The sequence below is a fragment of the Thermogemmatispora aurantia genome, from assembly GCF_008974285.1.
Taxonomy (GTDB): domain Bacteria; phylum Chloroflexota; class Ktedonobacteria; order Ktedonobacterales; family Ktedonobacteraceae; genus Thermogemmatispora; species Thermogemmatispora aurantia.
The window spans coordinates 459,632-517,302 of sequence record NZ_BKZV01000003.1; the positions used below are offsets into that span (position 1 = coordinate 459,632).

45 protein-coding genes (2 of these 45 running past the window's edge) are annotated in these 57,671 nt (G+C 61.1%); 19 read left to right on the forward strand and 26 right to left on the reverse strand.

Translation table 11 applies throughout. The features are described 5' to 3' along the window. From KTAU_RS11575 to KTAU_RS11610, 8 genes are all read left to right on the forward strand, one after another. A protein-coding gene (locus tag KTAU_RS11575) for an alpha-amylase family glycosyl hydrolase (protein ID WP_151728522.1) crosses the window boundary here: on the forward strand, positions 1-1,296 show its 3' portion. The gene continues 648 nt to the left of window position 1, outside the view; only the last 1,296 of its 1,944 coding nucleotides appear in the window; its start codon lies beyond the left edge, outside the window; its stop codon occupies positions 1,294-1,296. Between the two features lie 176 nt (positions 1,297-1,472). Next, positions 1,473-2,756, forward strand: a complete 1,284-nt coding sequence (locus KTAU_RS11580) for a sugar ABC transporter substrate-binding protein (RefSeq protein WP_151728523.1) — start codon at positions 1,473-1,475, stop codon at positions 2,754-2,756. A gap of 154 nt (positions 2,757-2,910) precedes the next feature. After that, entirely contained in the window at positions 2,911-3,858 is a 948-nt protein-coding gene (locus tag KTAU_RS11585) for a carbohydrate ABC transporter permease (protein ID WP_170293233.1), read from the forward strand. Continuing rightward, entirely contained in the window at positions 3,855-4,799 is a 945-nt protein-coding gene (locus KTAU_RS11590) for a sugar ABC transporter permease (protein WP_151728525.1), read from the forward strand. Before KTAU_RS11585 ends, KTAU_RS11590 begins: the two co-directional genes overlap by 4 nt. A 182-nt stretch (positions 4,800-4,981) precedes the next feature. After that, positions 4,982-7,174, forward strand: a complete 2,193-nt coding sequence (locus KTAU_RS11595) for an alpha-amylase family glycosyl hydrolase (RefSeq protein WP_151728526.1) — start codon at positions 4,982-4,984, stop codon at positions 7,172-7,174. Positions 7,175-7,867: 693 nt separating this feature from the next. Then, positions 7,868-8,635: a nucleotidyltransferase domain-containing protein gene (locus KTAU_RS11600; RefSeq protein ID WP_151728527.1), complete on the forward strand. Its 768-nt coding sequence runs from the start codon at positions 7,868-7,870 to the stop codon at positions 8,633-8,635. A gap of 147 nt (positions 8,636-8,782) precedes the next feature. Then, positions 8,783-10,393: a S53 family peptidase gene (locus tag KTAU_RS11605; RefSeq protein WP_151728528.1), complete on the forward strand. Its 1,611-nt coding sequence runs from the start codon at positions 8,783-8,785 to the stop codon at positions 10,391-10,393. A gap of 434 nt (positions 10,394-10,827) precedes the next feature. Next, the gene (locus KTAU_RS11610; RefSeq protein ID WP_052889323.1) at positions 10,828-11,022 is read left to right on the forward strand and encodes a hypothetical protein; all 195 of its coding nucleotides are present in this window, start codon (positions 10,828-10,830) and stop codon (positions 11,020-11,022) included. Between the two features lie 148 nt (positions 11,023-11,170). Here the strand turns inward: KTAU_RS11610 and KTAU_RS11615 are convergent, their stop codons facing one another. Continuing rightward, positions 11,171-12,304: a glutathione-independent formaldehyde dehydrogenase gene (locus KTAU_RS11615; protein ID WP_151728529.1), complete on the reverse strand. Its 1,134-nt coding sequence runs from the start codon at positions 12,302-12,304 to the stop codon at positions 11,171-11,173. Between the two features lie 820 nt (positions 12,305-13,124). Between KTAU_RS11615 and KTAU_RS11620 the strand changes: the two genes are divergently transcribed. Next, a complete protein-coding gene (locus KTAU_RS11620; protein WP_170293234.1) occupies positions 13,125-13,775 on the forward strand; it encodes an MFS transporter in 651 nt (216 codons plus the stop codon). A 70-nt stretch (positions 13,776-13,845) separates the two neighbouring features. Here the strand turns inward: KTAU_RS11620 and KTAU_RS11625 are convergent, their stop codons facing one another. From KTAU_RS11625 to KTAU_RS11650, 6 genes are all read right to left on the reverse strand, one after another. Beyond that, on the reverse strand, positions 13,846-14,661 hold the full coding sequence (locus tag KTAU_RS11625) for a FadR/GntR family transcriptional regulator (protein WP_151728531.1): 816 nt from the start codon (positions 14,659-14,661) through the stop codon (positions 13,846-13,848). A gap of 4 nt (positions 14,662-14,665) precedes the next feature. After that, on the reverse strand, positions 14,666-15,748 hold the full coding sequence (locus tag KTAU_RS11630; RefSeq protein WP_151728532.1) for an Ldh family oxidoreductase: 1,083 nt from the start codon (positions 15,746-15,748) through the stop codon (positions 14,666-14,668). Between the two features lie 86 nt (positions 15,749-15,834). Beyond that, a complete protein-coding gene (locus KTAU_RS11635; protein ID WP_228026419.1) occupies positions 15,835-16,773 on the reverse strand; it encodes a hydroxyacid dehydrogenase in 939 nt (312 codons plus the stop codon). A gap of 33 nt (positions 16,774-16,806) precedes the next feature. Continuing rightward, positions 16,807-18,255 (reverse strand): NAD-dependent succinate-semialdehyde dehydrogenase, encoded by a 1,449-nt coding sequence (locus KTAU_RS11640; RefSeq protein ID WP_151728533.1) that lies wholly within the window; start codon positions 18,253-18,255, stop codon positions 16,807-16,809. A gap of 69 nt (positions 18,256-18,324) precedes the next feature. Further along, the gene (locus KTAU_RS11645) at positions 18,325-19,482 is read right to left on the reverse strand and encodes a UxaA family hydrolase (RefSeq protein WP_151728534.1); all 1,158 of its coding nucleotides are present in this window, start codon (positions 19,480-19,482) and stop codon (positions 18,325-18,327) included. Beyond that, the gene (locus KTAU_RS11650) at positions 19,464-19,802 is read right to left on the reverse strand and encodes a UxaA family hydrolase (protein ID WP_151728535.1); all 339 of its coding nucleotides are present in this window, start codon (positions 19,800-19,802) and stop codon (positions 19,464-19,466) included. The genes KTAU_RS11645 and KTAU_RS11650 overlap by 19 nt, the downstream gene beginning before the upstream one ends. Before the next feature lie 357 nt (positions 19,803-20,159). Between KTAU_RS11650 and KTAU_RS11655 the strand changes: the two genes are divergently transcribed. From KTAU_RS11655 to KTAU_RS11685, 7 genes are all read left to right on the forward strand, one after another. Continuing rightward, complete coding sequence (locus KTAU_RS11655) at positions 20,160-21,362, forward strand: ROK family transcriptional regulator (protein WP_151728536.1); 1,203 nt, start codon at positions 20,160-20,162, stop codon at positions 21,360-21,362. Positions 21,363-21,482: 120 nt separating this feature from the next. Next, a complete protein-coding gene (locus KTAU_RS11660; RefSeq protein ID WP_151728537.1) occupies positions 21,483-22,850 on the forward strand; it encodes a hypothetical protein in 1,368 nt (455 codons plus the stop codon). Positions 22,851-23,010: 160 nt separating this feature from the next. Beyond that, on the forward strand, positions 23,011-24,414 hold the full coding sequence (locus KTAU_RS11665; RefSeq protein ID WP_151728538.1) for an ABC transporter substrate-binding protein: 1,404 nt from the start codon (positions 23,011-23,013) through the stop codon (positions 24,412-24,414). A 201-nt stretch (positions 24,415-24,615) separates the two neighbouring features. Then, positions 24,616-25,554 (forward strand): carbohydrate ABC transporter permease, encoded by a 939-nt coding sequence (locus tag KTAU_RS11670; RefSeq protein ID WP_151728539.1) that lies wholly within the window; start codon positions 24,616-24,618, stop codon positions 25,552-25,554. A gap of 28 nt (positions 25,555-25,582) precedes the next feature. Then, the gene (locus KTAU_RS11675) at positions 25,583-26,482 is read left to right on the forward strand and encodes a carbohydrate ABC transporter permease (protein WP_151728540.1); all 900 of its coding nucleotides are present in this window, start codon (positions 25,583-25,585) and stop codon (positions 26,480-26,482) included. Between the two features lie 19 nt (positions 26,483-26,501). Further along, a complete protein-coding gene (locus tag KTAU_RS11680; RefSeq protein ID WP_151728541.1) occupies positions 26,502-27,248 on the forward strand; it encodes a transaldolase family protein in 747 nt (248 codons plus the stop codon). Then, complete coding sequence (locus KTAU_RS11685; RefSeq protein ID WP_151728542.1) at positions 27,245-29,749, forward strand: glycoside hydrolase family 31 protein; 2,505 nt, start codon at positions 27,245-27,247, stop codon at positions 29,747-29,749. The genes KTAU_RS11680 and KTAU_RS11685 overlap by 4 nt, the downstream gene beginning before the upstream one ends. Before the next feature lie 403 nt (positions 29,750-30,152). Here KTAU_RS11685 and KTAU_RS11690 read toward each other — a convergent pair whose 3' ends face one another. From KTAU_RS11690 to KTAU_RS11705, 4 genes are all read right to left on the reverse strand, one after another. Then, positions 30,153-31,070 (reverse strand): class I SAM-dependent methyltransferase, encoded by a 918-nt coding sequence (locus KTAU_RS11690; protein ID WP_151728543.1) that lies wholly within the window; start codon positions 31,068-31,070, stop codon positions 30,153-30,155. Positions 31,071-31,799: 729 nt separating this feature from the next. After that, entirely contained in the window at positions 31,800-32,636 is an 837-nt protein-coding gene (locus tag KTAU_RS11695; RefSeq protein WP_151728544.1) for a class I SAM-dependent methyltransferase, read from the reverse strand. 724 nt (positions 32,637-33,360) lie between these two features. Beyond that, entirely contained in the window at positions 33,361-34,602 is a 1,242-nt protein-coding gene (locus tag KTAU_RS11700; RefSeq protein WP_151728545.1) for a DUF5667 domain-containing protein, read from the reverse strand. Beyond that, entirely contained in the window at positions 34,599-35,225 is a 627-nt protein-coding gene (locus KTAU_RS11705) for an RNA polymerase sigma factor (protein WP_151728546.1), read from the reverse strand. The genes KTAU_RS11700 and KTAU_RS11705 overlap by 4 nt, the downstream gene beginning before the upstream one ends. A gap of 274 nt (positions 35,226-35,499) precedes the next feature. Here KTAU_RS11705 and KTAU_RS11710 point away from each other — a divergent pair, with 274 nt between their 5' ends. Beyond that, entirely contained in the window at positions 35,500-36,156 is a 657-nt protein-coding gene (locus KTAU_RS11710; protein WP_151728547.1) for a hypothetical protein, read from the forward strand. Between the two features lie 551 nt (positions 36,157-36,707). Then, on the forward strand, positions 36,708-37,493 hold the full coding sequence (locus tag KTAU_RS11715; RefSeq protein WP_170293235.1) for an MgtC/SapB family protein: 786 nt from the start codon (positions 36,708-36,710) through the stop codon (positions 37,491-37,493). A 225-nt stretch (positions 37,494-37,718) separates the two neighbouring features. Here KTAU_RS11715 and merA read toward each other — a convergent pair whose 3' ends face one another. From merA to KTAU_RS21775, 4 genes are all read right to left on the reverse strand, one after another. Continuing rightward, the gene (gene merA / locus KTAU_RS11720; protein ID WP_151728549.1) at positions 37,719-39,179 is read right to left on the reverse strand and encodes a mercury(II) reductase; all 1,461 of its coding nucleotides are present in this window, start codon (positions 39,177-39,179) and stop codon (positions 37,719-37,721) included. Beyond that, entirely contained in the window at positions 39,157-39,567 is a 411-nt protein-coding gene (locus KTAU_RS11725; RefSeq protein WP_228026441.1) for a hypothetical protein, read from the reverse strand. The genes merA and KTAU_RS11725 overlap by 23 nt, the downstream gene beginning before the upstream one ends. 874 nt (positions 39,568-40,441) lie before the next feature. After that, a complete protein-coding gene (locus KTAU_RS21770) occupies positions 40,442-41,212 on the reverse strand; it encodes an ABC transporter permease (RefSeq protein WP_151728551.1) in 771 nt (256 codons plus the stop codon). Continuing rightward, the gene (locus KTAU_RS21775) at positions 41,213-41,974 is read right to left on the reverse strand and encodes an ABC transporter ATP-binding protein (RefSeq protein ID WP_151728552.1); all 762 of its coding nucleotides are present in this window, start codon (positions 41,972-41,974) and stop codon (positions 41,213-41,215) included. Between the two features lie 316 nt (positions 41,975-42,290). Here KTAU_RS21775 and KTAU_RS11740 point away from each other — a divergent pair, with 316 nt between their 5' ends. Next, complete coding sequence (locus KTAU_RS11740) at positions 42,291-43,376, forward strand: MarR family winged helix-turn-helix transcriptional regulator (protein ID WP_151728553.1); 1,086 nt, start codon at positions 42,291-42,293, stop codon at positions 43,374-43,376. A 667-nt stretch (positions 43,377-44,043) separates the two neighbouring features. Here KTAU_RS11740 and KTAU_RS11745 read toward each other — a convergent pair. From KTAU_RS11745 to KTAU_RS11795, 11 genes are all read right to left on the reverse strand, one after another. Then, positions 44,044-44,706, reverse strand: a complete 663-nt coding sequence (locus tag KTAU_RS11745; protein ID WP_151728554.1) for a hypothetical protein — start codon at positions 44,704-44,706, stop codon at positions 44,044-44,046. A gap of 580 nt (positions 44,707-45,286) precedes the next feature. Continuing rightward, positions 45,287-45,808, reverse strand: a complete 522-nt coding sequence (locus tag KTAU_RS11750; protein WP_151728555.1) for a hypothetical protein — start codon at positions 45,806-45,808, stop codon at positions 45,287-45,289. Beyond that, on the reverse strand, positions 45,805-47,049 hold the full coding sequence (locus KTAU_RS11755) for an amidohydrolase family protein (RefSeq protein ID WP_151728556.1): 1,245 nt from the start codon (positions 47,047-47,049) through the stop codon (positions 45,805-45,807). Before KTAU_RS11755 ends, KTAU_RS11750 begins: the two co-directional genes overlap by 4 nt. A 41-nt stretch (positions 47,050-47,090) precedes the next feature. Beyond that, positions 47,091-47,849 (reverse strand): ABC transporter permease, encoded by a 759-nt coding sequence (locus KTAU_RS11760; RefSeq protein ID WP_151728557.1) that lies wholly within the window; start codon positions 47,847-47,849, stop codon positions 47,091-47,093. 80 nt (positions 47,850-47,929) lie between these two features. Continuing rightward, positions 47,930-48,877: an ABC transporter ATP-binding protein gene (locus KTAU_RS11765; protein ID WP_170293236.1), complete on the reverse strand. Its 948-nt coding sequence runs from the start codon at positions 48,875-48,877 to the stop codon at positions 47,930-47,932. A gap of 47 nt (positions 48,878-48,924) precedes the next feature. Continuing rightward, positions 48,925-50,634: a SagB family peptide dehydrogenase gene (locus KTAU_RS11770; protein ID WP_151728559.1), complete on the reverse strand. Its 1,710-nt coding sequence runs from the start codon at positions 50,632-50,634 to the stop codon at positions 48,925-48,927. Next, positions 50,621-51,802, reverse strand: a complete 1,182-nt coding sequence (locus KTAU_RS11775) for a thiopeptide maturation pyridine synthase (protein WP_151728560.1) — start codon at positions 51,800-51,802, stop codon at positions 50,621-50,623. The genes KTAU_RS11770 and KTAU_RS11775 overlap by 14 nt, the downstream gene beginning before the upstream one ends. Before the next feature lie 15 nt (positions 51,803-51,817). Next, the gene (locus tag KTAU_RS11780; protein ID WP_170293237.1) at positions 51,818-52,846 is read right to left on the reverse strand and encodes a thiopeptide-type bacteriocin biosynthesis protein; all 1,029 of its coding nucleotides are present in this window, start codon (positions 52,844-52,846) and stop codon (positions 51,818-51,820) included. A 4-nt stretch (positions 52,847-52,850) separates the two neighbouring features. Continuing rightward, the gene (locus KTAU_RS11785) at positions 52,851-55,643 is read right to left on the reverse strand and encodes a lantibiotic dehydratase (RefSeq protein WP_151728562.1); all 2,793 of its coding nucleotides are present in this window, start codon (positions 55,641-55,643) and stop codon (positions 52,851-52,853) included. 14 nt (positions 55,644-55,657) lie between these two features. Next, positions 55,658-57,283, reverse strand: a complete 1,626-nt coding sequence (locus KTAU_RS11790; RefSeq protein ID WP_151728563.1) for a SagB family peptide dehydrogenase — start codon at positions 57,281-57,283, stop codon at positions 55,658-55,660. 23 nt (positions 57,284-57,306) lie between these two features. Beyond that, a protein-coding gene (locus tag KTAU_RS11795; protein WP_170293238.1) for a TOMM precursor leader peptide-binding protein crosses the window boundary here: on the reverse strand, positions 57,307-57,671 show its end. It continues 1,675 nt past the right edge of the window; only the last 365 of its 2,040 coding nucleotides appear in the window; its start codon lies off the right edge, out of view; the stop codon is at positions 57,307-57,309.

The window sequence follows — 57,671 nt, forward strand, 5'->3', positions numbered from 1 at the left end:
CTGTATGGAGGGACGCTGAACGGCGTCCGCGCCGCTCTGCCCTATCTCTCAGAGCTGGGCGTGACCTGCTTGTGGCTCTCTCCCCTGCACCTGGCCGAAAGCTATCATCGCTATGACGCCCTCGACTACTTCCGCGTTGATCCCCGTCTGGGCAGCAGCACCGATCTCCAGGCCCTCGTCGAGGAGGCCCATGCTCGTGGCATGCGCGTCCTGCTCGACTTCGTGCCGGCACACGTCTCCTGGCATCATCCTGCCTTCGTGGCCGCGCAGATGGATCGTCAGGCCCCCTCTCACGACTGGTTCTATTTCGAGCGCTGGCCCGATCGCTATGGCACCTTCCTCGACGCTGTTCCCAGCCTTCCTTCCCTGCGCTCAGAGAGCGAAGGGGCCAGACGCCATATTATCGCCAGCGCCCTGCACTGGCTGAGCGAGTACGGAGTCGATGGCTTCCGCCTTGATCACGCCATCGGCCACAGCATGGACTTCTGGTGCGAGTTTCGCCAGGCCACGCGCTCAGTGCGTCCCGATGTGTTTTTGCTGGGCGAGGTCACCGATACACCCGACGCTTTGCGCCGCTATCATGGCAGGCTGGATGCGGTGCTCGACTTTCCACTGGCAGCAGCCTTACGCTCAACCTTTGGCGTCCGCACCTGGGACCTGGGCCGCTTCGAGCGCTTCCTCAGCTCCTATGAGAGCTATATGGAGGATGGCCCCGCCCGCGCGAGCTTTCTCGATAACCACGATATGAATCGCTTCCTTTTTATTACCGGCCATCGTCCGGAACTGCTCAAGATGGCGGCCCTTTGCCAATTCACGCTGGCCCCAACTCCCATCATCTATTACGGGACGGAGGTCGGTATGTCCCAACGTGCTGACATCTCAACAAAAGCCTTTGGCGGCGATGCCGAGGCTCGCGCCGCGATGCCCTGGCGCCCAGAAGACTGGAATCAGGAGCTGCTCGCCTTTTACCGGTCCCTGATCCGCCTGCGGCGCGTCTTGCCGGTTCTGACCTACGGTGCGCGTCGTGTCGTTCACCTGGATACTAGCCAGGCAACCTATGCCTACGTGCGCACCCACGCCGGCGGCCAGCGCCTGGAGCGGGGCGACGTTCTGGTGCTCTTCAATCTGAGCGAGCAGCCTCAAACTGTCGTGCTGCCAGAGGTGGCGCTCCCTCCGGCTGCGACCACACTTCTGGCCAGCGGTCAGGCACCAGTCATACGTAGGTCTCAACATCAGGTTGCCATAACTAGTGAGCCGTTGAGCGGAGCAGTTTTCTCATGGCAGGAAGGAGGATGAGAGCCGCCTTCTCCCCCGTTGATCGCCGTGCACCCTTCACAAGAAGAGCGCCGCACGCTCTTTGACAACCAGACTAACGACAACACAACCCTGGGTTTTGCGTCCAGTGGGGAGAGTGCACAGCAAGCCGTCTGCCTCTCCCCGGCTATCTTCCCTCTTGTCAGAGAGGATGAGAGATGATGAAGAAGACTTTTGCCTCGCGTGCATCTGACAGTCGGCCATTGCTGGCCATGTTCCTGTTCAGCCTCATGCTCGCGCTGCTGCTCTCAGCCTGTGGTGGTGCCGAAAACAGCGGCAGCAACAACAGCAGCAGCATCGACTTTAGTGGTACGATTGTTATCTGGCATGGCTGGCAAGGCGCCTACCTGCAGGCCAAGCAGGCTATTTTTAACGAATATATGCGCCTGCACCCCAAAGTAAAGATCGTGCTGGTCCACCAGGATAACATCGCCAGCAAGGCGGCCACTGCGGTTAAGGCCGGCAATGGTCCCGATATCATCGCCTTCACCGACGATAATCTGGGATCGCTGGCGCTCGGCCATGTCGTTGTGCCGCTCGACCAGTACATCAGCCAGGACTATCTCAACCGGACCTATACCCCGGCGGCGGCTTCAGCCCTGGTCTTTAACGGCCACGTCTACGGCGTCCCGGAGGCCGTCGAAGCCGTCACCCTCATGTACAATAAGAGCCTGATCTCGGCGGACCAGCTTCCCAAGACCACCAACGACCTGCTGGCCTTCGAGAAACGCTATGAGCAGGCCCACCCGGGTCAGTATGGCGTCGTCTGGCCAACCGAAGACGCCTACTTCAATGCCCCCTGGTTCTACGGCTTCGGGGCCCAGTATGTGACGCCCGATGGCAAAGCCCACCTCGATACGCCCCAGGCCCTGCAGGCGATGGAGTATATCGCCTCTTTCCGCCCCTATCTCCCGAAGCAGCCGACCTACGATGTGGTTTCCTCGCTCTTCGCCGAGGGCAAGGCCGCCATCATCATTAATGGTCCCTGGTCCTATGCCGATTACGCTAGTGGAGGGAAGATCAACATCGGCTTCGCCACGCTACCGATCGTGAGCGCTACAGGCACTCCGGCCAGGCCGTTCGTCGGGGTCAAATCGCTCTGGATGGCCAAAACTGCCAAAAATCCAGCCCTGGTGGCCGATCTGATGAAGTTCTACACCAACAAGGCCAATCAGATCGCCATGTCGCGCGCTGACGGCGAAATTCCGGCGAACAGCGCCGCCGCCGATGATCCGGCCATTCAGCAGCTTCCCGCCGTGGCCGGCTACGCTGCTCAGGTGAAGCTGGGCGTGGCTTTGCCCAATACTCCCTACATGTCCGCGCTGTGGACACCCGTGCAGAATGCACTGACGGCAGTCTGGAACGGTACCCAGACGCCCGCTAAAGCCCTCAGCGACGCCCAGGCCGCGGCCACCAAAGGGATCGCTCAGATCAGCTCGTAGCCCCGGCCTTGGCGCGCTCACCAGGTAGGATGCCTGGCGCTATGCGAGCGTTCCATCGCTCAGACGCTGAAGATCATGCTCCCCCTCCTCGTTCCTCCTCCCTTTCCAGCGATGGATCGGGAGGATGGGACGGGGAGATGAACTGGAGGCGAGGATGCCTATGCTGCGAGTCAAACGGCGCACCATCATAGCCTTTCTCCTGCCCATGCTGGCTATGATGGCGGTGATCAACTTGTGGCCGATTCTCTACACCCTCTATCTGTCGACCACCAATTATAGTGAGTTTACCTCGGACAACTATCATTTCATCGGTCTGGAAAACTACCGGCAGCTGCTCTTTTCTTTCGACAGCGATTTCTTCCCGGTGCTCTGGCAGACACTGCTCTACGTCGTCGTTTGCGTGAGCTGCTTTCTGGTCGTTGGGATGCTGACCGCCCTGGCGCTGAACAATCCCCGAGTCAAGGGGCTGTCTCTCTGGCGCGTGGTGCTGCTGCTGCCCTGGGCCGCCCCTTCAGGCATCACGGCCCTGATCTGGAAGTTTCTCTTTCAGTACGATTTTGGCCCGTTCAATCAGATTGGGCGCCTGATCTTCGGTCCCCAGTTCGGGATTCCCTGGCTGCTCAACCCTACGCTGGCCTTCATCTCAGTGGTGATCGTCAATGTCTGGCTGAGCTATCCGTTCTTCACGGTGGTCATCCTGGGAGCACTGCAGGGCATTCCCGGCGAGCTGCGTGAGGCGGCACGGATCGACGGGGCCGGCCCCTGGCAGTATTTTCGCCATGTGACCTTGCCGCTGGTGACTCCAGCTCTGGTGCCTGCCACTATTCTGAGCGCCATTACGACTTTCCAGATGTTCAATACGGTCTTTCTGATCACACAAGGGGGACCGGTGGTCAGCGCCCTGAAACCGGGGGCCACGGAATTTGTCATGATCTATATGTACAATCGCATCCTGGGGGCTACGGTAGCCAACCCACACTACGGCTTTATCGCCGCCTTCGCAATTACGCTGTTTGTTATCCTCGCGGCCCTGACCTACCTGGGTTCTGGCCTGGGAACACGGTCCCCACAGACAAGCCGCTTCAGGGAGGCACAAGCATGAGTCAGCACCTGCCCAGCGCTGCACTAGAGCAGAAGCCTGCCGCTTTCAGTACACCCGCAAGGGAGCAAGCGAAGCGGCTGCAGGCACGGCGGGCCGCCGCTGGTCTCAGCGCTCGCCTGGGACTGGTTGGCATCTACGCCTTCTTGGTGGTGATGGCGGTCTTCGCGCTCTTTCCTCTTTACTATGTGGTCCAGGCTTCGTTCGCCGGGGCGCAGAATCTCTATACCACTGATCTGCATCTCTTCCCAGCTCACTTTACTTTCGCCAACTATGTGACGGCTTTTACGCAGGAGCCGCTGCTGAACTGGATCGGCAATACTTTGCTGGTCTGTGGCCTGACGGCTCTCTGCGGATTGGTCTGTTCGACAAGCGGCGCTTACGCTCTGGCGCGCTTCCGCTTCGCTGGCCGCGAGTTGACGCTGCGCGCGCTGCTGACGCTGCAGGCTTTCCCCGGCCTGCTGGCACTGACAGCGTATTATCTGCTGCTTAATGCGCTGCATCTGCTCAATAACCTGCTTGGTCTGGTGCTGATCTACTCAGCCGGTGCGATAGTCTTCTGCTGCTGGAACACGAAATCCTATCTCGATGGATTGCCGATCGAGCTGGAGCAGGCGGCCTTACTGGACGGCGCCACGCCGTTCCAGGCTTTCTGGCACATTGTCTTACCGCTGGCGACGCCCGCGCTGGCGGTCGCGGCTCTCTTTACCTTTATGACGGGCTGGAACGAGTTCGCCCTGGCCAATCTGGTGTTGAACGCCAATGCTAACGGCAGCAATCTGACCTTTATTCTGGGCCTCTATAGCCTGCAGAGCGATTTCCGGACACCGTGGGGTATCTTTGCCGCCTCCTCGGTAATCGTCTCGATCCCGCTGATGCTGATCTTCTTTTTCGCCCAGCGCTACTTCCGCTCCGGCCTGGCCCAGGGTGGCCTCGCTAACTAGCGGCTGACCGCATCACGCCCGCGTTGCTCTCTCTCCTGCTCTGCCACGGCAGAGACTGCCCGCCAGGGAGAAGCCAGGAGAGAAGACCCGGGACCTGCAGGTGGGCACTCCGCTGTCTGCCGTAGACTTGCTTCACACCGTGAAGTGTCCTTCAGCATTGAGATCGGATCTGGAGGTCTTTGATGGAACAAACTGGCCGTCAGCGCGCTCTTTTCTTCTCCCTTCTGCTGGTACTGGTGCTGCTCTGCTCAACATTCCTGAGCAGCGGACCGCTCCCGCGCCTTCTGCCGGTAGCTGTCCAGGCGCAAAGCACGCCAAATGTGGCCGTGAACACCGCCGACTTTAAGCCAGCGGTCATCTATCAGGTGATCCTCGACCGCTTCTTCGATGGCAATCCAGCGAATAACGATCCGGCGGGCGATACGGGCCTGTACGATAGTACGAAGACAAATTGGAAGCTCTACTGGGGCGGCGACCTGGCCGGCCTGACTCAGAAGATCCCCTACTTGGCCGGTATGGGTATCACGGCTATCTGGATCTCGCCGCCAGTGGATAATGTTCATTTGCCGGTTTATGAACCAGGATCATCGGCCCCCGAGGCCGGGTATCATGGCTATTGGGCCCGCGATTTCTATCGCATCGACCCCCATCTGGGCACCTGGAGCGATTTTGATAATCTGGTGGCGACCGCTCACAGTTATGGTATCAAGGTGATCATCGATTTCGCCCCTAATCATTCGAACCCCAACGATACCGGTGAATATGGCAGCCTCTACCAGAACGGCACCTTCGAGGCGGCCTACAATAACGATCCGAACGGCTGGTTCCATCATAACGGCGGCATCTCGGACTACAATAACCTTTACCAGGACGAGTACGACAATCTGGCAGACCTAGCCGATCTGGCCCAGGAGAACAGCAGCGTCGATAGCTATCTCAAGGGAGCAATGGCTCAGTTTCTCGCGCATGGCGTCGATGGGGTGCGCGTCGATGCGGTGAAGCATATGCCCGCTCCCGACGGCGGCTGGCTGCGTACGCTCAGCGATAGCGTGGAGGCTCAGGGACCACATTATATGGTCGGCGAGTGGTACTTGAGCAGCATCAGCGATCCAACCTATCCATACGCGCTGAAGTTCGCCAATCGCAGCGGCATCAATTTGCTGAATTTTCCTCTGACGACGGCGCTGCGCGATGTCTATGCTTCCGGCAATGGCGCCAGCGAGGTGGACAGCGTCCTCACTCAGGAGGAGAGTGGCTTTCTTTGGCTGAACGACCAGGCGATCTTCATCGATAACCATGACATACCGCGCTTCTTGACGCTCAACAACAGCTACGATCGCCTGCATGAGGCCCTGGCCGCCGTGCTGACGCTGCCCGGTATTCCGGTTATTTACTATGGGACCGAGCAGTATTTACACAATGATACCAATGGCGGCGGCGATCCCTATAACCGCCCCATGATGAGCAGCTTCAGTACGACGACGACGGCCTATAACGAGATCAAGGCCCTCTCGGCGCTGCGTCAGAGCAACCCGGCTCTGGCCTACGGTACTTATCAGCAGCGCTGGATCAATAGCGACGTGTTCATCTATGAGCGCCAGTTTTTCAATAATGTGGTGCTCGTGGCCATCAATAAAGGGTCTTCCAGCTATAGCATCTCCGGCCTCTACACGGCCTTGCCCAATGGCTCCTACAGCGACTATCTGGGCACGTTGCTTCACGGCGGCACGACCATCACGGTCACGAACGGTGCCGTTGGCACCTTTACCCTGGGCGCCAACCAGGTTTCGGTCTGGCAATATACGGCTCCTGAGAGCAGTACGCCAGAGATCGGCAGCGTCGGGCCGAATCTGAGCCGACCTGGCGATCAGGTGATTATCGACGGCCAGGGCTTTGGCAGCACCGTTGGCAGCGTCAAATTCGGTACGACGACTGCGACTGTGGATAGCTGGAGTCCGCACTCGATTACGGTCACGACGCCGAATGTGGCCAGCGGCCTCTACGGCGTTCAGGTCTGCACCTCTAGCTGCAGCAACGTCTACGAAACACGCGTCTCCAGTACCACGCAGGTGGCCGTGACCTTCACTGTTAATAATGCGCCTTCCACCAACTACGGAGATAATGTCTATCTGACCGGGCAATTCGACGAGCTGGGCAACTGGGGTACCACAACAACCACTGCCATCGGCCCGCTGAATGATCCGAACTATCCGAACTGGTTCGTAATGGCCAGTGTGCCTGCCTGTTGGACAGTCCAGTTCAAATTTATTATCATCCGCGCTGACGGCAGCGTTCAGTGGGAGAATGGTAGCAACCATAGTTATACCGCACCCTGCAGCGGCACCGGCGCCGTGACGGTGAACTGGCAGTATTGAGTTGAGCTCACCTGCAGCGAGGCCGCCCGCAACCAGGACGCAGCTGGGAGCACCCTCTTGGCCTTGCCCGTCTCAGGCAACCCTTCTCTCTACGGGAAAGAAAGGAGCCTTTCCAGGACATCTCTGGAAAGGCTCCTTTATCACTCTGTCAGTCGGGCCTCTTAACGCGCATGGACAGACCGCGGCGTGCTGCTCCCGCAGCTGGGACGCTAGCTTGATAGGCGTACTTTCCTTGACAAAGACTGCCCACAGTGCTATCTTAAGCAGGAGGGTCAAAAGTGGAAAGGAATCCATCCAGCGCTGTACCTGGAACTGCAAGCGCTGCCCTGCCTTTGCTTGCGATCCCCGATGCTTCCTGCGCCTCGCCTTTGCGAGGCAGCTTTGCCTGCCGCTCGGTCCGGCGGCACTTCCCTCCTCCGGCCCGCTAGAACAGCCTGCTACTCTAGCTACCCGCGTCCATGCCCTGCGCCAGGAGCAATGCGGCGGATCGGGTGCTCTGCCTGGCCCGGTTTCTCCGCCAGGCATGAGCGCGCGGCTGGCTAGCAGTCAGAAGAGCCTCAGCCCAAGAAGGAACGGATGAGAGAAAGATCGGGGCAGTCCGGCCTGCCAGAGCGGGAAGATCTGTATCGCCTCTCCTCCAGGTGCAGCAGAGAGCCTGAGCGCGATCACGATGCCGAATGGAAGGAGAAACAAATGCAGGATGAACAACTCGAACAGCTCAGGGCCACGCTAACACGGCAGCGTTATCCCTTGCTCTTCATCACGCTGAGCGGGTCGCATCTCTATGGTTTCTCTTCGCCTGACTCCGACTACGACCTGCGCGGCGCCCATATTCTGCCGCTGCGCGAGGTGATCGGGCTGCGCGAGGGAGAAGAGACCATAGAACAGCACCATAGCGAGAATGGACTGGAAGTTGACTTGGTGACGTACGATGTCCGCAAATGCTTGACGCTGCTGCTGGGCAAGAATGGAAACGTCCTGGAAGCCATTTACTCGCCGCTGGTGATTCACACTACGCCCGAGCACGAGGAGCTGAAGGCGCTGGCCATGCGCTGCGTTACACGCTACTACGCCTACCACTATCTGGGCTTCGCCCGCAACCGCCTGAAACAGGCCAGCCACAAACAGCCTCCGTCTATCAAGTCTGTGCTCCACACCTATCGCGTCATTTTGACTGGCCTGCACCTGGTGCGCACTGGAGAGCTGGAGGCGAATCTGAGGCGCCTCAACGAAGTGTTCAGGTTCTCATCTGTGGCGGACCTGATCGCGCGCAAAGAGGCCGGCGGAGAGAAGGCCCAGCTGGAGGAGGGCGCTGTCGCCCTTTACGAGGCGGAATGGAGGCGCCTGCTGAGCGATCTGGAGCAGTCTGTGGAGAGCAGCGTTCTGCCTGTTAAGCCAGATGCTCAGGCACAAGCGGGCCTGAACGATCTTCTGATCCGTCTGCGGCTGCAGACCGTGTAAGGGGAAGGAAGCATACTCTTCCTTCGGCTGAGAGACGCAGTGAAGTCACCATCTACGAAGAGGGGGTACGAGCGTCTTCTTTGCAGGAAGTTTAGCGCGTCCCCAGAAGGGGGAACGTTGCGATGAGAGGACGGAAGGAAAGAGACCATGCCCGAGATTCCTAAAGGATTCACACGACTGGCCGGCAGTGAGCGTCACCTCCCTGCTCAGGCCCGGCAGATCAGGCCGGCTGATCCCAACGAGCGCCTCGAGGTCAGCGTCTATCTCAGAGATCCCGCGGGGAGCGCCCTGGCCGATCAGTTAGAGCACCACTTCAGCCAGCCGGGCCAGCGCCTGAGCCGAGAGGAGTATCTGGCTCAGCATAGCGCCAGTCCCGAGGACATTGCCAGGGTGGAAGCCTTCGCCCGCGCCCATCAGCTGAGCGTGCTGGCGGTCGATCGCGCGGCCCGCCGGCTGGTATTGGCCGGCACAGTCAGCCAACTCTGTTCCGCCTTTGGCACCGAGCTGCATTATTACGAGTACGAGGGGCAGACGTTCCGCGGGCGCTCCGGTCCCCTGCACATCCCCCAAGAGCTTGAGCCGATTGTGGTCGGTGTCTTTGGACTGGACGATCGTCCCCAGGCCCGGCCCCATCTGCGCTTTGCCTCGCCTGTCGGAGCTAGCGCGCTGGTAGGAACCGCCACCGTTAGCTATACCCCGCTGCAGGTCGCCCAGCTCTATAACTTTCCGAGTGGCCTGACCGGCAGCGGCCAGTGTATTGCGCTGATCGAGCTGGGCGGAGGCTACAACAGCGAGGATCTGGCCACCTACTTCCAGCAGCTCGGTCTGAAGCCGCCGACAGTCGCCAGCGTCTCTGTCGATGGCGGAGAGAATAGCCCAACAGGTGACCCGAATAGCGCGGATGGCGAGGTCGCCCTCGATATCGAGATTGCCGGTGCCATCGCTCCCGCGGCCCGCATCGCTATCTACTTCGCGCCCAATACCGAGCGCGGCTTTCTGGATGCTATTAGCCAGGCCATCCACGATACTACTAATACGCCGTCGGTGATCTCCATTAGCTGGGGCGCCCCCGAGGAAAGCTGGACGCGCCAGGCGCTGACCACCATGAACGAGGCCTTTCAGGCCGCGGCCTCGCTGGGGATCACGATCTGTGTGGCAGCCGGCGATAACGGCTCAAGCGATGGGGTAAACGATCAGAAGGCCCATGTGGATTTCCCGGCCTCCAGCCCCTATGTGCTTGGCTGCGGCGGCACCCGCCTGGAGGCCCAGAACAGGCAGGTTGTCAGCGAAGTGGTCTGGAATGGGATCGCCAGCGGCGATGGCGCGACCGGCGGCGGCATCAGCGATGTGTTTCCGCTCCCCGCGTGGCAGGCGAACGCTCATGTTCCCCCGTCGATTAACGACCAGCACCAGGGACGGGGCGTACCCGATGTGGCCGGCAACGCAGACCCGCAGACGGGCTACCAGATCCTTGTCGATGGCCAGAGCACTTCCGTCGGCGGCACCAGCGCGGTGGCTCCGCTATGGGCCGGCTTGATTGCGCTGCTCAATCAGCGGCGCGGCCAGTCAGTTGGGTACCTGAACCCGTTCCTCTATCAGCATTACACTCAATTGCTGCAGCAAAAGGCGCTGCGCGACGTGACGAGCGGCAATAACGGCGGCTACAGCGCCGGTCCCGGTTGGGATGCCTGTACGGGCCTGGGCACGCCCGATGGCGCGCTGCTGCTGCAGGCCCTGCTGACTTCCTCATCTACCTAGCCCGCTCTATCACCATCGAGCGGGAGCCGCCGCACAGCCAAGCAGGTAAAGCTTTTCCGACGCGGCGGCTCCCGACGCTGACCGGGCCGCGCCGTCCAGCGCCCGGCGGCTGGTCTCGGGCGCTCGTGCAGCGGTGGCAGGTCCAGAGGAAGAGGAAGCTGCGCCATGCCTGGCATCGGCGCCAGTCGTCAGAGCGGAGTCTGTTGCTGTCTGGGGCCACCCCCTCCCATCGCTGTTGAGCCTGCCAGGGTTTCTTTTTCAGCCTGGGTCTGCTATACTCTCACAAATAGCTATCTGCCGAGCGGCAACGCCGAGCCAGCGCTGCCGCGACGCCAAAGAGCGGCCCGCAGACAACTGGGGCCGCTTTCGTCCAGATGGCAACCAATAGGCAAAACACAAGAGAAGCGGCCTGCTTCTCTGGAAAGCACAATCGTATGGTGATCTGGGAACGTCATCTTTGTCCCGATTGCAGCTTGATATGGGAGCGCAATCTAGACGGCGCCTGGCGCTATACGGCGCTCATCGCCGTGCCCCTGCCTGCCGAGCGGCGCTGTCCGCTCTGCGCCAGCCACCTGCAGATCCGCTGGGTGCGTCCCCTGCCTGTGCTGCCAGAAACGGATAACGGCTAAGGCCAGCCCTGGCTCCTCTCAGCCCCGCTGGTTCTCTGCATTGACCTTGATACCAGGGAGAGTAGAACAGAGGAGGGTAGGCAAGAGCTTCGTTCTCGCTCTCACCACCCTCCTCGCGTGTGGTTTTTTGCTGTCTTTGCCGCCTCGCTCAGGGCTTGAGCACGACCTTGGTATAGCCCTCGACGCGCTTATCAAATTTTTCATAGGCTGTGGGGGCGTTGTCTAAGGGCACATGATGCGAGACAATGAAACTGGGCTTGGCTCGTCCTGCAATGATCAGATCGCGCAGATAACGATTGTAGCGCTTGACATTACACTGCCCTGTAGCCAGGCGCAGGCCCTTCTCAAAGAGCTTGCCAAAGGAGATGAGCAGGCGTCCCTCTCTGGCGTGCGGATCAACTCCACCCGGATCGGCTGGCACGTAGAGGCCAGGAATGCCCAGAATCCCGGTAGGATTGACGATCTGAATAAGCGCCTCCAGTACTGCAGAAGGAGCTTCTTTGTCCTGACCGGGTTGGATGGCCTGATAGCCGACGGCATCGATGCCCTTGTCAACGCCATCGCCTCCCCGCATCTGACGGATCTGCTCGACCGGGTCCCCCTTGCTGAAGTCGATTGGAATGGCCCCGATCTCCTCGATCTTCTTCAGGCGCTCCGGCACGCGGTCGACGACATAGACCTCGGAGGCGCCCCGCAGCAGGCAGCTATAGGCGGCCATCGCCCCCACCGGACCAGCCCCGAAGATCACCACGGTCTCCCCGGGTGAGACCTGCGCCAGCTCGGCACCGTGATAGCCCGTGGGGAAGATATCCGCCAGCAAGACAAAGTCATCTTCGTGCTCGTCGCCAGGCGGTAGCTTGAGCGCATTGAAGTCCGCATAGGGTACCCGCAAATATTCTGCCTGCCCGCCCGGATAGGGCCCCATCGCCACATAGCCATAGGCACCGCCGGCAAAGCCAGGATTGACGGTCAGGCAGAAGCCGGTAAAGCCGCGCTCGCAGTTCTTGCAGAAGCCACAAGCGACGTTGAAGGGCATCACTACGCGATCCCCCTTTTTGAGCGTCGTGACCGCCGAGCCGACTTCTTCAACGATGCCCAGGTTCTCGTGACCGAAGATGAGGCCCGGCGGCGCCGCGGTGCGCCCCTCGTACATGTGTAAGTCAGAGCCGCAGATGCAGGTCGAGGTAATGCGGACAATCACGTCGTTGGGATGCTGAATTTTGGGATCAGGGACCTCCTCGACCGCTACTTTAAAAGGTTCTTTGTAGACGACGGCTTTCATCTCTAGCGTCCTTTCTCTCGTCAACGCGACGTCAGCCTGGCCCCCGCACTGGCCAGGCACGACACTACAACACCGTAGTACAGGCAAAACAACGCCGTTTGTCAGACTGAGCCAGCTCCTGACAACGTCTTCTTGCGACCAGAACGATAGGCGCTGCAGATTGCTCAGCCGCACTCCATTCTTGAGAGGCCCCTACCACGCTTCAGAAAGAAACTCATCAAAAGTCGATCTTCACAACTATATGGTATATAATTCATAAATCAAAGTCAATGATAATAAACCCAACAATCTCAAGACAAAAAAGTACATCCATAATCTAGACAGATACAGCAGGCACAGCCAGCAGAGAATCGCCCGCCTTGACAGAAAGCTTGGGAGAGAGAGAACCGGGCCAAGCAGGCCAGCAACGATGAGCCTTTCCAAGTTGAGCATTGTCGACCCATTGTCATGCTTTCCAGTCCCATTGCTCGAGCGACGCCCTGTCTGCCACGAGCCAGTAGCTTGCTTGATTTGCTCCTGTTGGCCCCCTTATTATCTGGCTCTATCTGTGATGATTGGCTGATCTCCGCTACTCTTTCCTCAGTCTCTCCTCTGGCTACTGGAGCTGGATAGTCCGCCTGGGCCTGTCCACAGCTTCCGCCCGCGCTCAGAGCCGGACTCCGGCCTGCCCCGTCCGGAGGGAACAGCTAGCTGTACTATACGAAAATCTTCCTTTGTTGGCTGCCGACAGAGAGAAGAACAGCTAAAGGCAGCGCCTGGAGGGTCGCGCTTCCTGAGCCGTAATCAGGGATGACATCGATGCGCCATGAAGGAGAGTAATATGCAGTTGCTGTATCACATGACGGCTGCGGTCAAGCAAGCATTGGCACCGTTCCGTTCCAGAGACTTCAGCTTGCTGTGGTTGGGAGAAACTATCTCGGCCTGCGGTGACTACTGCTATAGCATCGCCCTGGTCTGGCTGGTGACCAGCCTGACCGGCTCCAGCCTGGTCGTTGGCTCGCTGCTAGCGGCCAATTACCTTCCCACTATCCTGCTGCTGCTCATTGGCGGCGTCTGGGCTGGCCGCTCTCCCAAACTTATGCTCTTGTGGCCCGACCTGCTCCAGAGTGTGCTTGTCTTCGTGCTCGCTCTGGCGGTCACGCTGGCCATGATCTCTCTGCCTCTCGTGATCGCCTTCTCTATCGCCTTCGGTCTGGCGACAGCCTTCGCCGGACCATCACAGCTCGTTCTCTGGAATGCCCAGCTCACAGCGGAGGACTATCATGCAGGCACTGCCCTGCAGCAACTGAGCCAGCAGAGCCAGCAGTTGGCTCGCCTGCTCGGCCCGGCCCTCGGCGGCTTCCTGATCGCTCGCTGGAGCGTACCAGCCGCCCTTTCTCTTCGACACGGCGACTTTTGGCATCGCTCTGCTCGCCACCTTTGGGGATGGCTTCCCGCACCGCAACCCACCTCTTTAGCCCAATCCCCCTAGCCGCTGCTCATTGTTGCCCCAAGAAGGAGCGGTATCACCATTAAACCGGCCTCGCGCCTCGCGTTTTTTCCTAGTTGCTGTCTCCTTCGCCCTCTGTCAGGTCGGACTGCCCTTCACTCTGGGCTGCAGGCCGCTTGTCTACGTCGCTCTTCACCTCCAGACTGCGGACGATGGCCTGCTCAACATCGTCGAGATGAGCGATCATAGAGGCACGGGCTGCCTGCGGATCATGGGCGGCGATTGCCTCCACGATGGCCGCATGCTGTTCGAGCGAGCGTCTGATACGCTCTGGTAAGACCAGACTGCGACTGCGCGCCGTCGCCAGCTCATCAAGCAGGGATGCCATGAGCAAGACCAGCAGGCGATTGGCCGTACTGGCGGCAATCAAGGCGTGGAGTTGCCCATCCAGCTCGCTGATGAGCGCGCGATCGACCTCCGCAGCCGTGCGCAGAGCGCGATCTCTGGCGAGGACGGCCTGCATCTCAGCAATCTGCTCCGGCTGCGCCCGTTGGGCCGCCCACTCCGCCGCGGCCCCCTCCAACACCCGGCGGATCTCGAAGAGCTGGCGGATGCGCGCCACACTCTCCTCTTCCGTCTCGCGAGCCTCCAGCGCCAGCGACAGGCGCTGCGCCGTGGCCTGCAGCGATCCCCCAACCACAAAGACCCCGCGGCCATGCCGCGCCTCCACCAGGCCGAGTGCCGCCAGCGTATGCAGCGCCTCCCGCAGCGCCGTGCGGCTCACCCGCAACTGGGCAGCCAGCTCCCGCTCAGGCGGCAGACGCTCGCCGGGCGTCAGCACACCCTGCTCGACCAGGTCACGAATATAGGAAACGATGCGCCCCTCCAGGCTGCGATGATCATCCTGTACCGGTTGAAAGACACCCATTGCTCTACGGTGCTCTCCATACAAGCGGCCTGACGCCAAGCTCCGCACCCAGCGCGTCCAGCTCGGCGCGTGTCGCCGGATCAAGGGGGATGCCCTGAGCCAGGCGCTGGGTCCGCGTCGTCGCCCGTCGTGCCCCGGGGATACGAATCTGCCCACCGGGCGCAGCAGGCTCTTGCCGGATCGCCTCCAGGAGCGCCCCCAGGCGCTGCTGATAGACCTCCAGCGGCATCAGCGCTGGTAGAGAGAACGCCAGGCACCAGAGGCCCGCATCGGTCGGCCCCGTCCAGTCCTGATACGGCGAACGCAGCTGCGGCCCCCAGCTTGATCCAGAGACGATTGCCGAGAGAATCTCGATCATGAGCGCAAGCGCGTAGCCCTTGGGGCCGGCCATAGGCAAGACGGCCCCCGCGAGAGCGGCCTGCGCGTCAGTCGTCGGACGTCCCTCGGCATCAACAGCCCACCCCTCGGGGATCGAGCGCCCCTCACGGGCAGCCATGATAATATTACCACGCGCCACAACGGTCGTCGCCATATCGACCACCACCGGCGGCCCGCCGGGCGCCGCGCCGGGCGCGGCAAAGGCCAGCGGGTTGGTGCCGAGAAAAGCCCGGCGCCCACCCCAGGGCGGCATGGCCGGCGGCGTATTGCAGACCATCAGCGCCACACAGCCAGCCTCAGTCGCGCGCTCAACATAGGCCGAGAGCGCTGCTGCATGATTGGTATGGGCCACAGCCACCATGCCGCTACCCTGGCTGCGGGCCAGACGCACGGCCTCGTCCATCGCCGCCACGGCAGCCACCGGGCCGAGTGCGTTATCCGCATCGAGCAGGGCCACCGCCGGCGCCGGATGACTCCAGCGCAACCGGGGACGGGCGGCAGCCAGACCAGCGCGGACCCGCCGCGCATAGAGGGCCAAGCGCGAAACCCCATGTGTATCAATTCCCTCTAGATTGGCCGTCACCAGCGCCCAGGCCACCGTGCGAGCATCGGCAGCCGGTAGTCCGACGGCCTCCATGACAGCGGTGGCAAACCGCTCCAGTTCCGCGGCCTCTACCAAAGCCGGCGCCACGCCAGCCGCATCTGTCATCGTTTTTCTCCCCCTTTCGCGACAGAAACTTCCCCCTTAGCGGAGAGACCACCTCTCAGGCGAATCGCAGCCATGTTCTCGCCTGCTTATCCGACTGAGAGGCCGGCTAAGCGCTGCAGGACCTCCGTCACTACCAGGCGCGAGGTCCGTTCCTGGGCCTCCGCCGTTAGACCAGCGATATGTGGCGTGAGAAGCACAGAAGGACAGGAGCGCAAAGGACTCTCCGCCGGCAGCGGCTCCTCCTCAGTGACATCCAGCACGGCATAACGTAGCCGTCCCGCGGCGAGCGCCTCGACCAGCGCGTTTTCATCGACAATGCCACCGCGTGCCGTATTGATCAAGACGGCCTGGGAGCGCATCTGAGCCAGCCGAGAGGCATCAAGCAGATGATAGGTCTCCGGCGAGAGAGGCACATGCACGCTCACTACATCGGCCTGCGCCAGTACCTCGGCGAGCGGGAGCAGACGAATCCTTAGCTCCGCCGGTGCATAGTCGTAGGGACCGATAAAGGGATCATAGCCGATCACGCTCATCCCAAAGGCCAGGGCGCGCCTGGCCACCCGCCTCCCAATCTCCCCTACACCAACCAGGCCCAGGGTACGCCCCCATAGCTCTGTTCCCCCGAGCTGCTCCCGCTCCCACTTGCCGGCCCGCACACTGGCATCCGCTGCCGCCAGGTTGCGCGTCACATGCAACATGGCCGCCATGACATACTCGGCGACAGCGATGGCGTTGGCCTGGCGCGCCGTCACCAGCTCGATCCCGCGAGATCGCAGTGCCTCCAGGTCGATGTTATCGAGTCCCACACCCAGGCGCCCAACCACTCGCAGGCGCGGCGCCGCCTCTATGAGCGAGGCCGTGACCCGCGTCTGATTGCGCACAATGAGCGCCTCAGCTTCGGCCACGAGCTCCCGCAGACGCTCAGGATCTCGCCAGAGGATGGGATCAAAGCAAATCGTGTGGCCGGAGGCCTCAAGCAATTCCGGGCCGGGCGAGGCCAGCCATTCGCTGACAACAATCAACACTGCGCATCCTCCTTCGGGGCTGCCCGAAGATGGTCACCACTCACAGCTGAGATATTTGACCTCTTGAAACTCATCGAGACCCTCGTATGAGCCTTCGCGCCCCAGGCCGCTCTGCTTCACGCCGCCCATTGGGGCATAGGCTACCGAGGGCAGGGGCGAGTTCAAGCCGATGATGCCAGCTTCCAGGGCTTCCGCCACACGCCAGGATCGCGCAAGCTGGCGCGTGTAGAAATAGGCTGCTAAGCCCATCTCTCCAGCATTTGCCCGCGCAATGACCTCCTCTTCCGTTTCGAACGGGAAAACGAGCGCCACAGGACCAAAGATCTCCTCCTGGGCAAGCGCGCTCCCAACAGGAAGATCAACCAGGAGCACCGGCGCGACGAAGGTTCCCTGGGCAGGAACCGTCACCGCTTCGGTGACAACGCGGGCCCCCTGCGCCTGAGCCTCCTCCACCAGCCTGGTGAGAGCCTGCTGGCGCTGCTCATCGATCACTGGACCGAGATCAGGTATCGGCTCTTGAACGGGATTGCCGGCACGCATGGCGTTGATGCGGGCCGCGAAGCGCTCGACAAACTTGGCGAAGATGGGGGCCTCTACGTAGAAGCGATTGGCCGCGATACACGATTGCCCATTGTTGCGGAACTTGGCGAGCATGGCCCCCTCGACTGCGCGCTCCAGATCGGCATCGGCAAAGACGATAAAGGGCGCGTTGCCTCCCAGCTCCAGCAGAGGACGAACTACCCGCTCCGCCGCCTGACGCATAATCTGGCGCCCAACCTCGGTCGAGCCGGTGAAGCTGACGACACGTACAGCAGGATGCTGCAACAAGGTCTCCGTGATCTCCGCCGCTGGCCCGTGAACCAGATTGGCCACTCCAGGCGGCAGACCCGCCTCGTGCAGGCAGCGGAAGAGTTCGATCACGGCCAGCGGCGCTTTCTCCGAGGGACGCGAGACGATGGTGCAGCCGGCAGCCAGGGCAGCAGCGATCTTGCGCGCCTGAATCGAGACCGGGAAGTTCCAGGGCGTTAAGCAGAGCGCCACCCCACAGGGCTGCCGCAGGGTGAGCTGCCGCCGCTGAGCGCTCTCAGAGCGCAACAGATCACCAGCCGGACGCCGTACCTGCTCGGCGAACCAGCGCAGATATTCCACCGCAAAGCGTACCTCTGCCACGGCCTCGGGCAAGCGCTTGCCCGATTCCAGGGCCAGCAGGTAGCCGATGCGTTCGGCCCGCTCTTGCAGCAAGAGACTGGCCCGCAAGAGGAGATCGGCCCGCGCCCGTGCCGGCAGGCCCGCCCAGGCCGGAAAAGCATCCTGCGCAGCGGCGGCTGCCGCCAGCGCCTCGGCTCGACCGCCATAGCCAATAGCTGCCACCAGCGAGCCATCGGCAGGATTGCGGACCTCCCGCTGGCTGCCCTCAGCGGGAGGGCACCACTCGCCAGCGATATAGAGGGAGGCAGTCGATGAAAGATCGTGATCAGCCATAGCGATGCCTTATCCTTCTATGGTAGCTAGCTGCTCCCTGCAGCAGGGTTTTTCCCTTGATCCAGGCACTCAGGCGCTGCGGTAGAGTTTCGTCAAGACAAATTCACGATGGCCCAGGGCCTCAGCGCAGGTCAGACGGCCATTGATCGTGCGATCAATGAGGGCCATCAGATGGTCCCCCGCCTCACGCAGGCCATACTCGCGCCGGAGCAGCCCCGAGACGTCGAGATCAATGTGCTCGGCCATCGTCTCCGCCGTCAAGGGATTGGCTGTAATCTTAATCACGGGCACAACCGGATGACCAACAATATTGCCCTGACCCGTGGGGAACAAATGTAAGACGGCGCCCGCCGCTCCCATCAGGGTGATGAACTCAGCAGCCGCCGAAGAAGAGTCCATGAAATTGAGGCCGCGCCTGGTCGGGGCCTGGGCCGGCTCCAGGGCATCCACTACTGGCACGGTGCCGGTTTTGGCAATATTGCCGAGGGCCTTCTCTTCGATGGTGCTCAGGCCGCCGCGGATGTTGCCCTGCGTCGGCTGCGATCCCAGCAGGTTGGCACCACTGGCCTCGATCTCGCGAATGTAGTCTTCATACATGGCCTGGAAGCGGGCCCGCACCGCCTCGTCGATGCAGCGCTGGGCAATCAGATGTTCCCCACCCGTCAATTCCGAAGTCTCACCAAAGATCACAGTGCCCCCTGCCTGGACATGGCGATCGACGACCTGGGCCACCGTCGGACAGGAGGCCAGTCCGGTAGTGGTGTCGGACTCGCCACACTTGATGCTGATGACCACTTCTTCGCGCGCCAGCGGCTCCCGGCGCAGCTCTGAGGCGTCCTGCAGCATGAGCTGCGCCACGCGAGCCGCCTTCTCCAGGGTCTTCAGGTCGCCAAAACGCTCGATGGAGAAGCCTTCAACCGGCTTGCCGCTGGGAGCGATGCCTTCAACAATGCGCTGGGTCCAGTTCGGCTCGATCCCAATGACAACTACCGCCGCGACGTTCGGGTTGGCCCCGGTCCCCGCCAGGGTGCGAAAGGTCAGCTCCAGGTCGGCACCGTACTGCAGCCGCCCATAGGCATGGGGCAGGGCCAGCGTTCCGGGTACCGTGCGCGCCACGGCCTCACAGACGGCATTGGAGAGGTCGTCAACGGGCAAAATAACGACGTGGTTACGAATGCCTACACGACCGTCAGGACGACGGTAGCCGCTTAAATGCTGTTCTGCCATCGCATGCTCCTGATGTTGTGAGTGTGGACATGCTGCCCGGCCTGAATAGGTCGGCGCGCCTGCCCGATCGGCAAACCATATTCGATCACCGCCTGCCCCTCGTTCAGGTCGCAGAGGGCTACTTTGTGCCCCAGAGGGATGGCTTCCAAAACGCTGATGGTGACCTCGCGCTCGCTGTCCATGTAGACAGCAAGATGGCGACCCGGCTGCACATCTTGAACAGCGACGGCAACATGGTCGCCTTCGTTGTGAATAAGAAAACCAGGCGCCGCCGACGCGCCGCGTCGCTCTTCCAGGGCCTGGCTGTCAGCCTGGCTCATGCTAACGCTCCCCGCTTGTTGTTCTCTTCTTCAGAAGGGATTGACGGCTTCTGAGGCCGCCAGACTTTCCTGGGTTCCTCTCTTTACCTCCTCAATTCGAGAGGTAGGAGGTATGACCACACGATGAGGAGTATAGTTGTCGCCGAGAGGGTTGTCAAGGGTTGTGTCCCTCGCGCCACTGATCATCCGCATCGGCGAGTACCGCCTCTCCACTCCCAGCTGGGTCTGGGTGTCATCCTTATCTTTCCAGTGGGGCTTCCAACCCCTTGACAGGGTGTCCCATCACCGGGTATAGTCTTGAACAAGGCTTTAAATTAATTAAGTAAATCAATTTAAGGCGCGGCGAGAGGAGGAGCGATGACCACCAGTCTGACGCGGCATGGGTTACGCGAGGTCAACCGTGAGCAGGTGCTGCGCATCATCTTGCGCGAGGGGCCGCTGGCGCGGATCGACCTGGCGCACCGCACTGGCCTGACCGCTGCCGCCATCAGCAACATTACGCGTGAACTGATCGAGGACGGACTGTTGCGCGAGGTTGGTCCAGCGCCAGGCAAGCGAGTGGGGGCGAGCGCTATTCTGCTTGATCTGCCGGACGATGGTCCCCTCATTGGAGCAGTACACCAGGGAGTAAGCGCGCTACGTCTGGCGCTGTGCACCCTGCGCGGGCGTGTTTTGGTCCGCAGCCTGGTGAGCACCCCGCGTCCTCTCAGTCCTGACGAGACGGTCGCCCTGATTGGCCAGAAACTGCACGATCTGCTTGCCGACAACGGATATACGAAAAACTCTCTTCTTGGAGTGGGAGCGGGCGTCGTTGGCCTGGTCGACAGCGAGCGAGCCCTGGTCAAGCGGGCGCCGCGTCTTGGCTGGGAAAAGGTCCCTTTAGGCGATTTACTGGCTGAGCGGCTGGGATGCCCGGTAGCGCTGGACAACAACGTGCGCGCAATGGCTCTGGGTGAGGCCCTGTTGGGTCAGGGGCGCTTCTGGCCAGACTTTGCCTTTGTCTATGTCGGCACTGGCATTGGCTCCGGGCTGATCATCAACGGCTACCCCTATCGCGGAGCACATGGGAGCGCCGGTGAGATCGGTCATATCACTGTCGACCCGGAGGGTGAGCGCTGTGCCTGCGGCAATCGCGGCTGTCTGGAGACTATCGCCGCCGAGCCAGCCATTGTGCGTCTGGCCAGCCTGCAGGGCCTGGCCCTCCAATCGGAGGCGGCCAGTCCAAAGGAAGCCGTGCGTCGCCTGGCCTCGCTCGCGCGCCAGGGAGATGAAGCGGCCCGCGCTGTTGTCCGCACCTGTGGCGAATCGCTGGGCATCGCCCTCTCGACGCTCACCGATATTTTGAACCCGAGCCGCATCGTGCTGCATGGCGCGATCGCTGAGGCAGGTGACCTCTTCTTCTCTGCCGTTGCCACCTGTTTACACCAGCGTGCCTTCCTGACCAGAGACGAAACCATAGAGCTGGTGGCGCCCACCTTTGGAGAAGATGCCGGCCTGGTTGGGGCTGCCAGCGTCGCCCTTGAGGCCCTGGTACTGCGAGCTGCAGGGCGCGAGCGCTAACCCGCGTCCGAAGCGAACCGGGACGCGAGGGCAAGATCAGGTTGTCACGTCAGGCCAGGTCGGGACGGCCCTGTCTTGGCCAGCCCAGTGAGTGAGCAAAGCCAGGTAGAGCAAGTGATCATGAACCGCGAAAACCGACGAGAAGCACCGCTACCGGTGTTAGCCTTTGCCAGTATTGCGCGCCCTACCTTTGCCGTCGACTATGCCGAGCAGATGGCGGCGAAGGCCCTGGCAGCCCTTCAGCAAGAGGGGTGGCCCGTTTACGGCGACACCTCTCTTCTGATGGATGCCCAGGCCGCGCGCCAGAGCGCCATTCACCTCCAAGAGCGAGAGCCAGACGTCCTTGTCTTACTGTGCGCCACCTTCAGTGACGCCAGCATGGCCGTCGAGCTGGCCGCTCATATCTCTGCGCCCGTCTGTTTGTGGGCCTTGCGCGAGCCGGGGTCTCCCGGTGAGCGGCTCTGGCTCAATTCTCTCTGTGGTGTCCATCTGGCGGCCCACGCCCTGCACAAAACAGGACGGGTGGTTCGCTACCTCTACGGCGATCCCGGAGAGGCCGGTCTCTTTGAGCCGCTCAAGGCTCTGGCTCGCGCCGCCGCGACGCGTAGACGCCTGCGCACGAGCCGCCTTGGCCTCGTCGGCGAGGCCCCTTCAGGCTTCTACGGCTGCCAGTTCGATGAGCTGGAGCTGGGGCGTGTGATCGGCACCAGCGTGCATCGCATCAACCTCACCCGCATCTTCCAGGCGGCCAGCCAGGCCCCGGCCAGCGCCGTGGACACGGTCATTGCCTCAACACAGGCAGGCTCGTCCGGTCTGTCAGCGCTTAACCCGGACGAGGTTCGGCGTTTCGGGGCCGCCTATGTTGCGCTCCGCTCCCTGCTCCAGGAAGAGCAGCTTGATGGGCTGGCCGTGCGTTGCTGGCCGGAGTTTCCCCAGGACTTTGGTCTGATGCCCTGCGCCACCCTTGGTCGCCTGGCTGACGATGGTTTCATCTGTGCCTGCGAAGCTGATCTTCACGGGGCCGTTACCTTGTTGATCTTGCAGTGGCTCAGCGGTGCTGCCCCGTTGCTAGCCGATGTCGTAGCGCTCAATGAGGAGGCCGGCACGATTTCGCTCTGGCATTGTGGCAATGCTCCCGCCTGTCTGGCCCGCTCCGGCGAGGAGATTCCTCTTACCGTTCACTGCAATCGCCGGATCGGTGTGACCGGCAACTTCGCCATTCGTCCTGGACCGGCTACACTGGCCCGCCTCGGCGTTGGCTCTCGCGGCTATCGCCTGCTGTACGTCGAAGGCGAGCTTCTTGACGAGTCGGTCAATCGCTTCGCGGGCAACACAGCGGTGTTCCGTCCCAGCTGTGACGCTCATCAGCTACTCGATACCCTCATTGAAGGCGGCTGGGAGCACCATGTCGCTTTCGTCGCGGGCCATCAGGCCGCAGCGCTGGCGGCCCTGGCAGAGCTGCTGGAGATCGAGAAGGTGGCGCTCTAGCGAGTCAGGCCAGAGCAGGCAAGATAGCGACTGCTGAGAAGAGGGATCAGTCGAGACAGCCCGAGGAACTGGCTGCTCAGCGCCCACGCCGGCCCACAGGCGGGAACTGATCCCTGTTGCGCCTCTTGCGTCTAGCATAACAGAAAGGTCGGTATGAGACATGGTAATCAACGACGATGCTCCGCAGATGCAGTATGTACGATCTGAGATGGGACCAGCGGCTGGTTCCGGTTCCCGGCTTGAGGCAGAGCCAAACCAGGTGAGCAGCCCCAGGCTCACACGGCGGAGGGTGCTCAGCCAGGGGGTCAAGGCGAGCCTGGGGGTGACTGTTCTTGGCTCCTGGCTGGCCGCCTGCGGCGGAGCACCGGCCTCCACCAGTGGCCCTGTGACCATCCAATTCGCGGCCCTGGTCGATACCACCGGCGAGCAAACGGCGGAGATCAAGCGCTTCAATGACTTGCATGCCGGCAAGATCCATGTGGACTATGTCGAGCTGCCCTCAGTGGCCACCGATCAGTACAGCAAGTTTGTCAATGCTTTCCGCTCCCAGTCGTCTACCCCCGATGTGGTGCAGATCGATGTCACCTGGCCCGCACAGTTCGCCACCCCCGGCTGGCTGGCCCCCATCGACCAGTACGTCACCTCCAGCTACCTAAACCAGTTCTGGCCAAGCGCGCGCACCGTTGGCCGCGTTAATGGCCACCTCTATGGCATCCAGCGCTACATGGATATCGGCATGCTCTACTACCGCACCGACCTGGTCGAGAAGTACGGCGGGAGCGTGCCGCAAACCCGAGAAGAAATGCAAACATTGGCTGAACGCATCCTGGCTGCAGAATCTTCGCAGGGTATCAGCTATGGCTACCTGATGCCGGGGAAGAAGATCGAGGCCATTGTCGATGAGTGGCTGGAATTCCTCTGGGGCGCCGGCGGCTCTATTGGAGAACCAGGCAAGCTGCAGGTCAACGGTGCGCTTCAGGTCGATGCGCTGCAGTATATGCACGACCTGATCTATAAGTTCCGGCTGGCGCCAACGGGGACCTCGACCTATGCCCCCAACGATATTTTGGCCCTCTTCAGTCAGGGGAAGGCACCGTTCATGCGCAACTGGGTCTTCGCCTATGCAATCGCGAATACGCCTTCGCGCTCAAAGGTGGCTGGAAAGGTAGGCGTCGCGCCCACGCTGGCCACCAGTGGTCACAGTGGCCACGGCTGCACCGGCGGCTGGGTACTGGCGATCAACGCCAATTCGCAATATAAAGATGCCGCCTGGACCTTCATCGACTATCTGCTGAGCAAGGAGACGCAGACCTCAATGGCCCTCAACGCGGGTTTGATTCCCAGTCGTCCCGATGTGGTCAGCGATGCCTCGGTCCAGGCCAAGGTGCCTTACTTTAAGCAGATCGGCAGCATTTTGAACAGCGGCCAGAACCGTCCGACGCTGAAGAACTATAACCAGTTCACGACCCCGCTGCAGGCGGCGATCAACTCCGTGCTGAGCAATCAGGCCAGCCCGAGCGAAGCTCTCAGCAGTGTCCAGACACAGGTAGCGTCGTTGACATGAGGTAAGCCGCGCACGGCAGTGGAAGGAGGAGAGAGGAGAGAGGAGAGGACGAGGGCCAACGCCGCCGGGCAAATGCTGGCCCTCGTTCCCGTCTCCAAACGAGCCGGGGAGAACCCATCGGCCTCCCCCTGTCCTCTTGTCCCCCGCTGCCAGAGAGCCTGGCGTTTGTGACTCTGCCCAAAGCAAGAACGAGGTGTATTCATGGCTACGATCGGGGCGCCGCTACTGCAAGTCAAAGAAAGTAGTCCTCGCGGTCCTTTGGAGCGTCGTGAGGAGAGGCTGGCCTGGCTGATGCTGCTGCCTGTGATTCTGGCCCTGCTTGCGCTGGGCGTCTACCCAGTGTTAAGTACGCTCTGGTTTTCCTTTCAGCAGGGAGGTTCTTTCGGCCTGGGTACGACGAGCGCGGGCCTGGCCAACTATCTACGTCTGCTCCATGATGAGCAGTTTTGGAGCGCTCTGCGTTTCTCGCTGCTCTATAGCCTCGTGACGGTCTGTGGCCAGATGCTTTGCGGAACGGCCCTGGCACTGTTTGCCAACCGCCGTTTTCGTGGGCGCTGGTTGGCGCGGGCTGCTATTCTCTTTCCCTGGGCCATTCCTACCGCCACAAACTCGGTGATCTGGGCCTATATGTTTAACGACCAGTACGGCCTGATCAATAGCCTGCTGGAACACCTGGGCCTCTTGAACCCGGCGCACCCGATCGTCTGGCTGGGTTCCGCTCAGCTGGCGACGCTGCTCATCTATGTGCTGGCGATCTGGAAGGCCAATTCGCTGGTGGCGCTGCTGGTGCTGGCGGGACTGCAGGGCATCCCCGAGGAGGTCTATGAGGCGGCACGCGTCGACGGAGCCTCACGCTGGCAGATCCTCTGGCGTGTCACGCTCCCGCTGCTGCGCCCGGTGTTGCTGGTGACGCTGATTCTGCGCACCATCGAGTCGCTGCAGGCTTTTGACCTGATCAGCGCTTTCACGAACGGTGGCCCGGGCAACGCTACCCAGAATCTTGGCCTGTATATCTATCTGCAGATCCAACAGTTCGGCGATTTCGGCTATGGCTCGACGATCGCCGTGGTACTGACAGCTATTACTCTGCTGTTCATCGTGCTCTATATGCGGACGCTTCTGCGGACAAGCACGAGATAACAGGGGTGTCGCTGAAGGAGAAACGAGCATGGCACTGGCTCCTACGACGACAGCACCAGCAACAGAATCCTCTCGCCCAACGGCAAGGTCCCGCGCTCCTCTGCTGAAGCCGCTGACTCGACAGACGCTGCTCTATCTTGCGCTGGCGGTGATCATCGTCGTGCAGTTTCTGCCCCTGATCTGGGCGCTCTTGACTTCGTTGATGACCCCCCAGGAGACCACTTCGATCCCGGCGACGCTCTGGCCAGCTCATCCAACGCTGAGCAGCTATATCGAGGCCCTTCAGGGGGATATTGGGCGCTACTATCTCAATAGCATCATTGCCTCGCTGGTCTCAACTCTGGTGACGATGGTCCTGGCCACATTGGCCGCTTATGCCTTTGCTCGCCTGCGCTTTCGCTGGAAGCGGCTGGCGCTGCTTTTCGTCGTCTCGCTCTCTCTTTTTCCACCGTTCTCCCAGGTGATTCCACTGTATATGATGCTGCAGGGCGTGCATCTGATCGGCACGCTCCTGGCCTTGATTATTCCGTATTCGGTCTTTGGCCTGCCGATGGCGATCCTCATGCTGATGGCTTTTTTACAGGAGGTGCCTTTCGAATATGAGGAGGCGGCGGCTCTCGATGGCATGAGCCGTCTTGGAGCCTTCGTGCGCGTCGTGCTGCCTATGATCATCCCCGGGCTGTTCACGACGGCGGTGATTGTCTTTGTCGGGGACTGGAATGAATACCTGTTTGCGCTGAACTATACGACGACGGCGACGTACACGCTGCCTGTGGGGATCGTGATCCTGAGCCAGACGGAATTTACGACGAATTTTGGCGTGCTGTCGGCGGCCATGGTGATGTCGGTGGTGCCCCTGGTGGCGCTTATCTTGCTGCTGGAGCGACGGATTGTCTCGGGTCTGACCGCCGGCGGCTTGAAAGGTTAACAAAGGAGGTTGCCAGGTTATGGATTTCTATCTCGATACAGCTCAGCTAGAGGAAGTGCGTGCGGCTGCCGCCTGGGGGGTACTGCGCGGCGTGACAACCAATCCCAGTCATATGGCGCGCGCAGGCGTGCGCGAGAGCGAGATGCGCCGCCATGTGCAAGAGCTGTGCTGGATCGCAGATGTTCCAATCAGCGTTGAGGTGGTGGCCCTCGAGGCCGACGGGATGGTGGCCCAGGGATTGGACTTTGCGACCTGGTCGCCCCATGTGGTGGTGAAGCTGCCAACTACCGTTGAGGGTCTCAAGGCGATGGCTCGCCTGAGTCGAAGCAAGGTCACGGCCTCTTGCCAGGGCTGCACCCACTTGACTGACTGCCCGATCCGCGCCCGCTTCGCCCAGCAGCAGCGACTGATCCGTCAACCTGAGATCAACGCGACGCTGATTTTTACGGTCAATCAGGCCCTGTTAGCCCTGGCGGCGGGTGCGAGCTATGTGAGTCCTTTCGTCGGTCGGCTCGATGCTGTTGGCGAGGATGGCGTAGCACTGGTGGCCGATCTGGCCCAGATCTTACGTGTCCAGCAGCAACCCGGAAAGATTATTGCCGCGGCCTTGCGCCATCCTGTGCATGTGACGGCGGTCGCCAGGGCCGGTGCACATATCGCCACAATGGCCTACACGATCCTGACGCAGCTGATCGAGCACCCACTGACAACAGCGGGCCTTGAGGCGTTCTTGCAGGACTACCGGCGCAGCCAGGAGGAGCGATGAGCGAGGCTATGCTGGTGACCGGCGACAGACCGGTCATGGTGACACAGGGCTTTTATCTGAGACGGCTGGTACAGGTGACGGCTATCCCGGGAGGAGTGCGCGCCGAGCTGGCCCTGGTTCCGTTTCGGACGCTGGGCGGCCCGCTCCGTCCCGTGGTGGTAAGCGCTGAGCCGCTGGCTCAGCAGATGACGACGACAGGAGTGCCTAATCGCCCGGCAGAGGCGGAGGATTTGACAGGGACAGGGCGCGAAACAGGCGCTCAGGGCGGATCTTCGGCTGCTGAGGCACGCTTGACATTGGAGCTGCAGGTGTTGTCTCCTCGCAGCCTGCGCCTGCGCCTGGGAGAGCCGGAGGCGCTACGGCAGGAGCGGACCTACGGGATGCTGGTGCCTGGTGCCCTGGAAGAGGTACTGGCCGCAACCTACGGCCCGCAGCTGCCATTGCCCTCCATCGAGGAGACAGCGACAGGGGTCCGCGTTTTGCTAAAGGGGATCAGCATCAGGTTGGAGCGCGATCCGTTTGCGGTGCAGATCGAGAGTGAAGCCGCTCCGGCTGTCACCTGGCACACAGCGCTTGATGATCGCAATGTGCATGGCCTCCTCTGTACCCCACCGCCGGGCCTGCATTCCGCACCAGGGGAACGGAGGGCGGCACACTGGTCGTGGGCCATCGATCCCGCTGAGCATTTCTATGGCCTGGGCGAGCGCTTTGCACGCCTGGATCACCGCGGTACAGCGGTTACGCTCTTCAATATCGACGCCTGGGGGACGACGACAGAGGCGGCGTATAAGAATGTGCCTTTTCTGCTGTCGTCGCGCGGCTATGGTCTCTTTGCGCATACACCCACGCCTGTGACCCTGGCATTGGGGACGCCCTCGGCGCGGGCAGCGCTGGTACGCTGCGCGGAGCCGAGCCTTGATCTGTTTGTATTCTTCGGGCGGGAGGCGCGCGAGATCCTGGAGGAGTACACGCGTCTGACTGGACGGGCGACGCTGCCTCCGCGCTGGGCTTTTGGCGTCTGGCTTTCGCGCTGCCGCTACCAGAGCCGGGCGGAGGTGGAGGAGGTTGCCACCCGGGCCAGGGCCGAGGGCGTGCCTTGCGACGTGCTGCATATTGATCCAGCCTGGCTGGCGCATCCAAATCTCTCCTGTGATTTCACGGTCAACGAGGAGGCTTTCCCAGATCTGCCCGGCCTCATCCGCGAGCTGGGTGAGCGTGGCTTTAAGGTCTCGCTTTGGGAGCTGCCGTATATTTCCGAGCAGGCGCCACGCTATCAGGAGGCGGTCAGGGCAGGCTACTTCTTGCGCGATGAGCAGGGCGAGCCGATCGGGGCCGATTTTGGGGGGCCGCCGCCCGATGGTCGCAAGCGCGCGATCGTCGATTTTACTAATCCGGCGGCACGCGCCTGGTGGCAGGATCTGCATCGTCCGCTGCTGCGCGCCGGGGTGGCAGTTTTCAAGACGGACTTTGGCGAGGGAGTGCCGCTAGAGGCGCAGGCTGCCAATGGGATGCGCGGCCATGAGCTGCGCAATCTCTATCCGCTGCTCTACAACGCCGCTGTTCATGAGGTGATTTCCCAGGAGACGGGACGGCCCGGCTTTGTCTGGGGGCGCTCCGGCTGGGCGGGTACGCAACGCTATCCGGCTCAGTGGGGTGGTGATCCCAAAACCGATGTGGTGGCGATGGCCTGCTCTCTGCGCGGAGGCTTGAATCTGGCCCTGAGTGCTCCGGGCCTCTGGGCCCATGACATCGGGGGCTTTTATGGGCCGCCGCCATCGCCAGAGTTGTATATTCGCTGGGCCCAATTCGGCCTTTTATCACCACTAGCACGGGCACACGGGACCACGCCGCGGGAACCCTGGGCCTTCGGAGAGGAAGCCCTGGCCATTTTCCGCCGCTATGCGCGGCTTCGCCTGCGCCTCAATCCCTACCTGTATAGCCTGGCCTGGGAGGCCCATGCCCACGGCCTGCCGATGCTGCGCCCGCTGCTGCTCGAATTCCCAGAAGATCCGACTGCCGCCGTGATCGATGATGCCTACTTGCTCGGCCCGGCGTTGCTCGTGGCACCAGTCTTTAGTGAGGCGCGTGAGCCAGTGGCCCGCCGCCTCTATCTTCCTGACGGGGAGTGGATCGATTTCTGGAGCGATGAGCATCTGGAGGGGGGACGCTACGTGACGCGAGTGGCGCCGCTGGAGATTCTGCCCGTCTATGTGCGCGCTGGTAGCGTGCTGCCGCTCGGGCCGGAACGGGCTTTCTTGCACGAGGAGGCCCCCGACGAGTTGACGCTGGAGGTCTACCCTGGCGCTCCAGGTCGTGGGAGCATTGTCTGGGACGCCAGTGGTGCAGCTACGGAATGGCAGCTGTTGCCCACCGCTGCAGACGGCTGGCAGCTGCAGATTACAGGCGAGCGCCCGGTCCACTGGTCGGTACGCTGGCATACAGCCAGAGGTATAGTGGAGCAGGCGGTGGGCTACACGGCCAGCACTGTGGTCTCTCTGTGACGAGGCAGAGGCCGCTGATGGGAGAGTGAGCGATGCTGATCGATCTCTGGCAGTCAGGCTGGCCCATACCCCTATAGGAAATATCGCGAGGGGAGTAGCCAGATTGCCAGCGCGCTATTCCTCGTCACTAGTCCAGAAGACGGGGACAAGAAAGGACGGTCTTGTCGCTCTCTACCTTCCTGTCCAGCGTAGCCTGCCTGCGCCTGTCGGACCGCCCGTCTGGAACATACAGCGATAACAGTGTGACCGAAGCGCGAGAGATGCAGAGGGCAAGAGAGCATGTCTAGGCGCGTGCAGGGGGGACAGTGCCAGCCATGTTCTCTTGCCCGCGTTCTCAGTCAGGCGCTGCTGACCAGGATCGAGACGCCCGAGCCAGAGAGGAAGCCAGACTACGCCTGGCAGATTAGCCAGCGAGCGGCTTCTGTCCGTAGACAATCATAAAATATCCTTTTGTCTGCAGCGCGTTCCACTCGTGATTAACCTGTTCGATAATATCGAGGACCTCCTGCTCTGAGCGGCCAAAGCGCGCGGCGATCAGCCCACTCACCGCTTTGGCCCCTTCTTTAAAGTCCAGGGCCATCAGCGAACCCAGGCGCCCACCCCAGGTGCCAACCGGGACCTCCAGGGGACGGCGCTGGATGTTGATCAGACCAGCCTCTGCTAGATAGCGTTCTAACGAGCGCACCACCACGCCCTCGGTATCCAGCCCACGCAGCGCCGCCAGCTGCCCCATCCAGTCGAGCAGCTGCTGCATCGCCGGCCCGCAGGTTCCCCAGTCGCCTGGACTGATGCTTGTCTCAAGCAGCTCAACCCAGCCACCCGGAGCGGTCACTCGTGCCAGCTCCTGCACGGCCCCCGGCCAGGCCGCCAGCGGAATGGCCAGAATCAGCAAGCGCAGATGCACAAAATCAAATGCGTTCTCCTCAAACGGCAGACCCTGCAAGATGTCTCCTCGTACAAAGCGATAGTTCGAGGGCATGCGATTCGTACTCTTGGCCTGCTCCACATCCACCCCGATCACTTCCGCCTGCGGAAATTGTTGCGCCAGTTCAATGGCCCATCGCCCGGTCCCACAGCCTACATCGAGAATGCGCCTCGGCTGTCCAATCGGCGCCAGGTAGTTCCCCCGCAGCGCGGCACGCAAGACATAGTGCTGGAAATCGAGCCGATTGATTTCGCCGAGATCCTTGGGCAACAAGTAGGGCTGCGCCCGCAGGTAGCGGCGCCGGCCCTGCAGGCGCCAACCAGTCCCACTGGTGCGACCTGTCACGTCCGTCGACAGAGCACTCCCGCCGCGCCGACGGAAAAACCACCAGGGCATCTCTTTCTCCTTTCCTCTCTCCTCACTTCGCTTGTCCCGCTGTTCTCTGGCACTGTGTCGCTGGGAGAGCACAAAGATCCTGAACCATTCCGCAAGCTCTACCAGCTATAGAACATGAATATGGATAGTTCAGTGAAGAGTGTAAAGAAGAGGACAGGCATCTGTCAATGTATATAGCAAGGAACAAGCGCAAAGTCTCCAATTTTTACCAATTTTTTATGGAATGGGTAGACACAGAGAGAGCGTCTACAACCTCGCAGCTTGTCAGGAATATCGGTGGCTTTATCTCAACTATAGAGGTATAGTGCTCTGGTAGTATCTCCAAGAGATGAGGTATTCTCACTGAGGATGGCTAGACGAACAGATTGAGGGGACAGCAGCGAGAGCGTATCTTCTTGACCAGCAGCTCGCAGACAGACAGGCAGACACAGCGGCGTCCTGTACTCGTGCCCCAGAGAATGACCAGGAAGGCCGTCCTGACCTCGTCTGCACTCAGTCTGCTCCAAGAGTTTGATCGTTGCCCCAGTCTTCAACAGCGCAAGTGTCCCAATCACAGTGCTGCCACTCGCGAACCGCGCCAGAAGCAACGCTCTCGCTCTGGCTTGGGCCTGGCTCATTGCCTTCCAGGCATGTGCTCAGAAGGAAGAGCGACCGACATCAGCTCAGCTCAAGCCACCAGGTTATGGCCAGCCACACGGCGGGGTTTAACTCGCCCCTGGGCCTGCATACCTACCCATAGCGATAGACGACGATCCTTTCGGTCCGCCACAGCGCGGGACTGATCTCCATAAGGCGGAACAGTGCCCGTACCCAGAGTGGGAAGCGCGAGAAGGCGACGAGTTCGCTGGGCCTGAGTTCCTGGACAAGATTCAGCTTTGGCTCTAGCTGCCTGATCTCCTCTGGATCATCGAGGCCCCACCTATAGGTGGCTCCTGTGCCTCCAACGTTTGAGCCTGCTCGCTTCACAATCAACCTGTTGCAGATGTCGAAGATCAGCTGGCCACTGGGAAAGTGGGCCGCCACGGCATTGAGCAGCGCTTTGACCTCTATCTCACTCAGGTAGTGCAGCACTCCCTCAGCGATTAGCAGCCCTGGCCGATCCCGCGGAACCTCATCCAACCAGTGCAGATCTGAGAGCGGGGCCCCGATCAGGCGATAGGCCTCTCGCTCGGGGAAGAGGCGACGACGCAGACCGATCACATCGGGATAATCAAGATCGAACCACAGAACGGAGGCCGGCGGATCGAGACGGAACACCCGGCTGTCCATGCCGCAGCCAACATGGAGAACCACCACCTCAGGATGCTCGGCCAGATAGCGGCTCGCCAGCAAATCGAACGTTGCTGCTCGTGTGGCAATGATGGTACAGCCGATTTTCTCCCACATCTTCCACGACCCGGGTCCCCGATACTGTTTGCGGATATCGTAATCGATCTGCTTCATCGCTGCTTCAGCCCAGGGGTCGCGTAAGATGGGCTGCTTCCATTGACTCTGAAGCGCTCGCCCGCTCAGGGTCATGAGCATGGTCTCTTTTTCCTTGGAAAAGCGGATCTTCTCAGAAGCCATAGCGCAACCTGCTCCTGTCTGGCCAGGTCTTCTGGCCGACCCGGCTACAATTGGGATTATACGTCTGGGCCTCAATGATGCTTAGTTAAGTAGGAAGGGGCCGCTATGAGTCCCGGCACCATTCAGGCCCCCATCATCTAAGCCCGTCATTGGCCCCCTGTAGCAGGGCTTCTGCTTACAGGCAGGGACACATACCGTCACTGAGATCAATAGACGAGCCTTCCTCTGAGGGAGTGAGACAGCTCGCCCTGGAGGAAGCGCGTCGCCAGGCTGGCAGGTTCCTTCCAAGCAAGTAAGTAGCTCTCATCTCGCGCAGCCATCCAAAGGACCAAGACAATGACAATGCCCTTGCTGTGAAGATCAGAGCGCTTCCAGGCATCTTCCACAGCCCTGAGAGGTGTTTACTCAAGCTCAGCCTGGAGCGTATCGCCTTACTTTGATCCATGCCCACAGCAGGTGCATTCCCTCAGCCACAGGCTCCGGCATATCCCCGAGTCCCAGTCCCAGCAGTTCAAGTCCGGACAGGCACATTATCTGAGCAGACTGCACATTGGTCAGCGCCAGCTCAGCCGTTTTCCCGATCGGAACCGGGCGAGCATACTGCCGGACGATGGAAGGAGAGAAGGGAGAGACCAAGCCCTGGCAGCGACCAGCAGGCTAACGCCACAGGAGAGAACACGCCAGCCACCCTTGCGGGGCAGGTGGGTAACCTCAACTGGCCCTCTCAGGTCTTCATCACCTTGCACCCTGGTGTGGCCGTATGTTCCCTCTCTCCTCCGCAGCCTGGTTCAGTGAATGCTTCCAGCCGTGCCCCATAGGGCAGGGGAAGGACCAGTGATTGGTCACCGTGCGACGGAGGGGACACCGTTGGCTTGTTACCGTGAGGAGTGGGCGTACTCGTGGGTTTGCTGCTGCCACCATGTTGACGGCTCTCTCCAGAGCTAGTGAGCGTGATGGCGTTAGTTTGGGCCACTGTTCCATCAGGATTGAGGATACCCAGACTTTGCAGGCGCTGGTTCCCTTGCCAGTTGGCTACAAAGACTACCAGTCCTTGACTTTGCCACTGAGTCTCGTGCGCCTCGACCACCGCGCCGTTCACCAGCAATTGCGCACCCGGCTGGAGATCGCTTCCCGTCAGGGTAATAGTCACGAGGCCATTAGTAGAATGGGACTGCAGCACCACAGTCACGTGCACCAGCGTGGGAACCGTATCTCCCAACTGTCCCAATTCACGAGTAGTCGCCAGGCGCTCTGGCAGCCCAAGGCGAGAGAGCAGGTGACGTAGCTCGTGGATCGAGTCGGACTTCAGCGCTGCCAGATCCCTGGTCAGCTGGTCGCGCTGGGAACCTGCCGGTAGTCTCTCGATGGCTGAAGCGGCAGCATCTATCTGTCGGTCAAGATCAAGGAGGCCCTGTTGATATGCCTCCCCCCGGCCCGAGTCAGCTAGCCTGGCGAGCACACTGAGCTGCTCTCGCGCCATCTGCAGGTTCAGGGTCGCCTGGCTGGCCGGATTGCTGGACAGCTGGATCTCGACATGCTGCTCCCAACGCCTGAGCGCGTAGAGCGGATTAGTAGGATCGGTGACCTGAGCAGCCAGAACCAGCAGACTCGTGCAGAACAAACAAAGCAATAGACACAGGCTGAGAGCAATAGCCAGGGCAGGACGCACAGGACGCAAGCGAAGTGCGGTAAAGAGAGGCCGCCGCTTCTGGCTCCGTTGACGCAATTCCGCATAACGGTCGACTAGACGCCGCTCCAATCGTCCGGCGAACTCAGGGTCGACTTGCAGCTGGGGCGCATGTCGCAGACGCCACGCCAGGCCCACAAGACTCTCCAGATCTGGACTCGGACTCTGCTCCTGGGTTAACGCCGGCTCCGGGCAGCCGCCCTGCGGGTGCCTCGCCTCCTCCTGCTCCTTCAAGAGGCGCTCAAGGTAATCATTAAGGCGCTCATCGAGCGGCTTCATGGTACCCTCTCCTTCCGTTTCTGAGCAACACGTAGGGAGCCAGACCCATCGCCCAGGAGGCGGCGCAGACGCTGCAAAGCGCGAAACTGCAGCGCTTTGATTGCGTTTACTTGCTTGCCTAGCATCCGCGCAACAGTGGCAAGGTCATACCCCAGAATCACACGGCTCACGAGGACCTGACGCTGTTCTTCAGTTAAGTGATTGATCGCCTGGACAACGGCTTGCCAGTCCTCCTGACCTTCTATCAGCGCAAGAGGATCACGCTCAGCATCATCAATCGGCCCGACCGGCGAGTCTGCAGGCGAGGCTTGCCGGCCTTGGTCTTGCAGCGAGAGAAGTAGCGGTTCCTTTTCGCGCGAGCGATAGTAGCCAGCCACAGTGAGACGCGCGATACTCAGGAGCCAGGCGAGAAAGCTGGCCTCATCTCGTGCCCTCAGACGGGCAAGGCCTTCGACCATTTGGAGGAAGACCTCCGAGGTCAGATCCTCAGCAGTCGCCCGGTCAGGGACGCGAGCCGCAATGTAGCTAAAGACACCAGGCAAAAAGCGCTGGTAGAGCATGCTCACGGCCTCAGCATCTCCCTGGCGGGCACGATCCAGCAGGCACTCGATTGTCTCTGTCACGTGCTGCTCCGCCTTTCAAGGCGAGATGCCCGTAACGGGTTACGGTACGGGAAGCAACCCAATTGTAGCAGTACCTGTAGCTGTGGGAAGATCGCTCTCCCTTTTATCCTAGGACCGGTTCAGGCCGTAACCTGAGACACCCTCCGCGCAACTTTTCCTGCGAGCACAGGTCAGTCAAGGCGGGTTGCCCTGGGCCTGGGCCTGGGCCACCCAAACCGCCATGTACCCTGGGTACACTGTTCCTAACTCATCAAACAGCGAAAAGGAGAGATCTATGAAGCTCATCTTTCTCTTGCAGAAGAAGGCTCTGATTATGCTCCTCTCGGGAGTCTTCCTTGTGGGCAGCGCGACCGCCGCTTTTGCAGCTACCTCTACCGGACAAGCAGTTATCCAGTCATTCATTCATGTCCATGCCACAGCGACTGCAGAGGCTACCCACCATGCCAGCACGCAAGCTGAGGGAACTCCCTCGCATGGACCGGGGAGCTGCCCGGGCCTGCCAGATGCCCAGAAGCTGGCCGCCAGCTATCACCTGAGCACCGCCAGCACCGATGCCCCAGTGAAAGCGCTCTGCGCGCTGCACCAGGGCATCTTTGTGGGCACGACCACCGGTGGCGTGAGCGTGAGCGCCAGCCGTGTCTATGGCTATGGAGAGATCGATCAGTTGTTGTCCCTGGCACAGTACCTGGCGGCTCATGACCGCACCAACCCGGTGGGCAAGCTCTCTGACTCTAATGTGAGCCGCTACCTGGCCGACGCGCTGGAGCTATGTGGCACGACGCCGCTGCAGGTCTGCCTCCAGCGGTCTACATCTGGTGGCAGCCCAGGCAACAAGCCGACCATGACGCCCACGCCCACAGGAAATAAGCCGAGCACTACTCCTACACCCAACGGCAAGAAGCCAACGAGCACTCCAACTCCGCACCACTAGAAAATCCCTTTCCCTGGCTTTCCCCCTCAGCTCGAAGGGGGAAGAGGTACGAACTCCAGGCAGCGGGACTGCTGCTCAGTCGTGCCTCTTCCTCCCCTTTCCTCACAGGAGGGCAGGAAGCGCCTGGCACTCCTCCCTCATTGCTGACACCAGCGGTCTCTCCTCTAGCGAGGACTGGCTTATCCTGTTCCCCTTCTTCCCGCCTTCCTAACTTACTCGTCAGATCACGGGCACGAGGTCAAAAGCAGCGCTCTTCTGATGAAGATCGCCTATCTGCTTGACCTTTTTCGATCTCTGGACTATACTTCCTCAATGGCCGTAGGATAATTTCTTTCGTTTCACGCCCCCAATTTAACAGGATGCTTCTATCTCATTGCTGAGAGCAGGAGACCGGGCAGCAACCAGGCTAGAGGCTGAGCCAGAGTGTTGGTGCTGGCACGCCGGCTCTCTCGCAGCGATCCTGTTGTAGTGATAAGGGGCACAGGCAGATAGATAGACAGATATCATGGCCTCTGCTCTTCATTTCCGTTGAAACGAGGAATAGTATGGGGATGGGACCGTTTCTGGCTCGGTTGCTCAGCGCGCTGCTCTGCGGCCTGGTAATTGGCCTGGAGCGTCAATACCGGCAACGGGCAGCAGGATTGCGCACTAGCGCGCTGGTCGCGACAGGCTCGGCGCTGTTTGTCTTAGCTTCCACGCAGCTCCCTGGAGGCAATCGGCTGGCGGCTCAGGTGGTGTCGGGAGTTGGCTTTCTCTGTGCAGGAGTCATCTTGCGAGACGGCCTGGCAGTTCGTGGCCTGAACACAGCGGGAACCCTGTGGTGTGTAGCCGCTACAGGGGTCCTCGCAGCGACGGGTCAGTTTGCCCTGGCAGCGCTGAGTACGCTCCTGATCGTAGGAACTCACCTGACCCTGCGACCGGTCGGGCAAATGATTGACCGCTGGACCCGACACTCCACAGAAAAGCGGAGAGCTTACTATCTACTCCAGATACTCGCTTCTGAGCGCACGGCCCACCAGGTGCGGGCCATTTTGTGGCACACTGTGCAATCCGAGCCAGTGCTGCTACAAGCGTTCCAGAGTCAACACGGCCCTGGGCCAGGTCTGGTGACGCTACAAGCGAGGCTCTACCTCGCGGAGAAGAATGACCGGCTCCTGGAAAGGCTGAGCCTGCGCTTAAGCCTGGAGCCGGAGATCATCGGAATCAAGTGGACCCCCGTCTCTTGGGAGAGCCAGCCTGAACCCGAGCGGCGAACCACTGAGAGCAGCGAGCAGCGATCTGACAGGTGCGAGAAGGCGCGTCCCAGATCTACGGCGCCCAGCCATCCCAGCTCCTGAAAGGAGAGGAGAGACTCTTATCCACCTGCCCCTACCCAGGGCTAACCATCCAGCCCAGCAGCAATCCCTCGCCGCCACGTCGAGGCCGCTGGATGGCCCCAGCACTGTGCATCACTGGCAAATGATTGCCAGCGATCGCCTCACGCTAGTCCTGCCCTGGCCTTGTTCCCTACTGTGAGCCACTGGACCGCTTCAGGCACAGTGGCCAGCCCTTCCCAGTTCGGCTTAGCTGGCGCAACAACTGAGCAGGCGCACGTCCCGCGTGAAGGAGAGCGCCACCAGCTTCAGTGCCTCCGCCATCGTTGGATAGACATGGATCAGCTCGGTGAAATCCTCCAGCGTGGCCCCGAAGCGCAGCGCCATCGCCGCCTCGTGGATCACCTCTCCGGCACTCTGACCCAGCAGCGAGACCCCCAACACGCGCCGGCTGCTCCGCTCCACGACCATCTTGACCAGCCCTTGCGTCCGATGGATCGCCCCCGCTCGCGGCACCAGGCTCAGCGGCAGCACGCGGCAGGCACAGGCCAGTCCCTCCGCCTGCGCCTGGGCATCGGTGAGACCCACCATCGCCAGCGGCGGATCGGTAAAGATGCAGCGCGGGATCACCCGATGGTCAATGGCGCGCGGCGGCTCCCCGGAGAGGGCATTGTGCGCAGCCAGCTTGCCATCAGCGGCCCCTACAGGCGTGGCAAACTGGTTGCCCCAGGCCGTGCCGATCACATCGCCCGCCGCCCAGATGTGCGCAACACTCGTGCGCAGCGCGCGGTCGACCCGTACTGCTCCGTCCGCTTCCAGGGCCACCCCGGCCCGCTCCAGCCCCAGCCCGTCGGTATTGGGGCGCCGTCCCGTCGCGACCAGCAGCTGCTCGGCCTCCAGCGTCTCTGTGCGTCCGGCCCGCTGCAGTGTGACCACAACGCCGCTGCCGCCTGGCGCGACCGCCTGCACCTGGACCCCGGTCAGCAGCCGCAGCCCTTCCGCCTGCAGCAGATCGGCGAGCGCCTGCGCCAGCTCCGGCTCCACCCCGGGCAGCAGCTGCGAGCCGCGCGTCAGCACGGTCACCTGGGTCCCCAGCCGGGCGAAGAGCTGGCCCAGCTCCAGGGCAATGGCTCCCCCGCCCAGAATCAGCAACGAGCGCGGCTGCTGGCGCAGGGAGGTCCGCCAGGGATCATCGGCGCTGCTGAGCAGATCGCTGGTCAGGAAAGGAACTTTCTCTAACCCCGGCAGCGCCGGGATGATCGGACGCGAGCCGGTGGCGATCAGAAGCTGCTGACCGCGCAGGCGGCGGGGGCCGTCGGGACCGGTCACCACCACTTCGTGCGGTGAGAGCAGCTGCGCTCGCCCCGCTACGAGGGCCAGCCCCGGAATCTCGCGCAGCAGGCGCTCGTAGCGCTCCCAGCGATAGGTCTGGACCAGAGCATCTTTCTGCTCCAGCAGCTCGGCCCAGTTGGCCGGCAGCTGTAGGGGGGTCAGGCCCGGATAGCGCGGGTGAGCCGCTTCGTAGACCAGGCGCGCCGCCTCGATGAGATTCTTGGAGGGCAGACAGCCCCGATTGGCACAGGTTCCGCCGACGGTGCGCTCCTCGGTGAGCAGGGCGGTTTTGCCCAGGTCAGCGGCGTGTAGGGCCGCGGCGAAGGCAGTCGAGCCGCTGCCCAGGATCAAGAGATCAGGCTCCGTGACGATCGGCATTGCTCGAATGGTTCCTTTCTTTCAGCGAGAGAGCAAGCGTACGGGATTCCGTCGCAGGCACCGGCTCCTGCCGCTGCAGCTCGCCGGTTCTGGGCCGGCAGGTCGGGCAGGACGCCGATGTTGACACGACGGAAGCGTGTCCACCCTGCTCCGCTCCCCAGAGTAGCCAGCCGCCCAGCGCCAGCGCTCCCACGAAGGAGAGGGTTGCCAGCGCGACAATCAGGGGCCGCTGCTGCTGCAGGACCACGCCCAGGGCCGTGCCGGCCAGCAGGGAGGCCAGCAGAGGCAGCGTGATGACCAGGTGACAGGGACAGGCCAATATCCCGGTGATCGTCAAGAGCACGCCGGCCAAGCGACGGATCATCGTGGTTTCCTTTCTGCCTGGAATGGCTCGTCTGAGGCAATCATGGCCTCACGAGCAGGCCGTGGTGCCAGTGCTGAGAGAGGTGCAGCCAACCCCACGGTCGCCAGAGCTATTCCTCTATTACTGCAAGCATCAGGGCCAGCCAGCGAAAGGAGCGCTGCCTGCGGTGACGGGATCAGGCCCGGCCCATGCCCACAAAGAGCAACCCGATCGCGGCGTGGCCTCTGATCCCCCGCCCGCTTACCGCGCATCTGCCTGCGACAATGCCCAGGGGTAAGCAGCAGGGGAATCAAGCCGGCCCGGCCAGCAAGCAACGCCGTCCCCATTCTCCTGCCCTTGACGGAGCCTGGTCTTGCCCCAGTGGGTCTCACCGGGCGCTCGTGACCCGCCTCTCAGAAAGGCGTCTCTGCCCGTCAGGCAGATTCACTGGTACCTGCTTCGATGCAGCTATTCAAGATACTAATATATCCGTTTATAATGATATCTGAATCATAGAGCACCAGACCCGTCCTGTCAAGGAGCCTTTCGCTTTCGGCAGGCAGCGTCCGAGTCTGGCCTGCGCTCGCCCCGTGATGATCATCACAGGTCTGATCAATAACTCGGTCTCGATGCGTTGGGGAGCAGCCGCTGGTGAGGCGGCTTCCTCTGAGGTTGCCTCCAGGGGGACGAGGGCGAGAGAGGAGTTGACCCACTGCGCTCTCTCATTATGACCTGGCCATGAGTCAGTCGCAGGATTCCTCTCCCTCCTGGAGGCCATCACGCGGCGCACCGCGCCAAGGCTGCTGGAAGATTCTCACCAGAATACAGTGAACGAAAAGCGACGCGGCAAACGTTCGTTTAAGATGTTAGATCCCTACGTCCTGACGAGTTGTACTCAGGACGACTAGATGTCAGTGGTCTATACTGTACGCTTTTTATAGACCATCCTGGCGAAGAAGAAAGCCAGCAGCAGAATTCCCAGGCACCAGGCGAGCGCTATCCAGATCTCCTGAGAGACCGGCTCGCCAGCCAATAAGGCTCGGATCGTATTGACAATCGCCGTCACTGGCTGGTGCTCGGCGAAGGCGCGCACGACTGGCGGCATCGAGCGGGTGGGCACGAAGGCTGAGCTGATAAAGGGGAGAAAGATTAGCGGGTAGGCAAAGACGGCAGCACCGTCGATTGAGCGAGCGGTCAACCCAGGAATGACAGCTACCCAGGTTAAAGTCAGCGTCACCAAGGCCAGGAGACCGACGATGGCCAACCAGGGCAGGATGCCTGCCGATGAGCGGAACCCCATCAGCAAAGCGACGAGGACGATGATCAGCAGCGAAATCCCGTTGAAGACCAGCGAAGCCAGCACATGGCCCCACAGAAGAGTGGAGGGGGCAATCGGCATGGAGCGAAAGCGATCCATGATCCCCCGTTGCACATCGGTAAACAGACGCAGCGATGTATAGGAGGTTCCACTGGCGATCGCCACCAGGAAGATCCCAGGCAACACGTAATTAACATAATTGGCCGTGCCGCTCTGAATCGCGCCCCCAAACACGTACACGAACAGCAACATAAGGCCAATGGGCGTGATAGTAGCAGTAATAATGGTGTCCATACTGCGGAAAATGTATCGCAGCGAACGACCAAACATCACGCCCAGGTCGCTGAAAAAGTAGCGCTGCATGGTTGCCATTTAGCAAGCCTCCTTTTGGCCAATGATAGCGAGGAAAATCTCTTCCAGGGTTGGCTGTTTTTCCACATACTCCACGCGGGCCGGGGGAAAGAGCTTTTTTAGCTCCTGCAGGGTTCCACTGGCGATGATGCGGCCCTGATGGAGAATGGCAATGCGATCGGCGAGCTGCTCCGCCTCATCCAGGTACTGCGTCGTTAAGAAGACCGTTCTTCCTCCTTGAGCCAGCTCCTTGACCACTTGCCACACCTCCAGGCGTCCTTCGGGATCAAGCCCGGTGGTCGGCTCGTCAAGGAACATGATCGGCGGGGTTCCCACCAGGCTCATGGCCAGGTCCAGCCGGCGACGCATTCCTCCCGAATAGGCCGAGACGCGACGATTGGCAGCTTCGGTCAGGCCAAAGCGCTCCAGCAGCTCATCAGCTACCCGGAGCGGCTGTTTGAGGTGGCGGAGTTGAGCGATCATAATGAGGTTTTCACGTCCGGTCAATAGCTCATCTATAGCCGCAAATTGGCCTGTGAGACTGATGGAGTGCCTCACCTGGGCAGCCTGAGCGACCACATCAAAGCCATTGACGAGAGCTGTGCCACTGTCAGGCTTCAGGAGCGTGCTCAGGATCTTGATGAGCGTCGTCTTCCCCGCTCCATTAGGGCCAAGCAGGGCGAAGATGCAGCCCGGCTCGACGACGAACTCGACGCCTTGCAGGACTTTGAGCTGCCGGTATGATTTGTGCAAATTTTTGACTTGAATTGCCATGTCTGGCATCAGATGCCTCCTACGTCAGATTGATTACTTTCACAAGCATCGAATCCAGGCGGTCCAGTGGCCTGGCCTGATCAGGGCCGGGAAGCCTTCCAGCCGCGATGAGACAGTTGGGACGGCGAATCCAGCAGGCAGCTTCAGCATGGCGGGCGAGACCTTCCTATGGTATACTCATTTACTGATTAGGTCACCACTCAGTCCGCCATTTTTATGCTCTAGTCACCAAATACAAACTCATTTAAGTGACTGAGTCACACAAATAGAAGGTACCACAGAGGGACAGACCGTGTCAAGTGGCACTCAGGAAAACCGCGCGGAGATGCTGGCAGCCATCAAGCGTGAATTGAGGAAGAGTAACAGTTTTGGCGCTGCCTTCTTCCGTGTAGCAGCGACCCAGACGGGCCTGGCGGCTGACACAGACATCCAGGTCCTGGACCTGCTCGATCTGGCCGGTGAAGTTTCTGCTGGTCAGCTGGCTGAGTTGATGGGAATGACCAGCGGGGCCATCGCCAAGGTTCTCAACCGTCTGGAGGCGTCCGGGCTTGTGCAGCGGGAGCGAGACAAGAGCGATGGTCGCAGGGTCATTGTCCGGCTCACCACAGGCAAGGAGGAACTGCGCAAGGTTCGCGCGATGCTGGCTTCTCTTGAGGAGACATGGGACGAGGTGATATCGAGCTATAATGAGGAACAACTTGCCTTTCTCTTAGCCTTTCTCCAGCGCAGCAACACGCTTTCGCGCCAGCAGCTGCTCCAGCAGCAAGAAATGACCTTGCCAGACGAGAGGAGCATTTTCTCCGCTCCTCTGGATGATCTCTCGCAGGGCCGACTGGTTTTTCTCTCTGCTGGTATCAGGCTGGTCTTACGGACGAGCGCAGCAATGGCCGAACTCTACCAGGCGCGTTTCAAGGGAGCGGTCCCTAATGTGACCGTCCAAGGAGGAGTGGTCACGATCCGCTATCCTCGACAGTTCCTGCTTTTGACGGGAGATCAGCGTCAGGCGGAGATTACCTTGAACGGCTCCATTCCCTGGCAAATTGTGGTCCAGAGCGGGGGATCAGAGGTCTTTGCCGACCTGAGCGGCCTCAATCTTGCTTCTTTCGAGGTCAGGGGAGTAGGCAGTCAAATCCTGCTACAGCTGCCCGTGCCCTCTGGAGTGGTTCCCATACGGATTAGCGGGGGAGGATCAGAGATTGTCGTACGACGACCTGCTGGCGTTGCTGTACAAGCGCATCTCAAAGGCTGGGGATCTGCCTGGGCCTTCGATGGTCAAACTTATATGAGTAATAAGCTGAGGTTGGCTAGCGCTGACTTTGATCCGGCAGATCCTTATTACCTTATCGAGGTGACCAGCTCCGGTAGCACGGTCACTATTACCTCTCTTGAGGCCGGGGGAGAGCTGAAATAGCTGCTCGTGGTGGTTCCTACCAATCCGCTCAGGCCCCTGGCGCTTCCTGGAGCAGGAGCTGACACTGATGGGGTGCAGATGAGCACGGCGGGGCGGTCCAGATGGTACGCGGCTAGTGGGCCTTTGCTATTGCCTGGGCCCAGCTGAGGCATGCAGGGGGGTTGCTCACCGAAGCAATGGGTGGTTTGCTACCAGAGGAGGGGATCAACCTGCCGGAGAGGGGCCACGTCCTCGACCTGGCCTGTGGTCCCGGTGGTTGGGCTCTAGAGCTGGCCTTGGCATCGATATCAGCCCCCTAGTCATCGAGTATGCCAACGCGCAAGCCTGGTCGCGCGGGCTGGAGAACGTCCTCTGAGCAGAGGCCCGACCAACAGTGGCATCACATCACAGCGCTCCTCCCCAAAAGATGGGCCACCTCTCCTGGCTCCCGGACAGCCAGGGAGAGAGGTGGCCCTCGATCATCACAACGCAGAGCTATTCTCTTGGCAAGCCTGCTGATGCTGCAAGCTTGTCAGCGTAATCGCTGGGGATAGCCTGTGTAGGAGAGGAGGTTTCCCGCTTCCATCTTCCAAATCAAGGCCCTGCCCGCAGGCCATCACGAAAAGGCAACCAGCGAACGATGAGCTGGGCAGCCCGAGCAAGAAGGAACTATCTCCCGTGCAACTCCTCAGCTGCACTGGCCACTCGGCCCAACCAGCGGAGAACGCACAACGTTCGGACTGGAGACAAGCACTCCACCAGGTTCAGGAAAGGTATGGTCGGCAGGCAAAGCACCGCTCCAGGTGAAAGAGTACGTTTGCGTCGTGGTTCCAGGCCCAACGATGAGCGTTTGGGTGTTGTCGCCGCCACTGCGGCCATTATCCACAGTATAGCCAAATTTGATGACTCCGCCCATACTCTCCGGAGCGATATGGAAGGTAGCCGTATAGGTCACCGTCAGATTCGTGCCACAATGCAGACCGGCGATCGTGCCAGGATTAACGCTCATAGTGACCGACGTCACGCGGAAGGGAGCCGGAGTACACAGACCGGCTGGCTTGACCGGTGTCGAGATGAGCTGGTTGGGGCTGGTGACAAGGACCCCGCCAAGGCCGGGAGCCGTGTGATCCAGCGGCAGAGATCCATGCCAGCTAAAGGAGAACGTCTTTGTGGCTTGTCCCGGCAAGAACTGTAAACTGGCGAGCTGCTCCGAGCGCCCGTTATTTATGGTATATGCGAATTGAACAGTATGAGTGCCCTGGTCAGGAACCACATGGAAGGTAGCCGTGTAGGCCACCGTCAGCTCCGCGCCGCAGCTCTGGCCGGCGATCGAGGCCGGGCTGACAGCCATCTGGACTGAGGCCACCCTGAAAGCGGTCTGCGCCGTCGAGACCGGCGTGGCAGATGTCACAGTCGAGCTGGCAGGCGGCCTAGCACTTGTGGCGGACGGCGAAGCCGCAGCACCTCCCGTAGAAGAACTCGGCAAGGAACCGCCGCAGCCTGCCAGGAAGGTCAAAACGATCAGAAAAAGGAAAACAACTTTCACACTATTTTTCATAAAAAGATCTCATTTCTTTTAAGCGAGGCTTACATCAGGATAGGCACTACAAGCTACCTTTCAGGAGCGAACAAAAGAGAGGCTGCTGTTTTAACGCCCTCAAATCTCTCACCAGAGCCTGAGTATAGAGTATCACAGTCCATCGCTCACTACTGTGAAATCGGTCACACTTCGCCAGTGCTACTGACTGGCGGTGGCCGCCAACCTCTTTCCGGTCAGTAGCCTGACTAGCAACAGGACCGCGCTCTCAGCGCTCGCGGAGCAGAGCCAGAGCAAGAGACGCCCGCCGCCGCGGGCCTGGCCAGGGTGGGTACTACCCTGCCAGCAGCCCTGACGCAAGCTAGCAGGCAGCAGGGGCATCTCAACCCTGGCCTCAGCGGGCTGAGCGCCGGCCAGGGTCCGCTTGACGCTGTCGCCGCCTCACCAGCAGGAAGCAGGCAACCAGCAAGAGATCAAGGCCCAGCATGGCCACATAAAAGCCGGCCCCCAGCACGCTGCGCTTCAGCAAGAGAGCCAGCGCCCCACTATAGAAAGCCAGCACGTCTTTGCAGGTCACGATTGTGAGCGCCCCCAGCAAGATAGCGGCCACGATCTCCCAGCCAACGCGCTGGTCAGGTGCCAGCCAGCGCCTGAGCAGCACCAGCAGGACCAGCACAGCGCCAGCCAGCAAACAGAGACCCTGGCCGCCCAGCAGACCAGTCTGCCAGCCGCTGAGCACCAGCACAGGCGCGCCAGGGCGATTGAGCACACTATAGCGCCAGGGCAGAAAGACAGAGATCAGCAACGCCAGGACCCCCAGAGCAAACAGCCCTTCAGCCACGCTCACCGCGTTAAAACTGAACCGGCCCTGACGGCGCTGGAGAGAAGAAAGCGGAAGCAAGTTTTCTTGACTCACGACACAGACTCCTGAAACGAAGCTGATGGACGCTGACGACGAAAAACAGAAGCAGGGCGGGCAGCGACACAGCAGCCAGCTTTGAAGACGGCCTCTATCTGCCGGAGATTGTTGGGGTGCTCCAGCGGATTGGCCCGGAGCAGCAAAAGATCGGCCTGATAGCCGGGACTCAGGTGGCCCAGCTGCCCACCACGCCCGAGCTGTTCCGCAGCGCAGCTGGTGGCGCCAGCGATAATCTGCGCTGGCGGAATGCCAGCCGCAAAGAGCAGCTCGCACTCCCGCAGAAGCCCGGCCCCGAAGGGAACGCCCGGATTGCCAGCGTCGCTGCCCACACCAATGAGCACCCCATTCTCGGCGAGGCGTCTGGCGTTCTGCATCGCCTGCCCCAGAAAACGCGGTGCCAGTTGCTCAATAGCGGCCAGCGTCGGCACATAGCAGATTCGGCGGCTTCTCAGTTGAGCAAGCAACTCCGGGCCACAGGCATCGATCTCGTCACAAACGATGCCGTGCTCGATGCCATCGCAGCCCACCTGCACTGCCTCACGTACATCGGCAGCGGTCATTGTATGAGCGACGACCTTCAAGCCACGAGCGTGGGCAGCGGCCACGATCGTCGCAAAGATCTCAGGGCGCAGCTTGGGAACCTTCGTCTCCTCCTGGGGCACGATCAAACAGGCGGTAGACACTACTTTGATGAAGTCAACCCCGCTGGCGGCGAGCTGATCAACCACTGCGCGCGCCTGCTCTGGCTCGCTCAGCTCGCGGGTAGCTGCCCGCCGCAGCGCGCTCAGCCCGTGAAAGAGGCCAATGGTCGGATGCCCACCGGGAGCAGTGAGGAAGGGACCAGCCACAACGAGATTGGGAAAGAAAGGACTGCGCGCCACCCCCGCGCGCAGGCGGAGCAGCACCTCTGGCCAGCCCCCTAGATCGCGCAGGGTGGTTACCCCGGCCCCCAGAGCCTGCCGTCCATGCTCGGCCAACAGACGACGAAAATCATCGCTCTCCTCGATACGCTCCTCGCCAGGCGAGGTAACATGCGTATGCATATCGATCAGACCAGGCAGGCAGTAGAGGCCAGAACAGGGAATCTCTTCCCCTTCTCCCTTGAGCGGCAAGCGAGCGCGGCTATCGGTAATGGCCTCGATGCTCCCTCCTCGCAGCCAGAGATCGCATCCCTTCCTGACACCTTCCTGCGACGCGCCCTCAACCAGGCAGACGTCGCGCAGGATCGTGTAGCTCATGCAGCCTCCCTCACCTTGAGATGACTGGTCGTGGACCTCACTCAGCGCAGCATGCGGAAGAAAGCCGCCGACAGACCCAGAGCAGCGGCACAGTATAGCAAACAGCCGACGATATCGGCGAGCGGCGCGCTGCCAGCGTTGCCCTGCAACATCGCACTGCGCAGCAGCTCGGCCACCATGTAGGAGGGCGTAAAAGGAGCGATCTTGGAAACAATATCTGGCAGAATCTGCAGAGGTAGCAGAATACCAGTCAGAAAGGTCAGCAGAATGTACAGGCCCTGGCTGATGATATTGCCAATCTCCACGCGGTCCGTGAAGGAGGCAATAACTTGCCCCAGCAGCAGAAAGACGGCAGAGCCGAGGACAATGAACAGCAGCGTTAGCGGTGTGTAAAGCGGGTTAAACGTGAAATGAAAGACCAGGCTGCCAACAATGATCGCTACGATGGTCTGGACAACAATCACCAGCACCTGGGTGCAGGCGCGCGCCAGCATCACCTCCCACGGCGCCGTTGGCGTTACCAGAATACGCCTGAAGATGCCCCGCTCACGCCAGGTGATCATGGCTGTGGAGTTCCCCATGAGGCCGGAGGCAATCATATTCATCACGATGATCCCTGGCAGCAGCCAAACCGAGTAAGAGACGCCGCCACTGCCCGGCAGCGGAATGACATTCTGGCCAAAGACGAAGCCGAAGAGCAGCAGCGAGCCTGTCGGGACGAGCAGGCTAAAGAAGAGCAAAGTGCGACTGCGAAAAGCCAAAATAATGAAAAAACGAAATTCAGTTATAAAGCGACGCATAGGCGTTTCCTTTCCCGTCTCAAATGGAGAAGCCAAACGACGCCGGACAGAGCCAGACTCCAGCAGGGGCCGATCAGCTGCTAGTCCGCTGGCCCGATGCTGCGGCCCGTCAGCGAGAGAAAGACATCTTCCAGGTTGGGCTGACGAATGGAGACGTTTTGCGGACGGCTCCCTAGCTCCTGGCCGATCTCCTCCAGCAGGGCCAGGACGCGCTGCGGATCAGAGGTCTGCACAGTGAGGAGTCCATCGTCGCCGCTCACGGTGTGGACAAATTCCGCTGTCTGCAGCTGCTGCAGTTTCTCGGCTGGTAGATAGAGACTGGCGCGCACCGTTGAGAGATTGCCCATGCGCTCGATAAGCTCGCGCGGCGTGCCCAGAGCCAGAATCTTGCCCTGATCGATGATCCCCACACGGTCACAGAGGACCTCGGCCTCCTCAATATAATGGGTCGTCAGGATGATGGTCTTGCCTTCACTCCGCAGCCGGCGCACGCTGTCCCAGATATGATGGCGCGCCTGGGGATCAAGCCCGGTGGTCGGCTCGTCCAACAAGATGACCGAGGGCTGGTGGACCATCGCCAGTGCCAGCGTCAGACGCTTCTGCTGACCGCCGGAGAGTGTGCCGATGCGGGCATTGCTCTTCTCAGCCAGGTCAAAACGCTCCAGCAGCGCCAGGGCCTCGGCCCGCGTTGGAAAGGTGTTGTAGAGTGCGCCGTAGAACTGGACGGCTTCAACCGCCTTCAGATCGGTGAAGAGCGTTTCATCCTGGAGCTGCACGCCCAGGAGGCTTTTCACTTTGCGCGGCTGACGGGCAACATCATAGCCACTGACAGTGATCCGCCCCTCTTGAAAGCTGATGAGTCCCTCGATACAGGAGAGCAGAGTGGTTTTTCCGGCCCCGTTGGGGCCGAGCAGGCCAAAGCATTCGCCGTTGCCGATATGCAAGGTGACCCCATCGAGAGCCTTAAGACTCCCATAGGATTTGTGTACATTCTCTATTGAGATGATCGCGGCACTGTTCCCGCTCACGACGCTGACCTCCTTACGCTCAATGGTTGGTGCATGCAGATTCTCCGCTATCCTTCTGGCAATGCCGCGGCTGGAAGAGCCGGTAGCGGTATCTCATAATATTGACCAGCGAGGCGCTCGGGAGCGATCAGCACCTGAGCCAGCGCCGTCGCCCCTCTCTCAAGGCCAAGCAGATTGTTTACTCCTTCAATCGAGTAGGCCAGGCTGGTATGACAACCCAGGCCGAGCAGCGCGGCAGCTAGATAGAGGCGCTGAATGACGCTTCCTGCCAGCATGTTCTGAATACGATACCAGCGGGGTCCATAGCGGCGCACCCCTTCGCTGTACTCTCCGACCGGAAAAATGTGCAGATTGATGTGATAGACATTATGATATCCGGTGTGAGCTACCATTTGCTGTAATTGTAGACGACTATCTCCTGACCTGACAAGCTGCCAATGGCGAGCACTGGGAGTGTAACAGTAGATACCGGGATCGAGTCCCTGCACGCCAGCGACAATACAATAGAGCAAGAGACGAGGTAGATAAGGCGCAGCAGGAGCGATATCGCTCTGCAGGCCACGTCCAGCGGCATAGAGCAACTGAGCGCACTGTTGCTCACTGATGCGCCCGGGCCGAAAGTAGTGGCGCGCTGAATGGCGCAGCGGTGTACCTCTGGCCAGCTCTAACCCGATATCATCGCTCAGCGCCACACTAGACCCTGCAAGCGGTCCCCGCAGGCCCCCCTCCGCATCCTGGTCCTGGCCTGTTGGCTGGCCCTGGGCACGCGTCTTGATCAGCGAGGCGTGATGCAGGGCGGCTGAGAGCGGCAGGCTGCTGAGGGGCTGAAGACGCGCCCGCTCGTCCCCGTCCGTTCTCCTCAACTGGGGAGTGGGTCCTTTCTGCCAGCGCGGCAAGGAAGCGCGTGGACCGCGGGGCGTATCCCCAAGGCTGAAGACAATGACCGCATAGGCGCTCTCATAAGCCTCGTCCAGGTTCAACAGGGCATTGACAGCGCTGTCTACAAAGCGAAAATGAACGCTACTCTTCAGCCCGTAATAGCTGCCGACCGCCAGCGACTGACCCAGCACAATTCCCAGGTCGAGACCTTGTAGGCGATAGGCAAATTCGCCATATTTGAAAGCGTTCTTCCAGAAGAAGCAGCTCAGGACCAGCGCGAAGTCGGCAGCGCAGGCTGGCGACTCTAGCAGCGCTTCCAGCAGCCTGTTCAGGAAACGATCGCTCTGCTCAGGGCGGGCGTCGGCATCCTGGATCACATCCAGGGCATGATGGACGGGATCATAGTGATAGACGCCGGCTGGCAGGGCCTGGGCCGGGCCGATAACGGCATAGAGTTCGCAGGGATAAAGGCCCCCGCCGGAAGGCACAGGGCGCAGCAGATCCTGCTTGAACGGATGCTTGAGCGGATCGAGGATCGGCAACGTGCTCCCGGCGGCGATGGCGTTATAGCTCTCGGCCCCTGTCCAGCGCTGGCGCGTCAGACCATAGATATCGGCCAGCATCTGGCCGAACTGAGCGCCCCCAAACGGCTGGCGGGCTTGCTCCGCACCGGCTTCTGAGGCGGGCGGCGTCAGATAAGCAAGGCGCAGGCAAGCGCAGCCACGATAGATTTTATATTTGAGCGGCGCATGCTGCCAGTCAACCACCTCGCGATCCGGAAAGTGCTGCGCCTCAGCCATATAGCGCTGCAGCACTGGCGCCAGCGTTTCCTGCGGCAGCTGCTCATGCGGGTAGAGCGCGCGCTCAGGCTCCTGCATGCTGTCTCCCTCCTTTTCCTGGCCAGGGGGGTGGCCCGGACAAGGCCCCTTCGCTGAAGGCCCTCACCATGTCAACGGCGCTGATCTTGAAAGCCTCCTCAACTGCGTTGGCGGCCAGATGACAGAGCAGAAAACGATCGATCGGGCGCAGACCCAGCCGACTGAAGTGCAGGTAGAGCAGGTTCAGCACAAGCCGATAGCTCTGGAACCAGGGATCGCCGTAGAGGGCCTGCTTGCGCTGCTGATCACGCTCCAGGGCACTATGGAAGGGGCTGGCGGCCAGATTCCTACGGACGGGAGGGCCGCCTCCGTCATCCGTCTCCAGACCTGCTGCGCTCAGATCAATCTGGCCGGCGGCGATCAGTTGAGCAGCGCGTTCTTGATAGCGCTGCATCAGCTGTGACCAGGTCAGGATGAAAGGAAAGGTATCTTGCTCCTGCTCCAGGGCAGCCAGCAGCTGCCGAAGCCGGGCAACCAGCGTTTTGGCCTGCTGCTGATAGCGATCCTCAAGGAGGGCGCGCATCCGAGCGGGGTCGGCGCTGGCGATGATAAAGCCCTCAGCATGAGAGCGATAGGAGATGAAACCACGGGCGATATGCTGGCCTTGCCGATGGGCCACAGTGACCATCAGGTCGAAGCAGAGGGTCAGCAGCGAATGGCCCTGACGCCGGTGAGCCAGCATGGCAAAGGCCAGGTCATTGGTGTCAACGTAGAAATCTTCCAGCAGGCTCGCCAGCGCCTCGGAGCCAAGGACGTGCAGGCGACGGTCGTAGGGCAGATACTGGATCGAGTTATCGGGATAGAGCGGGAAGAATGGCCCGGCTTCCTTCTCTTGGCGGGCCAGCGTGGCGTAGAGGCCTTTCAGCTGCTCCTCATCCAGATGAGCGCTGGAAGGGTGCTGGCGCAGATAGCTCCCCACGATCGATTCGATGAGCGGCTTGAGCGCCACAGCGAACTGCGTCGGCGAGCAGTAAAAGCGCAGGCGAAGATGAGGGCCACGCAGCCAATGACGCACAAAGAAGAGCCGTGTCGTAATGGGCCTGGCCTGAACAAACAGCGGCTGAACGCAGTCGAGGAGCAGGGCATCCTTCTTCTGTTCATCGTAATAGTAGACATGGACACTCTGCCAGTCACGGCCTTCAGCATAAGCAACGCTACTGCTAGACATAGCTTGCTCCTGTCTCTAGAGCTGCCTGCCGGGAAGCGGCTCGGGCTGCCAATCAGATCCGCTGGTCTGTCCACCTTCGCGGAGCGCACGTTTGAGCAGATGGAGAACGTAGGCCTCTTCGAGGAGCAGCAGACCGAGGCGATTATTGTGCATATGGGCACAGCGTAGCAAAATATTCAACGGCGCGCTGACCGGTCTGGCCGGCGTTGTAGGCGCCTGGGGGGAGACCAGCAGACCGGCCTGATCCAGCTCCCACAGCCTGCGGTAGAGCCGGCGAATGGAGCGCAGCCAGCGCATGAGAAGCGTTGCAGAGTCGTCGAGATCAGTCTCCTGCTGAGCAGAGAGGCGCAAGAGCTGCTCGCTCAGTTGCTCAAGACGCTGGCGCTGCTCTTCGTACTGCTGATCAAAACGGGCCAGCAGGCGAGTACGCAGGCTGGCGGGCATCCGCTCCCAGGAAAAGTAAAAGTGCTCGATCACCTGAGCTGTTGCTGCGCGCGTTGGCGTAGCCAGGGCGGCGGTCAGGAGCATCGCTGCCACGCTATGAGCTGTGCGCTGCCTGCGATCGGCGTCCTGGGTCAGCAGCGCCAGGGCAATGGCGCTGGACTCCCCGAAATGCTCCTCGACGGCGGCCATAGCCTGCCGACCACCGTAGTGCTCATATTCCGGCACATAGGGCAGAAAGTGCAAGCTGTTATTCGGGTAGAGCGGACCGGACTCAGCGCGACCATACTCCATATAGGCGAGGTAGCCACTGATCTCCTCGTAGCGCCCCACGTCCAGAGAGTCGGGGGCTGGATGCTGCTGGAAATAGCGGGCAGCGGCCTGGCGAACCTCATCCATAATCTGCGCTGAGGCGCTGGCTGTCTGTGGCAAGAGACGCAGGCGAAGATGCGGGCCTCCCTGCCAGTAGCGCACAAAGAAGGAGGAGGCGATCAGGCCGCGCTGCTCCAGGTGAGTGAGCAGCGGCTGTACGCAGCCCTTGAGGAGTGCACTGAGATCGCCGTGATAAAAGAGATGGGCGCTGATCCAGCTGCGCTGCTCCATGCTCTCAGGCTCCTTCGCTGTTAACTTCAAAGACATATTCGCAGACAGAGCCACCCTCACGAGCAGGCAGCAGGTCGGTCTCCCCCGGCAGGGCTTCCTCCAGCAGCAGGCCGAAGCTGCCCTTCGTGATCAGGTGCTCGAAGAGACTGAGCGAGAAATAGCTTTCAAAGTCAATGTAGACCGGCTTGCGCTCCTTGCTGAGCGAGTAGGCGGTTCCTTCACCAGGCCCTCCGGCAGCCTGGAAATCGAAGGGATTGACACGCAGAAAGCAGCGCGCCGGTAGCTGATACTGCGCGCGCCAGCGCTGCACCTTCAGAAAATAGTCAAAGTGTGTCTCACCTGTCTGACGAGCGGGCAAGCAGGTCGGAGGCAGGTGCCAATGCGCACGATCGAGACAGATGCGCCCTAAACAGGTACGTGGCCTGTAGCGTGGTTGCCTCTCGCCAGCGTCCTGGCGATCGTGCCTCAAGGGTTGATCGAGCAGGAGCAGGCGCAGACTCCACAGGCGCTCGCCCGGAGTCTCGCCGAAGGCCCACAGCAGGAAACGGTAAAGCGGTGGCAGCCAGTAATCGGACATCTGCCCCAGATGGATCGGCAGCAGCTTACAGTTCAGGCGCCGGGAGATCAACAGCAGTCGCTGGCTGGCTGGATCGTGCTGAACTAGCAGGTCGCTCAGAGGAAGCAGCCGTTCGCGACTGCCGCCGCTCGGACAGCCAGGATAGGCGATCTCGTACCCACTGTCAGGCAAGCGCAGGTTCAGGTTAGAGCCGAAGACGCCTTGAATGGCGATCGGTAGAGGCTCCTCAGCGCTGGCAAGGGCCTGGCGTCTGTGCACCTCTGCGTGCTCCGCATCTGGGAACGAGGGAGCAAGGTGAGCCTCCAGGTAGCTCAGGCGGCGCAGGCTGCGCCCGAAACCGCTCTGGATGGAGTTCAGTACCAGGCCACGCTGACCATCCTGCCAGTAGAGCTGGCAGTAAAGGGCCAGCGAGGGCGGCAGCTTCACAGACGCCGGACAGTGCTCCAGCAGAGCACGCAACCGCTGGCGATCCAGGAAGCGGACACCAGAGCTATCGGGGGACTGGTCGGCCACAAAGCGCGCTACCTCTTGACGCAGGGCCATGACGCGGCTCAGCTCCTCCTGCTCGAAGGTGCTGCCGGCGAAGAGAGCGGTGAAGAGCGGCAGCGCCTGAGCTGTACTGAGGACAGTCGACGGTGTCAAGAGCGCCTCCGCCGGGGCATTGCGCACTGCAGGCGCGAGCTGCTGGCTTTCGCGGGAGCAGTCGGCGTAAAAGGTCAGCAGATCGACCGTGGCGCCCTCTCCATAGCGCCGGCTAAACCAGGTCGCCAGTGCCAGGCGTCCCGTCAGCAATGGATCGAAGAGGCCGGCTAGCCGCTGAACAAGGGCCAGATCAGCCAGGAAATCGCTCTCCAATGGCGGCAGACTGCTGCCGGGTGCCTTCTCCAGGAGCGTATTCTCGTAGATCAGATTCTTGGCCGGCAAGGCAAAGCCGGGCTGCTCGCTCAGGCCCAGCTCCGCCAGGAGACGCTCCAGAAGAGCGCGTAGCTGCTGCAGAAGCGCATAACGCTGATGCGCCTTGGCAGCCTGCTCGTAAGCGGCCAGCGTCTCAAGCAGCTCCAGCAGCCGCGCACGCAGGGCCTGCACCTGGGCCTGATCGATAGGAGCGAGGATCTCGCAGAGGCGCAGCAGATAGTGATGGGCCTGCTCAGGGATGGCAAAATCGAGCTGCAACAGCCCGCGCGCGATGAGCTGATCGAGAAAGCCCGCCAGCTCCTGCCGGCGCTCCTGCGGGTCCAGTGCGCTGAGCGCCTCTAAGAGTTCTCCATAGGTCAGCGGCTGCCGGCGCTCAACCAACCGGAGCACAGTCTGCAGGGTCGCAGTGGAGCGCACCGTTGCCAGGCTCTCGCGGCCCAAGTCATCCCGACTGATGAAGCGCAGGACGCCGGCATCGCTGACGAGGGAAGGATTGACGCTCACACTCAGATAGGGGCGGACGGCAGGCCACCGGGCCAGCGCGCGCGCAATGTGATGCACGAGCAACATATTGAGTTCGATAACACTGCGACCATGCTCCGGCTCGCCCTGCTCAGCGACAGCAGCCGTTACCTCCTCCCGCCGTGCCTGCGCCGGGACAAAGCGACCGCGGGCCAGCGCGGTAAAAGTGCTATATGGGCTGGTTTTGGCGGCCATGCGCGTGAGGTAGTTAAGAAGCCCATCCTCCAGCTTGCGATCGAGATAGCGCCCGGCCTCAGCAGGAGCCGCCGCCAGCCAGCGGCAGCAATCCAGATAGAGGCTAGAACTGGCAAGGAGCAAGCCCTGGAGAAAGCGCTCTTGACCAGCCAGGGCGCGCAGAGCCGCCCGGCGCTCTTCTAGCTCCGTGGCGAACAGGCGGCGAGCTTCTGCCAGCAGCACAGTGTGCTGCTGGAGCATTTCCTGCCAGCGCATGATCGCTGCCTTCAGCTCAGCGGGTAAGAGGGCCAGCAGCTCTGGAGCCAGCTGTGCCGGCGCTGGCTGGCGACCCTGAAAGATCGCGCGCCGCAACTCGATCAGCAGCTGGCGTGGCCGGCGTAGCTCAGCACCGGCCAGTGTGCCGATTACCGCGTGCAGTTGCTCCGAAAGCCGGGTCCCGCTGCTGCTCAGCCTCTCCTCAAGGAGGAGGAGATTTTTGATCAGCTGCAGGCTGCGCTCAAAGCGCAGTGTCGCCAGAGCCGTCAGCGGCAGGCCGGCCACCCGTACGACATATTCCGCCGCCACGGTGCAGGTGTGCTGCTCTTTCATGCCTCCTCTTCTCTTCAGAGACGAATGCTGTGTCGATAGCGTGCCCCAGCCCCCGCGCCAGGGCGTTCATAGCCGAAGGCGATCAGAAACAAGGGCGTCTCGACGCGCTCGCGCAGATGCAGCAGCTCCGCACAGCGGTCGAGATGATAGCTATCGCTGCAGCGCGCCACCAGGCCAAAGGCCGCGCTCAGAACCGAGAGACGCTGCGCCACCAGGCCACACTCCATATTCATGATGCGGTAAGCGCGGTTCCCCAGCGCCGCGCTGAGCGTGCCGTAGCTGGCAACCGGATAGGCCACAAAGGGGGCGCTGCCGCAGTTGACAGCGGGCGTACTGTGAATGGCCTGAATCTGAGCAGCCACAGCGCGCTGCTCAACGACATGCAGGGCGCCACAGCTCCCGCAGAGACGATAGATGCCCGCGGGCACGTCAGCGACATTATTGAGCGCCAGAAAAAGCTCCAGGGCGGGTCGCCTCCTATCCACCCCACCGAGATCGCTGGCGTAAGGGACCAAACTGTAACGGACAATCTCCCAGAAAGCGACCCGGCTCACAGGTCTATACAGGGGGAGGAAAAAGACGTCGCCCGAGCTGCGCTGGTAGAGAGCCTGGACCAGCTCAAGCTCCTCTGGCCAGGGCGCCGGTGCCTCTAGCGTAGGGAGAGACTGGTCACAGGAGGGTGTAGCGGGCGGCAGCAAGACCGCCAGCTCGGCGCTGCTCTCCAGCCGCGAGTGCTGGTCGATCTCCAGCAGCTTCTGACAGCGCTCGCGGTCAAGCGCGCTCAGCTTGATATGAGCGGGGGCGATCGGCTCGATCTCCTTCAGCAGAGCCTCAGCGCTGATTGCGGGGGCAGGCAGTGTCTTCGTCGCCTGTCGCTCGCTCTCGGCGGGCGAGAGGACTACGGCGGCGAAAGGACTCTCCTCACCATCCTCCAGGCCCAGCAGATGGATGAGAACGCGGTCGAGAAACTGATAGTGGACTCGGGCCGCAATACCCAGTACACCGCAGACCAGCAGAATATTGCCGACCACCATTCCCACCTCCTGTGAGCACAGCCGGTAGGAGAAGTTGCGGTAACGGAAAGCGTTCTTCCAGAAGTAAGCGCTGACAAAGAGCACCCCCAGGCTGTCCGTTAGCTCGCAGCCGAGGGCGGCGCTCAGCACAGCGCGATAGTCACCCTGTCTGAGGGCAGCCAGACAGTGATGCAGGTTGTCATAATGATAGAAGCCTGACGGCACAGGCTCCGCCGCCGGCAACCAGGCATAGAGTTCTGCCGGGAAAAAGCAGCGGGCAGAGGCAACCAGACGATGGAAGGGCCAGCGCGCATCGAGGCCACTGTCATGGCGCGAGAAGCCATAGCTGTAGTAAAGCAGGCAAGAGAGTATCTGATCATCCAGGGAGCGCGGCCCCACCCTGCGGTGGGTGTCCTGCCCCTGGCTGACCAAGGCCCGCCGTAGATCGCCCAGGGAGAGCGGAAGGCGCTGGTTGAGCGGATAATGAGGGACGCCACGATAGACCTTGAACTTGAGTGGCTCGCCAGGCATACCTTCCTCGCCCTGACCCTCAGCAAAGAGTTCCGGCAGGCCGTAGTACGTGGCCTGCAGATAGCGCAGACCGATCTCACGATCTTGATTGCTCATAGGCGCTCGCTCCTTCCGCTCGTTCAAGGGAATGGATGAGGATAGGGATTGAGATCGGCATCGGTCAAAGGCCGCGCTGCGTAACCAAGCCGATAAGGCAGCTCATAGAGACGCTTGAAGCCGTAGCAGCGGCGGGCATGGTGACCGAAGGTCATCGGCAGCATACCCGGCATCAGCACACGCACCGCACAGAAGCCCTCTCGCGCCAGTTCGGGTGTCGTCTGATCAACAGCAATCACATCGATGCCGCTGCGCAGATAGCGTCCCATCACCTCCAGCACATCCTCGCGCAAATCTGCGTGAGTGGGCGGCTCATCGCTGTCGAACGCCTCGGCAAAGGTTTGCCGATGTGGCGTCTCGTAAAGGAAAGCCAGGCGCTCAAAGGCTT

Bases quoted from the DNA above. Each gene is read 5' to 3' on its own strand.
- KTAU_RS11580 (WP_151728523.1), top strand. From the start codon at position 1,473: ATGATGAAGAAGACTTTTGCCTCGCGTGCATCTGACAGTCGGCCATTG.
- KTAU_RS11585 (WP_170293233.1), top strand. From the start codon at position 2,911: ATGCCTATGCTGCGAGTCAAACGGCGCACCATCATAGCCTTTCTCCTG.
- KTAU_RS11590 (WP_151728525.1), top strand. From the start codon at position 3,855: ATGAGTCAGCACCTGCCCAGCGCTGCACTAGAGCAGAAGCCTGCCGCT.
- KTAU_RS11595 (WP_151728526.1), top strand. From the start codon at position 4,982: ATGGAACAAACTGGCCGTCAGCGCGCTCTTTTCTTCTCCCTTCTGCTG.
- KTAU_RS11600 (WP_151728527.1), top strand. From the start codon at position 7,868: ATGCAGGATGAACAACTCGAACAGCTCAGGGCCACGCTAACACGGCAG.
- KTAU_RS11605 (WP_151728528.1), top strand. From the start codon at position 8,783: ATGCCCGAGATTCCTAAAGGATTCACACGACTGGCCGGCAGTGAGCGT.
- KTAU_RS11610 (WP_052889323.1), top strand. From the start codon at position 10,828: ATGGTGATCTGGGAACGTCATCTTTGTCCCGATTGCAGCTTGATATGG.
- KTAU_RS11615 (WP_151728529.1), bottom strand. From the start codon at position 12,304: ATGAAAGCCGTCGTCTACAAAGAACCTTTTAAAGTAGCGGTCGAGGAG.
- KTAU_RS11620 (WP_170293234.1), top strand. From the start codon at position 13,125: ATGCAGTTGCTGTATCACATGACGGCTGCGGTCAAGCAAGCATTGGCA.
- KTAU_RS11625 (WP_151728531.1), bottom strand. From the start codon at position 14,661: ATGGGTGTCTTTCAACCGGTACAGGATGATCATCGCAGCCTGGAGGGG.
- KTAU_RS11630 (WP_151728532.1), bottom strand. From the start codon at position 15,748: ATGACAGATGCGGCTGGCGTGGCGCCGGCTTTGGTAGAGGCCGCGGAA.
- KTAU_RS11640 (WP_151728533.1), bottom strand. From the start codon at position 18,255: ATGGCTGATCACGATCTTTCATCGACTGCCTCCCTCTATATCGCTGGC.
- KTAU_RS11645 (WP_151728534.1), bottom strand. From the start codon at position 19,482: ATGGCAGAACAGCATTTAAGCGGCTACCGTCGTCCTGACGGTCGTGTA.
- KTAU_RS11650 (WP_151728535.1), bottom strand. From the start codon at position 19,802: ATGAGCCAGGCTGACAGCCAGGCCCTGGAAGAGCGACGCGGCGCGTCG.
- KTAU_RS11655 (WP_151728536.1), top strand. From the start codon at position 20,160: ATGACCACCAGTCTGACGCGGCATGGGTTACGCGAGGTCAACCGTGAG.
- KTAU_RS11660 (WP_151728537.1), top strand. From the start codon at position 21,483: ATGAACCGCGAAAACCGACGAGAAGCACCGCTACCGGTGTTAGCCTTT.
- KTAU_RS11665 (WP_151728538.1), top strand. From the start codon at position 23,011: ATGGTAATCAACGACGATGCTCCGCAGATGCAGTATGTACGATCTGAG.
- KTAU_RS11670 (WP_151728539.1), top strand. From the start codon at position 24,616: ATGGCTACGATCGGGGCGCCGCTACTGCAAGTCAAAGAAAGTAGTCCT.
- KTAU_RS11675 (WP_151728540.1), top strand. From the start codon at position 25,583: ATGGCACTGGCTCCTACGACGACAGCACCAGCAACAGAATCCTCTCGC.
- KTAU_RS11680 (WP_151728541.1), top strand. From the start codon at position 26,502: ATGGATTTCTATCTCGATACAGCTCAGCTAGAGGAAGTGCGTGCGGCT.
- KTAU_RS11685 (WP_151728542.1), top strand. From the start codon at position 27,245: ATGAGCGAGGCTATGCTGGTGACCGGCGACAGACCGGTCATGGTGACA.
- KTAU_RS11690 (WP_151728543.1), bottom strand. From the start codon at position 31,070: ATGCCCTGGTGGTTTTTCCGTCGGCGCGGCGGGAGTGCTCTGTCGACG.
- KTAU_RS11695 (WP_151728544.1), bottom strand. From the start codon at position 32,636: ATGGCTTCTGAGAAGATCCGCTTTTCCAAGGAAAAAGAGACCATGCTC.
- KTAU_RS11700 (WP_151728545.1), bottom strand. From the start codon at position 34,602: ATGAAGCCGCTCGATGAGCGCCTTAATGATTACCTTGAGCGCCTCTTG.
- KTAU_RS11710 (WP_151728547.1), top strand. From the start codon at position 35,500: ATGAAGCTCATCTTTCTCTTGCAGAAGAAGGCTCTGATTATGCTCCTC.
- KTAU_RS11715 (WP_170293235.1), top strand. From the start codon at position 36,708: ATGGGACCGTTTCTGGCTCGGTTGCTCAGCGCGCTGCTCTGCGGCCTG.
- merA (WP_151728549.1), bottom strand. From the start codon at position 39,179: ATGCCGATCGTCACGGAGCCTGATCTCTTGATCCTGGGCAGCGGCTCG.
- KTAU_RS21770 (WP_151728551.1), bottom strand. From the start codon at position 41,212: ATGGCAACCATGCAGCGCTACTTTTTCAGCGACCTGGGCGTGATGTTT.
- KTAU_RS21775 (WP_151728552.1), bottom strand. From the start codon at position 41,974: ATGCCAGACATGGCAATTCAAGTCAAAAATTTGCACAAATCATACCGG.
- KTAU_RS11740 (WP_151728553.1), top strand. From the start codon at position 42,291: ATGCTGGCAGCCATCAAGCGTGAATTGAGGAAGAGTAACAGTTTTGGC.
- KTAU_RS11745 (WP_151728554.1), bottom strand. From the start codon at position 44,706: ATGGCTGTCAGCCCGGCCTCGATCGCCGGCCAGAGCTGCGGCGCGGAG.
- KTAU_RS11755 (WP_151728556.1), bottom strand. From the start codon at position 47,049: ATGAGCTACACGATCCTGCGCGACGTCTGCCTGGTTGAGGGCGCGTCG.
- KTAU_RS11760 (WP_151728557.1), bottom strand. From the start codon at position 47,849: ATGCGTCGCTTTATAACTGAATTTCGTTTTTTCATTATTTTGGCTTTT.
- KTAU_RS11770 (WP_151728559.1), bottom strand. From the start codon at position 50,634: ATGCAGGAGCCTGAGCGCGCGCTCTACCCGCATGAGCAGCTGCCGCAG.
- KTAU_RS11775 (WP_151728560.1), bottom strand. From the start codon at position 51,802: ATGTCTAGCAGTAGCGTTGCTTATGCTGAAGGCCGTGACTGGCAGAGT.
- KTAU_RS11780 (WP_170293237.1), bottom strand. From the start codon at position 52,846: ATGGAGCAGCGCAGCTGGATCAGCGCCCATCTCTTTTATCACGGCGAT.
- KTAU_RS11785 (WP_151728562.1), bottom strand. From the start codon at position 55,643: ATGAAAGAGCAGCACACCTGCACCGTGGCGGCGGAATATGTCGTACGG.
- KTAU_RS11790 (WP_151728563.1), bottom strand. From the start codon at position 57,283: ATGAGCAATCAAGATCGTGAGATCGGTCTGCGCTATCTGCAGGCCACG.